The organism is Nocardia vulneris, from assembly GCF_001613425.1.
Taxonomy (GTDB): Bacteria; Actinomycetota; Actinomycetes; order Mycobacteriales; family Mycobacteriaceae; genus Nocardia; species Nocardia vulneris.
Window position 1 is genome coordinate 57672 of sequence record NZ_BDCI01000040.1, and the last position, 54718, is coordinate 112389.

Here is a 54718-nt window from a genome sequence, read left to right on the forward strand (position 1 = left end):
CGCACTGGTGGCGGCGAAGGAGTATGTCGCGAGCACCCGGACCATGGGCAACATGATGGAGAGCTTCTTCATCGCCCTGCTGCAGGAACTCGCCGGCGGCCCGAAGGTCTATCAGGTGCTCAACGGCCCGACCAACGAAGCGTGGCTGGACCCGTGGATCTCGTTGCTGAGCGAGCTGGGCGTGCGGTTCCTGCCCGGGCACGCCCGGGACGGCTTCGAGGTCGCGAGCGGTGAGATCGGCGGCGCGCGGATCCGCAGACCGGACGGCTCGACCACGCTGCACCGAGCCGACTGGTATGTCTGTGCGGTGCCGACGGATCGGGCGCAGCGGCTGTGGTCACCCGAGATGCGCAGTCTCGAACCGAGTTTGGCGCGCATGGACGAACTGACCGTCGACTGGATGACCGGCATGCAGATGTTCGTCAGCGAGAAACTGGAGCTCGGCGCGGGCTACAACATCTATCTCGACGCCCCCTGGCGACTGACCTCGTACACGCAGCGCGCGTTCTGGGATGTCGACTACGCCGCGAAATACGGCGACGGCAGGGTCCTCGACGGTCTCACCATCGATATCGCCGACTGGGATACCCCCGGCATCCTGTACGGCAAAACCGCCAAACACTGCACCCGCGAAGAGATCTACCAGGAGACCTGGGCTCAGCTCACCGGCGCGCTCAACGACGACGGGCGCGTCCAGCTGAAGGACGGCATCGTGCGCGACTGGCAGCTCGATCCCGGTATCAGCTGGCAGGACGGGCAGAACCACAACGACGAGCCATTGCTGGTCAACACCGTCGGCTCCTGGGCCGCCCGGCCCACCGCGCACACCAGGATCCCCAACCTGTTCCTCGCCGCCGACTATGTCCAGACCAACTTCGATCTCGCCACCATGGAGGGCGCCAACGAGGCGGCACGCACCGCGGTGAACGCCTTGCTCGACGCGGCAGGCTCCCCCGCCGCCCGCGCCCAGTTGTTCACCCGCGCCGCGATACCCGCGTTCGAACCGCTGCGCCAGATGGACGCCGCGCGCCTGCGCGCCGGGCAACCGAACCTTTTCGATCTGGGTTGACGAATTGTTGCTCGCCGACTGGCCGACCAGAAGGCCGCCGGTCCCCTAGACTGCTGCGGGAGAGGCGAGTTCACCGACAGCGACTCGTCCCGCCATCACCGCCAGTAGGGGGCATGGGTGACGGGAAGTTCCGGGATAGTTCGGGTCCACATGACGGGATCGGAGTGGTTCACGTCCGCGCCCGGCGGGCTCAATCGGTACTTCACGGAGCTGTTCCACGCCCTCGCGCGGCAACCGGAGCTCGCGGTGTCCGCGGCCGCCTTCGGCACGGCCGCGCCGGCCGCCGTGAACGCCCGATCCTGGGGCGGCACAGGCGGTTCCACGCTGCACCGGACACGCACCGCGCTGCTCGACCGGTCCGGCCTGGACCGCGGCACGGTGCTGGACCGCCACTTCTGTCTGTACGGACCGGTCGCCTTGACTCGACGGGGCCGCGTACCGCTGGTCGTCCACTTCCACGGCCCGTGGGCGGCGGAGAGCCGGATGACCGGACAGCACCCCGCGGCCGTGCGCGCCAAGTATCTGCTCGAACGGCTCCGATACCTCGGCGCGGACCGATTCGTGGTGCTGTCCAACCACTTTCGTGAGGTACTACATACCGACTACCGGGTTTCCCCCGATCGGGTCGCGGTCATCGCGCCCGGTGTCGACCTCGATCGTTTCCAGCCCACCCCGGTCCCCGCCGACACTCCGACGCGCACGGTGCTGTGCGTGCGCAGGCTCGAACGCCGGATGGGCATCGACACGCTGCTGCGCGCGTGGCCCGCCGTCCTCGCCGACCATCCGGACGCCCGGCTCGTGCTCGTCGGCACCGGCACGGCGGAGGACGAACTCCGTTCCGCGGCAGCGACTCTGCGCGATACCGTCCAGTTCGCCGGACACGTCGACGACCAACGGCTGACCGAACTGTACGAACTCGCAACACTGACGGTGGTGCCCACCACCGCCCTCGAGGGTTTCGGGCTGATCGCGCTGGAATCGCTCGCGGCGGGGCGCGCGCCGATCGTGACCGACTGTGGCGGACTGCCGGATTCGGTGCACGGCCTCGATCCGTCCCTGATCGTGCCCGCGGGCGACGCCGAAGCCCTCGCCGCGCGGCTGGTCGGCGCACTACACGGCGACCTGCCCGGCCCGGAGCAATGCCGGGCGCACGCCGAGACGTTCTCCTGGGATGTCACGGCACAGCGGCACCTCGCGCTGTACCGGGAGGTCAGCCGATGACCAAGGCCCTGTTCCTCGCACACACCGCGGCGCCGTCGGGCGCCGAATTGGCCACGCTGCGCCTGTTGTCCGCGCTGCGGGACCTCGGTCGTGCCGATATCGCCATGGTGTATACGGAAGACGGTCCGATGGTCGAGCGCATGCGCGCACGCGGGGTCGAAACCCTGCTGCTGCGTGGTCGTTTCGAGAGCAGGGCGATGACCATCGGCGCGGCGCCGATACGACTCGTCGCCGGTTTCGCGGCGCTGCTGCGACTGGGCTGGACGGTCGGCGGCGCCGCACGGCGGCTCGGTGCCCGAGTGCTCGTCGCGGAGAGCAGCAAGGCCCTCGTGATGGGGATCGTCGCAGCGCGCCGCGCCCGCGTTCCGCTGGTCTGGCAGGTACACGACCGGATCGCCGCCGACTACTTCGGCCGGCTGCCGACGCTGGTGCTGCGCCTGCTGGGCCGCTGGTGCTGCGCCGGTTACCTCGCCAACAGCCGCAGCACGCTCGACACCTTGCCGGTCGGGCGCAAACCCGCGCTCGTCGCCTACCCCGGCGTCGAACCCGCCCTCGGCACAACGCGTTGCGCGCAGCGCCCGCCCGCCGAGACGGTGGTCGCCGTGCTCGGCCGGCTTGCCCCGTGGAAAGGCCAGGACGTGCTGTTGCGGGCCCTGGCGGCGACCAAGACGCGTCCACACCGGGTCTACCTGATCGGCGGCACTTTCTTCGACGAGCAGACCTATCGCACCGAGCTGGAACGGCTCGCCCGAGACCTCGCACTACCGGTCACCTTCACCGGCCACGTCGACGATCCGGGCGAATACCTCTGCGACACAGACATCCTCGTGCATTGTTCGGTCCTGCCGGAGCCGTTCGGTCAGGTGATCGTCGAAGGCATGCAGGCGGGCTGCGCCGTGATCGCCGCCCGGCCGGGCGGTCCCGCGGAAATCATCACGCCGGAGGTCGACGGCCTGCTCGTCGACGGCGGGTCCGCGCACCAGCTCACCGCGGCCCTGGACACCCTCATCGCCGACCCCGCGCTACGTACTCGGCTCGCCGACGCGGGGCGGCTGCGCGCCGCGGACTTCGGCAGCGCCGGCACGGCCCGCGCGGTCGCCGCCTTCCTCGATGACATCGCACAACGCAACGACGCCGCGGGCACCCCCTCTTCCCCGGAGCGAACCCCGTATGGCTGAACACGCCGCGCCGAACGCCCCCGACCGGTCGTCCTCCGGCGGCGGCTCGCATCGTCGTAATCCCCGGCCGCGCCACGGCTTTCTCGCGATCATCCGCGATATCGGTTACGTCAGCTTCGGAAAATACGGGCAGTACGTCGTCACCATCGTCACCGTGCCGCTGATCGCCCGGGTACTCGGCACCCATGGTCTCGGCCTGCTCGCGATCGGCATGTCCGCGTACTTCATCGGCTCGCTGCTGGTCGATCTCGGTATCACCTCGTACCTGGCGGCACGGGTGCACGACGCCAACTCCCCCGGACTCGGCAGCGACCGGTTTCGGCACGTCAACCAGCTTCGCGGCGACTATCTGGCGATCCGGGCGGGCACGCTGGGCGTGCTCGGTGCCGCACTGTTGCTCAGCTATGCCGTCGGTGCGCCGGAACATCTGGAGATGATCCTGCTCGGCTTGTTCGCCGGCGGCTTCTGGTCGGTCTCCGAGGACTGGCTGCTGATCGGTCAGGGCCGCTTCGGCGCCTCGACGGCCTATCAGGCGGTCGGCCGCATCGGCTATCTCGTGCTGCTCGTCGCCGTGCTGCCCCGGATGCCGAGCGCACAGGTCGCGCTGCTGTGCCTGCTCGTGTCGTCGGTGCCGACCGTCGCACTGACCTGGTGGGATTCGCTGCGCACCTTCGGGCGCCCGGCCCGCCCGCGCGGTATCCGAGCCGTGTTACGCACCGGCGCAACGGTTTTCACTTCGCGACTACTGGTCACGTCGTACGGTCAGGGCGCGGCGGCGGTGTATTCCGCGGTGCTCGACGCGGTGTCGCTCGGCCTCTATTCCGCCGGGGACCGACTGGTCCGGGCGATCCAATCCACCTTGGATCCCATCGGTTTCGCGCTGCTCCCGCGCATGGCACGCAAGAGCGCCGACGACAACTTCTGGCGCCACGCCATGCAGGCGCTGCTCGCCTGCGTCTGCACCGCGACCGTGGCCGCCGCCGCGGTGTGGCTGGCCGCACCGATGTTGATCCACCTGGTGTTCGGTCAGGATTTCACGGCCGCCATCGGACTGTTGCGGGTGGAGACCTTCGTGCTCCCGGCCACCGCGATCACCTCGTTCGTCACCACGGCCGTGCTGCCGGTGCGCCAGGACACCACCGGTGTGCTGATCGGAGCGGTGCTCGGCACCGCCGTAGCGGCCACCGCACTCGCCATCGCGTTTCGCACCCACTCGGTGTGGACGCTGGTCTACGGCACCGTCGTCGTCGAATTCACCGTCGCCGCCTGGTATCTGCTGCGCATCCGGACCCTCATCCACCGCGAGCGGGTAACGACCGCCGACGGTCCCGCGATTGTGCTGATGCGGGAGGAGGGCGGGTCATGAGAATTCTCTACCTCGGCGACGACTGGGTCGGCAGCAACGCCCGCTCGCTGGCGGACGGCTTCCGGCAGGCCGGGCACGACGTCGTCGTCCTCGACACCACCCGGGTCACGTTGCCGCGCAGGCTTTCTCCCCCGTGGATCTACGCCAAGCTGCAGCACCGCCGGGCGCCGTGGGATATCGCCGCGCTGCACGACGAGATCGACCGCGCCGCCGCGGCACTACGCCCGGATCTGGTCTTCGTTTTCAAGGGCATCCATCTCGACCAGCGCAGGCTGCTCGACGTTCCCGCGCCCGTGCACGTGCACTACAGCCCGGACGACGTCGCGAACCCGGCGAACATCAGCCCGGAATACCTTGCCCACGAGCATGAATGGGATCACGTGCTCACCACGAAGCGGCACAATGTGGCGGAGCTGCGCACGCGTGGCGCCCGCGGTGTCGTCTTCGTGCGCAGCGCCTACGACCCGGCCTGGCATCACCCGACCGCGCGGCGCGGCACCCGGCAGTTCCTCGTGGGTTTCATCGGGGTGTGCCGGCCCGACCGCCGCGCCGATCTGGTCGCCCTCGCCCGTACGCACGGCGCCCGAATGCTGGTGCGGGGGCCCGGCTGGCGGCGGGTGCCCGAATTGCACACCACCGGCGCGGTGGTCGGCGGCGCCGTGTACGGCCAGCGGTACTCCGAAATCGTCGCGAGCATCACCGCCAATCTGGTTCTGCTGAACTCCGGCAACCGCGATACCCACACCTGCCGCACCTTCGAAGTCCCCGCGGCCGGTGGGCTTTTCGTCGGCGAACGCACCGACGAACACGCGGAGCTGCTGACCGACACCAGCGAATGCTTCCTGTTCTCCGACACCGGCGAACTGCGCGAGATCCTCGACTGGTGCGCGGCCCACCCCGACAAGGCGGCCGCGGTCGCCGCGGCGGGACACCAGCGGATCGTCGACGGTCACCATCGCTACGTCGACCGGGCCAGGGAGATCATCGATGCGATCGCGTGAACCGGCGCCGTCGTGACCGCCACCACCGAGGTGCTGCTGATCGCCCTCGCCCTGCTCACGATCGTGGTCGCGGCCACGGCGATTCCCGGGGTGGCGCGGGTCTTCCTGATCGCGCAGGCGGCATTCTGGTCGTTGTCGTATCTAGGGCGGCCGCTGGTGCTGCTGCGGGTGCAGCCCGAGCCGCACTACGGCGACAACGTGCCTGATCCCCGCCTGGCCGAGTTCGGGTACGACCGCGGCATCGCGCTGGTGCTCGAACACGTCGTGTTCGGCCTCTGGATCTACGCGGGACTCGTTGTCGCCTACGCCCTTTGGGCACGTCGCCAGCCACCGCCGCAACAGCCGGCGCTGACCCGGGACCCCGACTTCGTGCCGACCCTCGCCGCCATGTACGGCGTCGGGCTGTGCGGCCGGGCCGCCTCGGTCGCCACCGGATCCATCGGCGGCGCAGGCGATGTCGACAGCGCCAATCCGATCCTGTCCTTCGTCGCCATCCTCGCCACCATCGCCGCGCTCGGCCTGATCATCTTCATCCGACCGGCGCAACCGAAGACCACCGCGCTGATCATCGGCGGCCTGCTGCTCGGTGAACTCGCCTGGACCGCGGTCGTCGAATCGAAAACGCCGATCATCGGTGCGGCACTGGCGATCGCGATCCGCTTCGCCCTCCTCGGCTGGACCAAGACCAAAGCGTTCTCCGTCGCGGCCATCGGGGTGCTGGGCATCGGCGGGTTCGGCTGGCTGCAGTCGTTGAAACAGACCGAGGTGGCCAAAGCCGAAGCGGCGGTGATCGATTCGGGTTACCCGCCGCTGGTGCAGCCGTTCCTCAGCATCCTGCGCCGGTTCGACCTGCTGGAGGCGGCCACCGACGCCTACTTCCACGGGCCCGGTCTGTGGCTCACCCCCACCGAGGCACTGCGCCACGCCACCACGAGCTTGATCCCGGGTCAGTTGCTCGGCAGCCAGAAGTTCCAGTCCGGCACGGCGTGGGCGCAGGACGTACGCGGCGCTTCGGTCGACATGACCAAGGTGTCGGTATCGCTGGCCGAAGGCAATGTCAACGAGGGCTACGTGCTCGGCGGCTACGCCGGGGTGCTCGTCTGCGCGGTGTTCACCTTCGCGCTGCTGATCGCCTGGGCCAGAGCGTTGCACTCGCGCTTGTTTCCGATCGTGGTCCTCGGGCTGGCCATGACCGGCGCCTCCGCGCTGTTCGAGCGCGGAATCCTCGGCAGCATGGAGAATCTCGGCAAATTTCTCCAGGCGGCCGTGCTCGCGTGGCTCATCTCGCTGCTGGTGCGTGCGTACCGGCGCCGAGCCGCACCGGTTCCGCCGCGCGCGGAACCAGACCTTGTCGGGGCTGTCCCTCTTACCGAGAAAGCGTCCACCCCATGGGATTGATCGACTATTGGCATATCGCGCGCCGCCGCTGGGTCATCATCGTCGCGGCGGTGGTGGTGTGCCTGGCCGCGGCGGCCGGCTACGCGAGCACGCTGCCGACCACCTACCTCGCCGCCAGCAGCATGTACGTGTCGATGGCGACCGGAACCTCGGTCAACGACTCGTACCAGGGTGGCCTGGCCGCCCAGCAGCGCGTCCGCTCATACCTGGACCTGGCCACCAGCGCGACCGTCGCCAAGCGGGTCATCGACGACCTCGGACTACAGCTGTCGGTCGGCGAGGTGCAGAGCAAGATCAAGGCGTTCTCCCCGCCCGCGACCACCAACCTGGTCATCACCGTCGAGTCCGGCACCGCGGAGGGCGCGCGCGATCTGGCCAATTCGGTGGTGGCCCAATTCCGCAGGCTCGTCGACGAATTGGAGACGATCGAGCGGGACGCGGCACCGGCGGCGCGGGTCGCGGTGGTCGACCGTGCCGAACTGCCGACCGCGCCGAGCGGACCGCAGACGAAACGCCTCCTGGTGCTGGGCATGCTCGCCGGGCTCGCGCTCGGCTGTGCGGGCGCCTTCGTCCGGGACCGCACCGATCGCACCCTGCGCACATCCAATGATCTCGAAGCGCTGCTACCCGTGCCGATCCTGGGGATCATCGACGCCGGCCGGCCCGGCGCGCCCGACGAGACCCGGCGACTGCGCACCCGGCTGCTGCGCGAAAACGAGGCCGGGAGCGTGCAGTTCACCAGCCTGTCGTCCCGGTCGGAACCGGAAGTGGCGGCGGCCCTGGCGAAATCGCTGGCCGACACCGGCAGCAGCGTGCTGCTGATCGACGCGGACACCTCCGGCAACGGCAGCTCCGGCACGGTCCCGGCAGCGAAACTCGGCCTGGCCGAGGTGCTGCGCGACGGCACCCCGGTGTCCGACGCAGTCACCGCGCTGCCCGATACCGGCGTCACGGTGCTGCCGCTGGGCGACGCCGACGCGCAGACCCCCGACCTGCTCGCCTCGGAGCGCTTCGTCTCGGTCGTCGCGAAGCTGCGCACCGAATACGACCACCTCATCGTGCAGACCGCACCGGTGACCCAGGCCGCCGACGCCATCGCGCTCGCACCGCTCTGCGGGCGGACCATCGCCGTCGTCCCGCTCGGCAGCACCACCGCGCCGCAATTGCGCGGTGCGCTGGCCACTTTCGGCGACAACAAGCTGACCGGCGCGGTAGCGTACAGCAAGCCGGGCAACCGGCTGCAGCGGCTCGGCGACAGGCTGCGGCTATGAATGGGCGCATGACGGATCCCAGCGTTGGCGAGGCAGGGTCATGAGCAAAGAAGCAGTCGGTCGACGGGGTGTGTTGGCGGCCGCATTCGGGGCGGTCGGCGCGGTGCCGGTATTGGCCGCGTGCAGCAGCACACCCGAGGTGGGTCCGCCCACGATCGAATTCCGTTCGCCGCACGTCACCGACGCACCCGCGGCGCGCAACGTCCGCGACTTCGGCGCCGTCGGTGACGGTCTCGCCGACGATACGGCCGCCATCGCGGCGGCGGCCGCCGTCACGGACAAACCGCTCGTCATGTATCTACCCGCGGGCCACTACCGGGTGACGGCGTGGCCCGAATTGAGTGACTACGCCACGGTTCTCGGTGATGGCGCCGACGTGACGGTGATCAGTTGCGAGACCGACACGACGCTCATCCACCTGCATCAGCGCAACCGGGTGCGGTTCGCCCGGATCGGCTTCTATCTGGCCGGACCCAAGGCGACCGGGATCGTGCTGTCGGAATGCTTTCGGTGCTCGTTCGATTCGGTGGTGATCCGCGGCAATCACCTCAGCGACAACCATCCGCGCTACCTGGCGCAGCGTGGCGTGGTGCTGGAGGGCAATACCGGCGGCACCTCGTTCGTCAACTGCGACATCAACAATTTCGGCTACGGCATCGTCACGTCCTGCATCCAGAACTACGTCACCTCGTCCAAACTCACCAGCAACTTCATCGGCGTGCTCGGCACCGGTAACGATCACAACGCCGGATTGGCGCTCACCAACGTCGAATTCGTGTCCGACGCCGATCCGCGTACCACCGATCGGCACATCCGCGTCGACGGTGCGGCCAACGACTGGTGGCTGACCAATGTCTGGTTCGAGGGCGCCGAGGTCGCGCTGTCCATCGGGCACGCCGACCGGGGCGGGCCCGCCCAGTTCGGCATGATCAACTGCAAGGTGGCGGCGCGCAGCGTCGGGCTCGACCTGATCTATTGCCGCCAGCCGTATCTCGCCAACGTGCAGTTCGACAGGGATCTGGACCGGCCGCCGACCGAGCTACGGATCGATCCCGCAGGCTGCCCCGAGGGCACCGCGGTGAACCTGATCTCCACCGCCGCGGACGATCTCAACCCTGCGGTGTTCCCCGACCGCTGGCATGTGCTGGGGCGCACCAGCATGCACACCCCGGCCTTCACCGGCACGGTCGTGATCAAGGCCGGACGCAGCGACGCCGACGTCTTACAGACGCAGACCGCCGACGGCTCCGTGCGCGCAGCCGTCCTGGGAAGCGGAACTTGGCTCTCCGAGCACAGCGAAGGAGGTCTCGTGCTCAAAGACGCGTCCGGGACATACTGGCGGGTGTCCATCTCCACCGAGGGCGCCCTGAAGACCATGTCCTTGGGTAAACAGCGGCCGCGCGAGTAGCCGCCATGACCCGACCGAAATCGTTGGCGCGCAGCAGACTCGGGCCGGTGCCGTTGCGTGGCAGTACGGTCGTGCTGCGCCCGCCCCGGCTCGCCGACTACCCGTACTGGCGGCACATCCGGCTACGCGACCGGCGGCATATCGAGCCGTTCTGGTACAGCTCGGCGCTGGACTGGGACGCACGGCACTGCGGAACCCATTGGGTACGTGAATGTCTCATGATCCGCGCGGAGGCCAGGGCCGGTCGCCGGCTGGCCACCGTCATCGAGGTCGACGGGCGGTTCGCCGGACAGATCGAGCTCGGCACGATCGACACCGCGACCGGCGCCGCGGAAATGGGCATTTGGGTCGACGCCACGGTGGCCCGGCACGGTATCGGCGGGCTGGCGGCGGCCATGCTGCTGGACCACGGCTTCACGAGGCTCGGGCTGCAGCGGATCACCGCGCCGATCTCACCGGCCAACGTCGCCGCCGCGCATGGCGCGGCCGGGGTCGGTTTCCGCCGGGAAGCGTTGATGGGCAGGTACTTCGACGTGGGCGGGGCGCGCCGGGATCACGAACTCTGGGCGGTCACGGCGGGCGATCGCCCGCCGGACGGGTTCACCGGGCACTGGCTCGCGCGTCACCACACGCCCGGCGCCGCACCGCTGCCCGCACCCGCCGATCCGGTGCCGCCGGGGCTGCCTAAACTCGCCATGGTGATCGCGGGCGCACGCTTCTACGTGGGGCGCGCGGTGCACCTGTTCGATCCGCTCGGCACACCGCCGCCGATCCGGCTCGCCGACCCGGACCATCCGGAGGTCGTCCTCCGGACCCGCAAGCCCACCGACTGGCGGCGCTGGCGGGCCGCGCGGTCGCGCTGCCGGGCCGCGCTGGATCCCGACGCGTCGGCGCCCGAGCCGACCTGGGCCGCACAGCACACCAGGTGGCACTGGGTACGGCAGTACCTGCGTACCCGAGCCGGGCTCCGCTCGGCGGGTGGCCTGGTCCTCGCGATCGAGGTGGACGGCGGGTACGTCGGCGAGGCCCGGCTGTTCGATCGGGACATGTTCGACCGCAACGCCCGCATGTTCGTCTGGGCCGATCCGGCGTACGCCGAGCACGTCCGCGTCGCGGCCACGAGGGGGCTGCTCACGCTCGCCTTCGGACCGCTCGGTCTGTGTCGGGTCGCGACCACCATCGCGCCGGGCGATCAGGTCGCCGCCGAGATCGCCGCCCGGGTCGGCATGGCGCACGAAGGACAGATGCGCGATTCGGTGGACGCCACCGGCCGCCGCGCCGATCACGACCTCTGGGCGATCACCACGCCCAGCCCACCGGAACACAGCTCGGCACCGTCCCTGTCCACCGATCCGTCACCCCGAAGCTCCGGGAAACAGTGAGCGCGACGATCGACCTATAGGCGCTCGATCGAGCCCTTCGGGGCCGGATTGGGCACGCGGACAATCTTTTCACCGATCTCCGCCAACCCCCCAATTAGAAAGCGATCGTTCTCTACCATGACCTCGGTGAAGCCGAGAACGAGTGGAACACGTTGGCTACAAGGCAAAGTCGCGGTGGTGACCGGCGCGAGCTCCGGCATCGGCGCGGCCACCGCCGTGGCGCTCGCGCGCGACGGCGCCGGCCTGGCGTTGGCCGATATCGACGAAACCGGGATGCGAGCGACCGCCGATCGCATCGCCGAACTGGGCGGCGAGGTGAGCACGCATATCGTCGACGTCGGGAACCGGGACGCGATCTACGCCTTCGCCGCAGCGGTCGAACAGCGTTGGGGCCGCGCGGATATCGTGGTCAACAATGCCGGTGTCGCGGTGCTCGGCGACGGTGTCACGGTCAGCGACGAGAGCCTGCGCTGGATCGTGGACATCAATTTCTGGGGCGTCGTGCACGGCACCCGGGCGTTCCACCCGCTGGTCGAACGCTCCGCCGGCGGGACCATCGTGAACGTCTCCAGCGTGTTCGGCCTGCTCGGCATGCCGTGCCAATCCGCATACAGTGCCACCAAATTCGCGGTGCGCGGGTTCACCGAATCGGTGCGGATGGAACTGCGCCTCGCCGGATCGCCGGTGCGGGTGCTGACCGTGCACCCCGGTGGGATCCGCACGAATATCGCGCGCTCCACCAGATTCGACGGTACCGGCATCGCCCGCGCCGAGACCCCCGAGGCCAATGTCGCGACGTTCGACCGGCTCGCGCGGCTCACCCCGGAGCAGGCGGGCGCCGCGATCGTCAAGGGAATCCGAGGCAACAAGGCGAAGATTCGCATCGGCACCGATGCGATCGTCATGGATATCGTCCAGCGTCTGTTCCCCGTGGGCTACCAGCGCATCATGCTGACCGTGATCCGACTCGGCCTGCCCAGAACCAGCCGAAGCCGCTGACAGGCAACAGGACTCCCGTTCGGACACACCGACCGGCCGCTTTGTGGCGTGCGCGGCACTGCCGTCGTTGCCCGGACAAGCCCGGCGGCGCGGACGTACAGTGAGGCGCAGCACCCGTCGCGTACCGGAGGATTCGCACGGGTCAGTGTGCCGAACCGCGGGGAGATCAACATGGCGTCCGATCCCGAGCAGCCGGCGACGCCGCACGCCCGGTTCGCCCGGAGCAACGAACTCCAGGCGCGGCTGCACGAACTCGTCCCGGGTGGTGCGCACACCTACGCCAGGGGCGCGGACCAGTATCCCGAACAGATGGCCCCGGTGCTGGTGCGCGGCAACGGCTGCCGCGTGTGGGACGCCGACGGCAACTGCTATGTCGAATACGGCATGGGATTGCGCTCGGTCACCCTCGGGCACGGATTCGCACCGGTGCTCGACGCCGTGCGCGCCGCGATCGCCGACGGGGTCAGCTTCAGCAGGCCGACCGAGCTGGAACTGCTGGCCGCACAGGACTTCCTCGCTCTCGTGCCGGGCGCCGACATGGTGAAGTTCGCCAAGAACGGCTCCGACGCGACCACCGCCGCGGTGCGGCTCGCCCGCGCCGCCACCGGCCGGACCGCGCTGGCCGTCTGCGATCAACCGTTCTTCTCGGTCGACGACTGGTTCATCGGCACCACCGCGATGAGCAACGGCATCCCCGCCGAGATCGCGGCCGATACCCTGCGTTTCCGCTACAACGATCTCGATTCGCTGGCGGCGGTGCTCGATTCGGGGCGCGTCGCCGCGGTGATCATGGAGGCGGCCACCGCACTGGCCGAGCCCGCGCCGGGCTTCCTGGCAGGCGTGCGCGCCCTCTGCGACCGGCACGGCGCCTTGCTCGTCTTCGACGAGATGATCACCGGGTTCCGCTGGTCGGCCGGTGGCGCGCAAGCGGTCTACGGCGTCCGCCCGGACCTGTCCTGCTGGGGCAAGGCGATGGGCAACGGGTTCCCGCTCTCGGCGCTGGCTGGTAAGCGCGAGTACATGGAACTCGGCGGGCTGCGCACCGACGACGATCGGGTCTTCCTGCTGTCCACCACGCACGGCCCGGAATCGGCGTCGCTCGCCGCCTTTCGTGCGGTGGTGCGGGAGTACCGCGCCGGCGATCCGATCACCCGCATGGAGCGCGCCGGCCGGCGTCTCGCCGACGGGGTCAACCTGATCGCCGCGGATCTCGGCATCGCCGACCACCTTCAGGTACTCGGCCGCCCATCGTGTCTCATCTTCGTCACTCGCGACCCGAGCGGGCGGCCCTCACAGGAGTTCCGCACCTTGTTCCTGCAAGAGCTGCTGCAGCGGGGTGTGCTCGGGCAGTCGTTCGTCACCTCCGCCGCGCATACCGACGGCGATATCGACGAGACCGTCGCGGCCTGCCGCGAAGCCGCGGCGGTGTACCGCAAAGCCATTGAGCAGGGCAGCGTCGACGGCCTGCTCGTCGGCCGTCCGGTCGCGCCGGCCATCCGCCGCCACGCCGCGCCGCGCCGCATTCGACGGGACGACGAATGACGCAGCCGAACAAGGCGATTCGAGCGCCGAAACACCCGCCAGAATGGCATGGCGTGCAACTTTGCAGTCATGGCAGCTCGGCAGTCCGTGCGACCGAGCACGCGACGCACGCCGCGGCGGTGACGCTCAAAGCTCTTGCCGCACCGCAGTTCCCCTGGCCGAACGGATGAGCGGCCCGCGCGTCGCGGTGGTGCACGAACGCTTCACCGAGTTCGGCGGTTCCGAGGCCGTCGTCGGCGAGCTGGCCGAAACCTGGGAGCGCACGGAGGTTTTCGCGCCGATCGTCGATCCGGCGGGCGTGCGGGCACCGCTGACCTCGGTGCACGATACCTGGCTCAGCCGTGCGTATGCCGTCACCGGCCGCCGTTCACACGCTCCGCTGCTGCCCTTCGTACCGCGCGCGCTGCGCCGCCTGCCGCTCGCGCACCGCTTCGATGCCGTCGTCATCAGCCATCACGCGTTCGCCACCCAGGCCGCGTTCGCCGCCGACGTACCGGTCCTCGCCTATGTGCACAGCCCGGCACGCTGGGCGTGGGACAAGGACTTCCGCGCGCGCGAGGCGGGCGGGCCCGCGGGCCGGCTCGCCCTGTCCGCGCTCGGCAGCCTGGCCCGGCACGCCGAATTGCGGGCCGCGCCTCGGCTGTCCCGGATCGTCGCGAATTCCCGCGCCGTCGCCGCGCGGGTGCACGACTGGTGGGGGCTGCCCGCCACGGTCGTCTATCCCCCGGTGCAGATCGACAGCTTCACGCCCGACGCCGCGGTAGCTCGGGAGGACTTCTTCCTGTTCGCGGGCAGACTGGTGCCGTACAAGCGGCCGGATCTGGCCATTCGGGCCGCGCAGCGCGCGGGCCGCAAGCTCGTCGTGCTCGGCGACGGCCGTTTCCGCGCGCAGTTGGAATCCTTGGCCGGGCCGGAGACCACCTTCCTGGGCGCGACCTCACACGAAGTTCTGGTCGACACCTACCGCCGCTGTCGCGCGCTGCTGATGCCGGGCGTCGAGGATTTCGGCATCGTCCCGGTGGAGGCGATGGCCTGCGGCACCCCGGTGCTCGCGGTCGATCGCGGCGGCGCGCTGGACACGGTCCGGCCGGGCATGACCGGCGCGCACGTCGCGCACGGCCCCGACGAGACCGTGATCGACAACCTGGCCGCGGCGATGCGCGACTGTACGCCCACCGCCTACCGGACCGAGGTCATCCGCGCGCATGCGGAAACCTTCTCCCCCACCGCCTTCCGCGCCAATATGGCCGATGCGGTGACAGAACTGCTCGGCTGACTTTCAGGCCAGGCAGGTCGGCGCCGGCGGTTTCGGCGCGTTCCAGTCGTTCACCGTGATCCACTGGAACACCGCGGATCGCCGCTTCATATAACGCAGCAGACCTTCGTTCGTCTCACACAGTTCCTGCAGATTTCCAACCACGTAACTCTCCGTGATCAGGGCCTGGAGTTTTTCGTTGTAGGCCGCTTCGCCCGCGCACATGGCGTTTCGCGTGTCTTTGTCGAATACCGGATTTCCGTAGAGCACACGCCGCGTTTCGGTGTGCACCGGTTTGTCGAAGATCAGCGGGGAAAGCTCCAGCCACTCGCCGATCTCCTGATACCAGCGGTCGTCGTGGTCGGAGCCGTCGCACATGTGCTCGTCGGCTTCGATCGCCACGCCGAAGATCACCGCATCGGCCCGCGCCGCCGGTCCGAGCACCAGCAGCGCGGCACCGAGCGCACAGGTCACCATCGAGGTCGTGCGTGAGAATTTCAAAGACCCGAGCCCTCCAAAATGGTCGTGAACTTTCGACTGCTTCTCGGCTACGCAGTATTACATTCACCAACCGGTCGCTCGGGAAACTCCCGTACACCTCGGTGCGCCGTGTCGAAAAACGGCGCGGTCGTGTTCTAGGTGAGCTGATATGTCGCCAGGACGGCTTTGTGGTCGGTGACCCATTTCTGCGGTGTCGCGAGAAAATTGTCCTGGGTATTCTCCTCCCGCCGGGCATTGCGCACGATCGAGCCGCGCGGTCCCACGATGCCCACGTCGGTGAGCCGCAGCGCGGCGCCCGGCCCGGCGAAGATGTAGTCGATCCGGTCACGTTCGTCGGCCTCGGGCGCCCAGGTGAGCTGCGAGACCGGCGCGTCGGGGTTGCTCGCGGGCCAGGTGAAACCCGGATGCGTCACCGGATCCGGGTAGCGGGAGCGGTACGCGTCGACGAACCCGGCCTGCTGTAGTCGGCGGGTGCTCTCCCACGGCAGCACCACACCGTTGTGGTCGAACAGATTCGCCGCCGCTGGCGTCCAGTCCAGCGCGGACGGTTCGTTGAAATCGCCCCCCATGAGCACCGAACTGCCCGCCGCCGCTTCGGTTTTCGCGTCCTCGAGGAAGGCGCCGATCGCTTCGGGTCGCCCGGAGGCGACGTTCACCCGCTGCACCGCGGCGGGATCGGTCACCGGCCCGCCCGGCAGCTTGTTCCAGCCGAATTCGGAGTACTCCCCCGGCGCGGGCACGCCGGCGCCGTAACCGCGCGGCAGATAGGTGGCGTACCAGCGATATTCGAGGTGCGCGGCGTAGGCGGTGATCCGCTTGCCCCCGACGCTCAACCGAGCCTTGACCATCCAGCCCAGGTCCGCGCTCTCCTCGACCGGGAACGCCGAGAGCACACCGGTATCGCCCGAGGCGACCGCCTCGAATTTCTGGCCCTTCTGCTCCAGCGCCGCCGCGATCGCCTTCGTCGCCTTGTTCGCCTCCGACAGCAGCACCACCGAGGCACGCGTATCGATGATCAGATCGGCCACCAGGGCGATCCCATCGGGGATCTTGCTCGCGCCCATCCAGATATTGATCGCGAGCACCCGGATCTCGTCGGCCGCGGGCGCTGCGGTGGCCAGCGGCATCGCCGCGCCGACGGCCAGCGCACCGCCCGCCGCACCGAACAGTTTCATCGCATCGCGTCGTGTCATCGAACTCGTCATGGTGACCATCACTCCGATCGTGTGCACAGCGGGACAGGGGTGTTCATCTCCTGGCTATCCACCCAATCGGAATATCCCGTGAACTCGGCGAGATCGCCGAGCGAACAGCGACGGCGGCACGCGCGAACGGTGGCCCCGGCCGACCCCGCGTGGCACAGTCAGAACATGAACGCGCGCCGTCGCTTTGCCGTGGTCGTTGCCGGACTCGTGAGCACGGCGCTCGTCGCCGGGTGCGACACGGCGAACGACCAGGGCGGCGGGCCGATCACCTCGACCGTGCCCGGCGTGGTGCCGCTGATCTCGACCGACGACCTCGGCCCGGCCGAGTCCGACGAAGTACACCTGTTCGGTCTCAACGACCTGCACGGCAATCTGCAGCCGCCGGCCGGCTCGACCGGCAAGATCGCCGGGCACGACGCGGGCGGGGCCGCCTATCTGGCCACCCACCTCGCCCGCCTGAAAGCCGCGTATCCCGCCAGCGCGATCGTCGCGGCCGGTGACGACATCGGCGCGAGCCCGCTGATCTCCGGTCTCTTCCACGACGAACCGACCGTCACCTTCATGAACACCATCGGGGTGGCCGCCTCGTCGGTCGGCAATCACGAATTCGACCGCGGCGTCCTCGAATTGGCCCGCATCCAGCAGGGCGGCTGCGCGCCGGACGGCTGCGCACCCGGCGCGCCCTTCACCGGCGCGAAGTTCCCGTACCTGGCCGCGAACGTGACCGACGCCGAGGGCAAGCTGCCGCCCGCGCTGCGGCCGTGGACCATGCTGGAAATCGGCGGGCACAAGATCGGCGTGATCGGCACGGTCACCCCGGACACCACCAATCTGGTGCTGCCCGCGGGGATCCGGGGGTACCGGTTCGACGACGAGGCCGCGACGATCAACCGCTACGTGCCGGAGGTGAAGTCCGCGGGCGCCGAGACGATCGTCGCGTTGATGCACGACGGCGGCAGCCAGCAGCCGCCCAAAGATGTGCCAGTCGACTACAACGGCTGCGCCGATATCAGCCCGAACGTCACGGGCCTGGCCAAGGCGATCGACCCGGCGGTGCAGGCGCTGTTCACCGGCCACAGCCATCAGTCCTACGTGTGCACGATCGAGGGCAAGGTGGTCACCCAGGCCGCGTCCTACGGCAGGCTCATCACCGATCTGACGCTGCGTTTCACCCCGGACGGCGTGCGGGCGTCCGCGGTCAACCGGGTGGTGACCCGCGAGGTGACGCCGGACGGGCCCACCACCGCGCTCGTCGATTTCTATGCCGAACAGGCACGGCCGCGCACCGCCCGGGTGGTCGGCACGGCCACCGCGGTGCTGTCGCACGATCCGGGGGCCTCGGGCACCGCGCCGCTCGGCGACGTGATCGCCGATTCGATGCTCGCGGCCACCGCCGGACCGGCGGGTGCGGTCGCGGCGTTCATGAACCCGGGCGGGGTCCGCGCGGACATCAAGGCGGGCCCGGTCACCTACGGCGATATCTTCACGGTCCAGCCGTTCGGTAACCAGGTCGTCACGCTCACGCTCACCGGTGCGCAGGTGTTGCGGCTGCTCGAACAGCAGTGGACCAACACGAGCAAGCCGGCCGTGCTCTCCCCCGCCGGTATCACCTACGCCTACACCGAATCCGCGTCGAACGGCGCGAAGGTGTCCGCCGAGAGCGTGCGGATCGGCGGACAACCGCTCAATCCCGTTGCGACGTACCGGATCACGACGAACAGCTTCCTCGCCTCGGGTGGCGACGGGTTCGCCGTCTTCACCGAGGGCACCGACAGCGTCCCCGGCCCGACCGACCTGGACGCCTTCGAGGCCTACTTCCGGGACCATCCCACCGTACAGCCGCCGGCCGCCCGGGTGGAGCGGCGTTAGCTCATCGGATGCCAGAAGACTACTGGTCAAATGACCAGTGAAGGTATACCTGGAAATTGTTGTAACACTTACCCTTTGACCTGCACAGACAGGTGACCAGTCCCACAGCCGCAGACCGACCGGAACGCTTGCCGGGGTCGCGCGGAATCCATTACTGTTTCCTATAAGTCAGGACGAAGTGGTTCCTACTTTCGGCCCGACCGCTGTTACCGCGTCAGGGGGCACGTCGCGGCCGGACCAGTATCTCCGCATTCACTGTTGCATGCCGGATTACTTTGTGCGACAACACGGTTCGAGTGAACAGCAGGAGAGGACGATGGCTACCTACATCGTGACGGGCGGTACCGGATTCTTGGGGCGACGGGTCGTCCAGGAGCTGCTGGACCACGATCCCGACGCCGTGGTCCATGTGCTGGTGCGCGAGGGCTCGCTGCAGAAGTTTGCTGACCTGGCCACCGCGTGGCACGGCGGCGAGCGGGTGTTCTCCCTGGTCGGCGACCTCACGGCGGACGGGCTCGGGCTCACCCGGGAGGCACCGGCGGCCGAGCACGTGATCCATCTCGGCGCCGTCTACGACATGACCGCCGACGAGGACACCGCGCACGCCGCCAATGTCGCGGGCACCCGTTCGGTGATCGCCCTGGCCCGCCGGATCGGCGCTGTGCTGCACCATGTTTCGTCGGTCGCGGTGGCCGGCGACCACAAGGGCAAGTTCTTCGAAGAGGACTTCGACCTCGGTCAGCAGCTCACCTCGCCCTACCACCGCACCAAGTTCGCCGCCGAGCAGCTGGTGCGCGAGGCGCAGGGCCTGCGCTGGCGGGTGTACCGGCCCGCGATCGTGGTCGGCGATTCGCGCACCGGCGAGATGGACAAGATCGACGGTCCCTACTACTTCTTCTCCGCCATCGCCAAGCTCGCGGCGCTGCCGTCGGAACTGCCGATGCCGCTGCCCGATCTCGGCGCGACCAACATCGTCCCGGTCGACTACGTCGCCGCCGCCATGGCCACGCTGATCCGCCGGCCCGGACTCGACGGGCGCACCTTCCACCTGGTCAACCCGGAGCCGCAGCCGTTCAGCGCGGTGTACGGCGCGCTCGCCGCGGCGGCGGGCGCGCCCACCGGCATCGGCGTCGTGCCGGGCAGCGCGCTGGCGCTGACCGGGCTGGCGCAGTTGCCGGGCGTCGCCTCGGTGCGCGATTTCCTGTTGGAGCAGTTGGGCATTCCCGCGGCCGTCGCCCCGCACACCTCCTTCGCCGCGGAGTTCATCTCCGATTCCACCCGGGCGCAGTTGCGCGGCTCCGGCCTGAGCGTGCCGCCGTTCGAAAGCTACGCCGAACGGCTCTGGAGCTACTGGCGTGCGCATCTGGACACCCATCGCGACCGCCCCGAGATCACCGACGATCCGCTCAGCGGCCGGATCGTGCTCATCACCGGCGCTTCCTCGGGCATCGGGCTGGCCACCGCGCACGCGGTCGCCCGGCGCGGCGCCACCGTGCTCATGGTGGCCCGCGGCAAGGACGACCTGTCCGACGCCGCCGACTCGGTGCGCGCGGAAGGCGGTGTGGCCTACGACTATCCGTGCGATATCACCGACGCCGACGCGGTCGAGTCCCTGGTGCGCGCCGTGCTCACCGAACACGGCCACATCGACTACCTGGTGAACAACGCGGGCCGGTCGATCCGTCGCTCGGTGCTCAACTCGACCGATCGCATGCACGATTTCGAGCGGACCATGGCGGTGAACTACTTCGGCGCGGTCCGGCTGATCCTGGCCCTGCTGCCGTCGATGCGGGCCCGGCGCTTCGGTCACGTCGTCAACATCTCCTCGATCGCCGTGCAGACCAAGGTGCCCCGGTTCGCGGCCTACGTCGCGAGCAAGTCGGCGCTGGACAACTTCAGCGAGATCGCGGCGGTCGAGAACCGGGACGCGGGCATCACTTTCACCTCGGTGCGGATGCCGCTCGTGCGCACCCCGATGATTGCGCCGACCGATCTCTACCGTTCGCTGCCGGTTCCTGACCCGGACCAGGCCGCCGCCATCGTGGTGCGCGCGCTGGAGGATCGCCCGCACCGCATCGACACCCCGGTCGGCACCTTCGCCCAGGCGGTCGATCTGCTGATGCCGTCGGTGAAGCGCACGATCCTGCACCAGGGCTTCCGCTTGTTCGGGGAATCCCATGCGGCACAGGGCAACAAGGCCGTCGCGCCCGCGCAGGCCGCAGCGGCCGAGCCGTCCGGAGAGCGCGGCCGCAGCCCGCTGACCGTGCTCGCGCCGGTGCTCATGCCGCTGATGGCGCTGCCCGGCCCCGCGGCGCGGGTGGCCCGGGTGGTGCCCGGATTGCAGTGGTAGTCACCGGGATTTGAATTCAGGTCGACGCGCGTGCGCAAATTGCGGGCGACCGGTTCAGACGCGGGCCTGACGGTTCGGCACGATATCGGGATACCGATAGTGTATTCGTGCGATGCAGTGCCGAACCGTGTGCATCTCCGCGTGTAGTTCACGCAGCCGTTGCGTTTGAAAAGTCCGTTCGGCGGTACTGATTGCGCGGGCGAGCCCGCGCGCGTGGGTGGCAAGCAAGTCGAGAAATACCCGGGCTTGTGCGATGTCGGGATCATCGGACATTCGCTGTTCCTATCACGCCCGCTCGCGGCCACACCACTCGAACTCCGCGCGTTCCACGGGATTTCGCCGCACCGTGTCCGAATCGAAAAGGACTACCGGTGTTTCAGAGAAAGGAAAGCGCCCGGCGCGGAAATGCCGGTGCGGTGGGGCCGGATCGGCCCCACCGCGGATTTCCCGGCAGGGAACTCACACCCGGTCCGCCGCGAACCAGGCGGCCGGCCACATGGCCCAGCCGTAGTTGCCGTGCTGCGTCGGGTCGAGACCGCCGCCGCAGACGGGATCGCCACCCGTGCAGTAGTTTCCGGTGCGCCAGGCGTACTGACCCGGCACGTTCCAGCCGATCAGCCGGAGCGGATCACCGAACAGCAGCACCGCGGCCACCCGCGATTCCAGTTCGCCCGGCAGCACCGCCATCCCGCCGAGGACCGTCACCGCGCCGGTACCGAGGACACCGTGCGTGACGACCGCGCCCTGCGAATAGCCGACCAGGATGAACCGCTGGTCCGGGCACGCCGCCGCCTGCCACAGCAGATGACCGGTCATGTCGTGGGTGCCGCGGCTCACCGACGCCGGATCCAGCAGGTCCGCAGGATAATTCACGCGATACGCGGTGGAACTCACCGGTAGCGCCTGCAGCAACGTGCCGTAGAGCGGGTCCCCGACCGCGGCGCCGAGGTAGCCGGGTTCCTGTGTTCCCCGTGCGACTACCACGTCGATCGCGGCGCAGGGCGACGCCCATGCGGGCGATCCCGTCGTCGCTCCGAAACCCGCGGCCAGCAGTAGCACGATGAAAACTCGTACCACCCGCCACTTTTCGAAATGAATTACCTTCCGGTTTGCCATCGTGATCACCCACTCACGCCGTTGTGAGAAGCCGAGTGACACTTGTCAGCGACAAGTGCCACTCGGCTATATCTGCGAAGGTAAGAACGGCTGAGTAGGTCGTCAAGGAAGTCGACCCGAACGATGCGGACTCAACGCCGAATCGTGTCCTGGCTAATCTTTTCTACGGAACGAGAACCGCTGCGCCAGTGAAACGTCCGTGGGCGAGATCGGCCAGGGCCTGATCTGCCCTGCCGAGGGAGTACCCACGGGTGGTCACTTCTATGCGGTGTTCGCCTGCGAGGGCGAGAAATTCACGCGCGTCGGCGCGGGTGTTCGCGGTGACCGAGCGAATTTCCCGCTCCTGGAACAGATGCCGCTGATAATTCAACGCCGGGAGGTCGCTCAGATGAATACCCGCGATCGCCAGAATGCCGCCGCGGTCGAGCGCGGCCAGCGCCGGCGGCACCAGCGTGCCCACCGGCGCGAACAAGATCGCCGAATCGAGTTGCACCGGAGGCGGATCCGCCGCACCCTGCGCCGACGCCGCACCGAGGGCGCGCGCCAGCTCCTGCGCGGCCGGATCCCGGGTCATCACATGCACCTCGGCGCCGCGCGCGAGCGCGACCTGTGCGGCGATGTGCGCGCTGCCGCCGAAACCGTAGATGCCGAGGTGACCACCGGGCGGCAGCTGCGCGCGCTGCAGTGAGCGATAGCCGATGATGCCGGCGCAGAGCAGCGGCGCCGTCTCTTCGTCGGTGTAGTTCTCCGGCAGGCGCAGCGCGTAATCGGCTGGCACAGTGGCATATTCGGCGTATCCGCCGTCGGCGTCCCACCCGGTGTAAAGCGAACGGGGACAAAGGTTCTCGAGTCCGCGCAGGCAGTACTTACAGGCGCCGCAGGTGTGCCGCAACCAGGCGATGCCGACCCGGTCGCCCACGGCGAAACCGTCCGCGGGACGCTCGTCGGCACGCGCGCCGACCGCCGGGCCGACCGCGACCACCTCGCCGACCACCTCGTGCCCGGGCACCACCCCGGCGCGATGCACGGGTAGATCCGCCTCGGCGACATGCAGGTCCGTCCGGCAGACGCCGCAGGCCAGCACCCGCACGAGCAGTTCGTCGGCGGCCGGCTCCGGCACGGGCTCGCGCACGCGCTCCAGCGGCCCCGCATCGATCGGCCCCGGCCGATGGACTCGCCATCCGGTCATCGATCCCGACCGCGCAACCTCGTTCATGCTGAACTCTCCTTGTCCCCGGGACACCTGGCCGAGCCGCACTGGCAATCCGATGCTGCGTGCGACCCTACTCAACCGATTTCCCCCTGTCGCCGCACCGGTTCTGATACATTTGTGTATTGAATACAGTTTTGTATCCAATTGATCGGCTCCGGCCACTACCCGCGGCCGGTCCCACCCGAGGAGGTGCCCATGGCGTCGTCCACCCCATCGGGAAGCGCGGCGAGCCGGGTCACCCGCCGCCGCGCCGAAACCCGCGACCGGCTGCTGACCGCCGCGTACGAGGCCTTCAGCGAGGAGGGCTTCGGCAAGGCCACGGTGGAACGGGTCTGCGAACGCGCCGGGTTCACCCGCGGCGCCTTCTACTCCAATTTCGTCTCGCTCGACGAACTGTTCCTGGCGATGTGGGAACAGCGCTCGGCCGCTATGCTCGCCGACATCAAGCGTGTCCTGGACGACATGCTGATCGGCGGTGACGACGACCTGCACACCGCGATCGAACGGATGGCCCGCGCGGTGCCCATCGACGAGGGCTGGTATCGGATCACCGCGGAGTTCACCGCCCATGCGCTGCGCCATCCCGAACTGCGCCGGGTGATGGCCGCGCGCGAAGAGGCGATCAGCGCCGCGCTGATGCCGGCCGTCGTCGCCGGGCTGGCCCGGATCGGCCGCGCGGTCCCCGATTCCGCGGCGCTCGGTCAGGCCCTCGTCGCGGTGCACGACGGCACCAGCGTGCAGGTCCTGATGGAACCGCGCAGCCGCGCCGTGCGCAAGCGGCGCACCGAACTCATCTACCACGTCGTGCTGGCCTATAGCACCGAAACCGAAGGATGAAGATGACCGACAGGACCACCGAATTCGCACAACAGGCCGACGTCATCGTGGTCGGCGCCGGGCTGGCCGGCCTCGTCGCGACGCACGAGCTGGTCAAGGCGGGCCGCAAGGTGCTCGTGCTCGATCAGGAGAACCGCAACAATCTCGGTGGACAGGCGTTCTGGTCACTCGGCGGGCTGTTCATGGTGGACACCCCCGAGCAGCGCCGGCTCGGGATCAAGGACTCCTACGAACTGGCGCTGCAGGATTGGCTCGGCTCGGCCGGTTTCGACCGCGACGACGAGGACCTCTGGGCGCGACAGTGGGCCCAGGCCTACGTGCGTTTCGCCGCCACCGAGAAACGTGACTACCTCCACGAACTCGGTCTGCGGATCACCCCGGTGATCGGCTGGGCCGAGCGCGGCGGCGGCTTCGCCGACGGGCACGGCAATTCGGTGCCGCGATTCCATCTCACCTGGGGCACCGGGCCGGAGGTGGTGCGGGTGTTCGCCGAACCAGTGCTCGAAGGGGAACGGCGCGGGCTGGTCGGCTTCGGCTTCCGCCACCGGGTCGACGAGCTGATCGTCGAGGACGGCGCGGTCGTCGGCGTCCGCGGCGGCGTGCTGGAGCCGAGCGACCTGGCGCGCGGCCAGGCGTCGTCTCGAAACGTAGTGCGCGAGTTCGAGTTCCGCGCACAGGCGGTGATCGTCAGCTCCGGCGGCATCGGGCACAATCACGAGTTGATCCGGCGCAACTGGCCGGTCGAACGGCTCGGCAAGTGCCCGGAGACCATGATCTCCGGCGTGCCCGCGCACGTGGACGGACGGATGCTCGGCATCACCGAGGCGGCCGGCGGCGCCATTGTCAACCGGGATCGCATGTGGCACTACACCGAAGGCATCGTCAACTGGGATCCGATCTGGCCCGATCACGCCATCCGGATCATCCCCGGCCCGTCCTCGATGTGGTTCGACGCGAACGGAAGGCGTTTGCCCGCACCGTGTTTCCCGGGTTACGACACCAACGCGACCATGAAGGAGATCCTGTCCACCGGCTACGACTACTCCTGGTTCGTGCTGACCCAGTCGATCATCGAGAAGGAGTTCGCGCTGTCGGGTTCCGAGCAGAATCCCGACATCACCGGCAAGGACCTCAAACTCACCCTCAAGAGCCGCATCGCCAAGGGCGCACCGGGCCCGGTCGAGGCGTTCAAGCAGCACGGCGTCGACTTCGTGGTCGCGGACACGCTGCGGGAGCTGGTCGCCGGGATGAACAAGATCACCCGCGGTCCGCAGCTGGATCACGACACGCTGGAGCGGCAGATCGTCGCGCGAGACCGCGACGTCACCAACAAGTACTCCAAGGACAGCCAGCTGATGGCGATCACCAACGCGCGCCAGTACTTCGGGGACAAGGCGGGACGTGTCGCCAAGCCGCATCGGATCCTCGACCCCGCCGCCGGCCCGCTCATCGCGGTGCGGTTGAATATCCTCACGCGAAAGACGCTGGGCGGCTTGCAGACCAACCTCGACTCACAGGTGATCCGGCAGGACGGCAGCGCTTTTCCCGGCCTCTACGCCGCGGGCGAGGTGGCCGGATTCGGCGGCGGCGGGGTGCACGGGTACAACGCGCTGGAAGGTACCTTCCTCGGCGGCTGCATCTTCTCCGGGCGGGCCGCAGGTTTGGCACTGGCCGCGACACTGCGGTGATCGGCGCATAATCGGCAGATCATCCCGCAGGTCACGGTGGTTGTCCGGGCCCGCACGGCACCCGTAGGCTCGGGCAGCCTTCGGCTGCGGTTCCCGGCGCAGGAGCCTCGTCGGCGAAGGACAGTCCGACAGAACGAGGCCAGGGAGATGTGGAGAAAGTGCGATCGGGGCCGGCGGCGGGGGTCGGCGCCCAGTACATCGATCGGCCGGCGAGAGCAACAACGCCTCCCCCGGTTCGAGCCGGACGACGACGAGCGACACCGGCGGCAGTGGCTGGCATCGCTGCACGCCTTCGCCGACGCCTACCGGGCGGCCGAGCTGAACGGCCTACCGGTGCGGCAGGTTTCGCATTCCGGCTGGCGCCCGGGCGCGCGGATCGCACCGGGCACGACCGAGGGCAGGTTGCTCGCCTACCACGACTCGGGCGACGAAGCCGATTTCGTCTTCCGGGAGGGTGAGCTCGCCCTCTTCAGCATCACCACCGCGGGCGGGCACCGCGAGGATTTCACGCTGCGCCCGTTCGCCATCCGCTGGGTGATGCTCGCCGGATTCTGCGGGGCGGTGGCGCCGGGCGTCACCCGGGTCGAGGTCTGTGACGGCGACGGCACCGCGGTCCCGGTGGATCTCGTGGCCCATACCTTCGCCGCCACCACCGATCTCGAGCTGCCGTATCTGCGTACGATGAACCGGCTGCGTGCCGCCGGGGCACGGTCCGACGAGATTCTGGACGTGCTGTTCCGCAGTGATCGGCGCGGTGAGGAGTACGCGGCGACCCGGCACCTGACCATCCGGGTCTACGGCGGCGACGACGCTCCCCTGTACACCGGCCCGGTCTTCACCGACGCCCGATTCCGTCAGTTGCGCAAGAGCATTCGCGACTGAGCACGGTCACGGCTTACAGCCCGCCGGGGTCGCGTTCGCCGACGATCGCGGCGGCGGTGCGGCCGCGAGGCTGGTCGGCGAGACGATCGGCGGCTCGGTGGGCTCGGGCTCGGCCACGGGTCGCGCCTCGGTGTAGAGACGCGCACCGGTCGGTCGCAGCCCCGGTTCCACCGTGATGCCGGTGATCTCGGCCTGGTTGCCGTGGATATCGGTGAGACGCGCGGCGAACGGACCCGTCCCCGCCCGGGAGATGGACCAGTAGTTGTCCATACCTCGGGTCAGGTGCTGCCACGCCCCGCCCGTCGCGGGCCGAATCGCGACCTCGCGCAACGGATTCCCGGTGCCGCCGAACAGGATGGCGAACCAGGCGGCGGTGGCATCGGGCTTCACCTCGTAGGTCAGCTCCGCCACCGGCTCCGGATTGCGCACCACGTGGTACCGAACCTTCGCGACGCCGTCGGACAGGTCGGCGATCTCGGTGAACGCGGCCGTGCTCAAATCCAGTTGTCCCGGAGCACATCCCGGGCAACGGTCGACGATCTGCACCCGCACGCTGCCCCGCGGGCCCTCGACATCGAGGTAGCCCCCGCACGGATCGGCGGTGCCGTACTCCGATGTCGACATACCCACGAAGAAGCCGTCCAGCGGAAGGTCGGGGTACGAGCACGAGACCCCCGGACCGAACGAATAGAACCGCGCCTCGCCCGATACGACGGGCTGCGGCTCCGGTAACGGGCTGGTGGACGGCCAAATACTGTTGGCGGTCAACGGGTTCGACGGTGTCGCCGACTGGGCCATCGCGTTCGGTACGTCGCAGTGCACCGGCTCGGGCCGGGTCACCCACACCGCTACGCCCGCAATGGCCGCCAGGCCGATCGCGGACCACAGCCACCCCGAACGGACGTGTCGCTGGTTGATCGGTATCCGGTGCATCGCTCCCGACTCCGGTTCACCTGCTCATGGACTCTCCATCCTGACGTCCATAGGAAAGCAGCCGAACGGCGCGGGCACGCGGCGAACGAAAAATCTACACAGTGAAAGGAACATGCTTCAGCAAGCGTGAGGCAAATCCCCAGCATCCTCCTGGACACTCCCGCAGCCTGCCGGAAATCATCCGGTGTGCATGCCGCCCCGTAATGCCACGCACCCCAGCGCAATACGGTACGGCGCCGACGCTACGCGAAGCCGTCCATCAGGGACAGCACCCGCAGCATGACCTCGTCGGCACCACCGCCGATGCTCAACAGCCTGCTGTCCCGGAAGGCACGCGAGGTCCAGGTCTCCGTCATGTAGCCCATGCCGCCGTGCACCTGAAGGCACCAGTCCGCGACCTGACGGGACAGTCGCCCCGCCTCCAACTTGGCGATGGTCGCCATTCTGGTGACGTCCTGGCCGTCCCGGTAGGACCGGCCGGTGGTCTCGGTGTAGACGCGCAGCATGTCCGCCCGCGCCGCCAGCTCGGCGTAGGTGTACTGCAGATACTGATTGGCCGTCAGCGGTTGTCCGAAAACCTTGCGCTGCTTGGCGTAGTCACGGGTCAGCTCCAATTGCATGGCGCAGCTGATCGGTGCGCTGTATGCGGCGAACATGCGCTCCATCACGAACTGCGACATCTGCTGCTGGAAGCCGCGGCCGATCTCACCGATGGTGTTGCGCACCGGAACTCGCACATCCTCGAAGGTGAGCAGGCCGGTATCGGAGGCGCGCATGCCCAGCTTGTCCAGCTTGCGATCGACGCGGAAACCCGGTGCGTCGGTGGGGATGATGATCTGACTCATACCGCGATAGCCGCCCTCCGGGGAGGTGCGGACCAGCGTGCACAGCCAGTCCGCCTGAACCGCGTTGGTGATGAACATCTTCGAGCCGTTGATCACCCAGTCGTCGCCGTCGCGGCGCGCGTGGGTTCTGATACCCGCCACGTCGGACCCGGCGTCCGGCTCGGTGACCGCGACGCCGCAGACGGTCTCGCCGCGCATGGCCGGGGCCAGATATTCCTGTTTGAGTTCCTCGCTGCCGTGCGCGTGCAGCGAGGGCGTCGCCATCGCGACGTGCACGCCCAGCGCCATCGGGAACGAGCCGTGTGCGACCCGGCCCAGTTCCTGGCAGAGCACCACGGTGAACAGATGGTCGGCGCCCTGCCCCGCGTAGGCCGGGTCGTACTCGAGACCGAGGATGCCGAGCTTCGCCATATCGGCGAAGATCTCGTGCAGCGGCATCATCTCCGTCTGTTCCCACTCGTCGACGTGCGGATTGATCTTCTGCTCGAGATAGCGCCGGACCATGGCCCGGAACTCCTGATGTTCGTCGCTGTACATGCCCTTATTGTCGCCTTGCCAACGTCGTGTGGGCGGATAATCAGCACACCGGTACCGCCGGGTACGACGTGGGGCAGGTCACGCCGGGCCAGGCTCGGCGATCAACGGATTTCGGCTGGGAGTAAGGTGCCGAACATGTCGCGTACGCGCATTATTCGGATCGCCACCCGATCCAGCCCCATGGCGTTGGCCCAGGCCGAGCACGTCGCCGAGCTGCTCGAGCGGCTCGGCGTGCAGAGCGAGCTGGTCAAGGTCACCACCGCCGGCGACCGTTGGATGGGTGATCTGTCCAAGCTCGGCGGTAAGGGCGCCTTCGTCAAGGAGATCGACCACGCGCTGCTCGTGGACGACGCCGATCTCGCGGTGCACTGCCTCAAGGACATCCCCGGCGATATCCCGGTGCCCGAGGGCCTGGCCTTCGCCGGGTACCTGGCGCGCGACGACGTGCACGACGCCGTGATCACCGGCAACGGCGCGCCGCTCGCCGAGCAGCCCGCGGGGACCGTGGTCGGCACCAGCTCGGTGCGCCGGACCGCACAGCTGCTGCTGCACTACCCGCACCTGACGGTGCAACCGTTGCGCGGCAACGTCAATACCCGGCTGGCGCGTCTCGAAGAGGGACATGTCGACGTGTTGATCGCCGCCGTCTCCGGCCTGCATCGGGTCGGCCAGCAGCACCGGATCACCGAGACGCTCGACCTCGAGACCATGTGCCCGCCCATCGGCGCGGGCATCATCGCGCTCGAATGCCGCAGCGACGACAGCCGGCTCCGCGATCTCGGCGCCCAGCTCGATCACGCCGAGACCCACCGCCAGGCCGACGCCGAACGCGCGATGCTGCACGCCCTGCAGGGCCACTGCAACTCCCCCATCGCCGGCTACGCCACCACTGACCGCACCGGCCGACTGACCTTGCACGGCAAGGTCTTCAGCGCCGACGGCGCGCAGTGGCTCGACTCCAAACACTGGGGCGTCCCCGAAGATCCCCAAGCCCTCGGCTTCTTCGTCGGCGCCGACCTGCTCCGCCAAGGCGCCCGAGCCATCATCGACGCCATCCCGCACTGACCGTCACCCGCGCCGTCCCGGTGCGGGGTACCGGGTGCTCAGCGCCAGCGGGCGTGGCGGGGGAAGAGGGAGCGGCCTGCTTCGTGGGCTACCTCGATGAGGACGCGGGCGAGGCGGGTGGTGTCGAGGGACTTCCGGTCGCCGTCGAGGTGAGCGGAGAGGGAAAGGGCGGCTACCGCGGCGCCGCGGCCGCGGATCGGGACGGCGACACAGGCGATGCCTGCAACCGACTCCTCGTTGTCGACCGCCACACCCTGCCGCTGCCGGATCTTGCCGAGCTCGCGATGCAGATCGGTTCTGTCGCAAATGGTTCGGGCGGTCAGCTGAGGTAGTCGATCGCGGAACGAGGTCTCGACGATGCTCGGTTCCAGCGAGGCCAGCAGTGCCTTGCCGAGCGCGGTGCTGTGCGCGGGCATCCGGCCGCCGAGCCGGGTCGGGACGTTCGCCGCGAACCGGCCGCCCGCCTTGTCCAGGTAGAGCACTTCGCGTCCGTCCAGCACACCGAGATGCCCGACCATGCCCGTGCGTTGACAGAGGTCGTGCAGCAGCGGGCTGACCACGTCCCGAATCTCGTTGTGGTCGGCGGCGAGTCCGCCGAGCTCGAGCGTGCGCAGGCCGAGCCGGTAGCCGCCCGGCGCGTGCGCGAGCCAGCGCAGCCGGATCATCTGGTCGAGGATGCGATGCACGGTGGAGCGCGGCAGACCGGTACGTTCGGACAAGCCGAGCAAAGTCAGCGTCGGCGTTGACCCGTCGAAAGCGTCCAGTATCAGCGTCATTCGCTCGATCATGGACACCGGCGGCCGGGCGGCGGGCGCCGGCCCCGATCCCGTCCACAATGCTCCGGACTCGGGATGGGTCACCGCCTCGACCGTCATAGCTCACCTCCACCACGTGCTCGCCTAGAGCTTAGAAGTACATCTATTAGGCATGTGCGTTTCCGGCACACCACTTTGTGTCGCCCATCACAGTGCCTCGAGCGGGCCGTTCGGTGGAATCCCGGAAACTACGGAGACGGCTACGGATCTTTCGCCCGTGCCCATACGCCCACCCAGCCAACGGCTTTCGGCACGGCGTTCGCGGCGAACGAAACCCCATGGCGCCGACGTGGCCGAATGGCTATCGTCGCAGTAGTTCGTTATTACGGAATTACGGATTTACGGAGGCGAGATGATGCGACGCAGACTTGCGGCCGTGCTGGCCGCGGTCTTGCCGCTGGTCGCGGGCTGTTCGAGTACCGCGACGAAAGAAGCGGACGTGTCCACGGTCGAGGGGTGGTTGGCGCGGATCGAGCAGGATCCGGACAACATCGCGTTCGCCATCGACGACGGGCTGGGACGTACCGCCGAACGGCGGGCCGATGCGCAGCAGCCGCTCGCGTCGGCGGCGAAGGTGGTACCGCTCGCGGCCTATGCGCGGGCGGTCGCGGCGGGCACCGTCGATCGGCACGAGCAGATCCCGGTCGCCGAATGGGAGCGGTGGTATCTGCCGAAAGCGGACGGCGGCGCGCATGAACAGGCGCGCAAACGACTGCCCGGCGACACGGTCACCCTCGATCAGCTGGTGAGCGCGATGATTCAGGAGAGCGACAATGCCGCGCCCGACTATCTGCGGGACCGTCTCGGCGACAACGCGCTGATCGAGGCCGCCGCGGCCGGGGGTTGGCACGACTACATGCTGTTCTCGCCACTGGGCAGCATGCTTCGGCTGGCCGAACCGGACATCGCCGACGAATGGGCCGCGGCTCGACGCTATGCGGCCGATCCGGCGTATCGCGCCGCGATACTGTCGAAATCACCGCCGTCCTACAGCGATCAAGTGGCGTGGGCAGAAACCACCTGGACCGGATCGGCACGCCAGCTCACCTCGCTGTATCGCTCGTTCGCCACCGGAAGTTTCGGGCCCGGCGCCGATATCGCCCGCGCACACCTGGAATGGCAGCCCCCACCGGCCGGGTTCGTCGGGCTCGGCTTCAAGGGCGGTGCGCTCGCGGGCATCCTGACCGAGGCGATGTCGCTGCGCCGCGCGGACGGTACGGTCGCGACCGCGGTGCTGCTCAACCGCCGCATGCCCGAGTCCACGTGGTCGGCCGCGCTGAAGAGCTTCCGTCATCAGGAACTGCTGTTCCGCGCCATGACCGAGCCGGAGATGCTGCACCGGTTACCGTGATCGGCATGACGGATGTCGAGGGCAAGCTCGCCGAACTGGAGGCGCGGATCGAAGCGCTGGAAGGGCGTCGCGACGACGACCCGGCGCGCGGTTTCATCGACTACCGCGGCGCGGTCGATTTCGACGGCGAGATCGACTGGACCATCCGCTACAGCGCGGCCGCGGTGCTCCGGCTGCCCGCCGCAGCGCGCGTGGAAGTGCTTGCCGCGCTAGGACACCCGGTGCGCCACGCGCTGATCCAGGAACTGCTCGAAAGTCCGCGCACCGGCGCCGAGCTGGCCGAGGCCCTGGGCCTCACCTCCACCGGCCAGCTGTACCACCACATGCGCGCGTTGTCGTCGGCGAAGATCATCGAACAAAGCCGTCGCGGCACCTATCGCATCCCCGCCTCGAAGGTGGTCCCGGTCCTGGTCCTGATGACCGCCGCCGCCGACATCGCCGAGGTGTTGCACTAAAGTCCGGCCGGCGCCACCGCTGAACCGCGGCGGCGCCGACCGAGACTCCGAGACCGAGCCTAGGCGCGGTCGCTGTGCTGATCGACCAAGGCGTACAGCCACTCTCGTGTATAGCGCTCAGCGAGCAGCGGCAGGAAATTGTCGATCGTGGCGTGGTCGGCGACGTGCTCGTAGGCGGAATGCAGGAATTGTTCGATGGCGTCATCGGCGACGACGCCGTCGAATTCGTCCTCCAAGCGGACGGCGGCGGCGCGCAGGGCGACGGCCTGGTCGAGGGCGAGATCGTTGGCATGAACCGAGGTGACCGGACTGTTCACGGCGGACTCCTGTGTGGTGGTGCGGCATTCGGCGCGTTGAGCGCGTGCGCTGGTATCGGCACGCCTCATTACTTCGGGTACCCAGCGGGCCGCGGCGGACACCCGTCGCCGGTTGTTGTCTGCGACGCACGCCCGTGCCACGCTGATGCCATGGATCTCGACGCCATAGAAGCCGTCCGGCAGCTCAAGTATCGGTATTTCCGGACCCTCGATCTCAAACAGTGGGACGAGTTCGCCGACACCCTCACCGTCGATGTGGCCGGGCGCTACGGCACGCACGCGCTCGGTGAACCGCTCGTCTTGGACGGCCGCGCCGCGGTCACGGAGTTCATGCGCGAAAACCTCGGTCCCACCGTCGTCACGGTCCATATCGCGAATCACCCGGAGATCACCGTCGACGGCGAAACCGCCGTCGGCTCCTGGGCTTTCGAGGACACCGTGCTGGAGACCAAATACGGTCTGCAGATTCGCGGCGCGGGCTACTACACCGATACCTACCGGCGCGACGACGACGGTAAGTGGCGGATCGCCTCGACCGGCTATCAGCGCATCTACGAATCCATGCAGTCGCTCGTCGACACCCCGAGTTTCCAGCTCCTGACGAATATGTGGGCGGCACCGGCTCCGCAATAGCACCGGAAGGAGGCAGGCGTGCCGGCAGCGCGGCTGATCGGCCGGGACCATCACGCGGCACTGCTGCGCGAGGAGCTACGGCGCACCACCGCCAGTCATGGCGGACTGGTGCTGGTGACCGGCGAGGCGGGCATCGGCAAGACAGCGTTGCTCAGCGAGGTCGTCGGCGATTCGGACGCGCGCGACGCGCTCGTGCTGACCGCGACGGCCTGGAGCGGCGACGGCACCCCCGGCTTCTGGCCGTGGGTGCAGGTGCTGCGCGGTCTGCGCCGCGCCGCGACACCTGAGCAGTGGGCCGCGGTGGACGCCGCCGCCGGTAATGCGTTGTCCTTCTTGATCGGTGACGCGGAACTGCCGAAAGCGCCGCAGGGCGCACTGTTCCGGATCGCCGACGCGGTGACCGAGGCCCTCGTCACCGCTTGTGCGCTGCGCCCGGTGATCGTGGTGATCGACGACCTGCATCGAGCGGACCCCGAATCGCTGTCGGTGCTGGCGTTCGTCGCACGGCACTCGTGGTTCGAGCGACTCACCGTCGTCGCGGCGGCACGAGACAACGACATCGACGTGGCGGGCCATCCGCTGCGAGAAGTGTTCGGCGAGTTGACGACTGCCGCGCGGCTCATCGAGCTGACCGGACTACCGGTCGAGCACGTCGCCGAGTTCGTGCACGAGACGACGGGCACGCGCGCGCCGGACGAGATCGCCCGGACAGTGCACACGCTTTCGGGCGGCAATCCGTTCCTGGTCGAGCAGGCTGCCCGCCTGTGGCAGGCGGGCAGCGCGCTGGACACGCTCACCCCCGGCGTCCGCGAAACGCTCGACGCGCGACTGACCCCGCTGCCCGCCGCCGCACTGGACGTCCTGACCACCGCCGCGCTCGTCGGCCGGGAGTTCGCCGCGCAGGTGGTGGCCGCCGGTTCGGGTCGCGATCTCGGCGAGGTGCTCGACCTCGCCGCGCTCGCGGTGCGCGCCCGATTGCTGACGACGCCGGGCCCGGACCGTTACGCGTTCGTGCACGACCTGGTGCGGGAGAATCTGATCGCCCGGATCGGCGACATCGAGGCCAAAAAACGGCATGCGGCCGTGCTCGGCGCGCTCGAACGGTTGCCCAGGGAGGTGTCCGGTGCGACCCCGAGCGATCTGGCCCATCACGCCTATCTGGCGGCCGACGCGATCGATGCGGAGCGCACACTGCGGTATCTGCTGGACGCCGCCGCGGACGCCTGCGGCCGGCTCGCGGCAGGCGAGGTCGCCGTCCACTATCGGCGCGCCCTCGCGCTGCTCCCCGCGGACCGGGCCGAGCTGCGCGGCACGGTCGGGTTGGGGCTGGCCGCGGCACAGCGCGGGTCCGGCGAACTCGCCGCGGCGCGGCGCACCTACGAGGCCCTGCTGACCACGGCCAGAACCCGCGCGGCCGCCGAGCTGTTCGCCGAGGCCGCCCTGGGGCTGCACGAACTCGGGATGCCGGATCCGGAGCATCAGGCCGAGCGCGAAATCGCGCTGATGGACCAGGCGTATCGCATGCTGCTCGCCGAACGACCGCCCACCGACCCGCTGGCGGTGCGGGTGCGCGCCGCGGCGACCCGGGTGCGGGTGCACACGGGACGGGCCCGGCACGGCGCGGCCGAGCACGTCAGCGCCGAAACCGTCCGAGCGGCACGCGAATCCGGTGACGACACCGCGCTGGCTTCGGCCCTGCTCGCACGGCACGACGCGATCTGGCGGCCCGGCACCGCGGCGGAGCGGTTGTCGCTCGCCGGGGAACTCGCCGCCATCGGCCGCCGCGAACACGGCGACGAGCTCGAATTGCAGGGCGCGCTATTGCGTTTCACCGCGTTGCTCGAACTCGGCGATCCCGCGGCGCATATCGAACTGGCCGCCTTCGGGGCGCACGCGGACCGGGCGCGGTTGCTCCGGTTCCGTTTCGTCGCACTGTCGCGCACCGGCGCGCTCGCCACCCTGACCGGGCGATTCACGGACGCGCGCAACGCCATCGACGAGGCGTACACGCTCGGCGAGCGACTCGGCGAGGTCGATCTGACCCCGCTCTGGCTCGAACAACGCTGGGCGCTGGCGTTGCTCGCGGGCGATCTGGCGCAGGCCGAGGCGTTCGTCGACCGGTATCGCGATACCGCCGTCGCGTATACCGCCGTCCCCGCACTGATCACCGCCGCGCGCCGTCGCGACCTCGACCGGGTGCGCGGCCTGGTCGGCGATATCCAGGCGATGTACGAGTTGCACCCGCGGCACTTCCATCCGTCCATCCTGGTCGCCCAGGCGTACGCCGCCCTGGTGCTGGACGATTCCGAACTGCGGGAGACGGTGCGCGCCAGGCTGCTTCCGCTGGCCGCCTGGTGGGCGGTAGTCGCGGGCGGCGGCGCGGTCTACGGCCCGTACGCCTACTGGCTGGGCCGACTCGCCGCGGCCTCGGGTGACCACCCGGCCGCCGTCGAATACCTCACCGCGGCAGCGGATTCGGCGCACCGGCTGCGGGCGCGGCCGTGGGTCGACGCGGCACGACAGCAGCTACACCTGCTCTCGCACCGCGCCCAACCCGCTCCGCGCGCGCCGATCAAGCCCGCGGACAACGAGTTCCGGCCCGACGGCGATGTCTGGACGCTGCGCTTCGCCGAGCGGACCGTGCACCTGCCCGACGCCAAGGGGCTGCGCGATCTGCACGTGCTGCTCGCCCATCGGGACAGCGACATCCCCAGCCTCGAACTGTTCGGCACCACCGATCCCAGCGCGGTGGTGCAGGCCGCCAAGTCCTTCGGCGCCGACCCCGTGCTCGACGACCAGGCGAAGGCCGCCTACCACCGGCGGCTGACCACCCTCGATGCCGAGATCGACCGCGCGGTCGATCTCAGTCGCGACGACCGCGCCGCCGAACTGGACCGGGAGCGCGCGGCGCTGCTGGACGAATTGCGCCGCACCGCGGGCCTGGCCGGACGCACCCGCCACCTCGGTGACGACGCCGAGCGGGCGCGCAAAACCGTGTCCGCCCGGGTGCGCGACACCCTGCGCCGGATCGACCGGATCCATCCGGAACTGGCCGAGCACCTGCGCGCAACCGTCTCGCTCGGACTCGTCTGCCGGTACCAACCGCAGCGTGACATCAGCTGGCGGCTGTGAATTCACCACGTCACGATTCGAGCCGCCGCGCCGCGATCTAGCGTCGCGAGATCGGATCTCGCGCCTTCCGGGTGACAGACCACGCACGGAAGGAACAGACGATGCACCAGATCACCGCGAACCTGTGGGAGACCGAGACCTTGAGCCCCTTCCCCGGGTTGAACACGCACGCCTACCTCTGGACCACCCCCGACGGGAACGTGCTGTTCTACAACACCACGCGCACCGAGGAATTCGACAAGATCGCCGAACTCGGCGGCGTCGCCCAGCACTACCTGAGCCACCGCGACGAGATCGCCTCATCGCTCGCGCTCGTCCGCGAACGCTTCGGCGCGCAGTTGCACATCCACCGCGCGGACGCGGGCGAGGTCACCGCCACCACCGTCGACGACCCGTTCGACACCCGGCACACCGCGATCGCCGGACTCGAGGTGATCCCGACGCCCGGTCACACCGCGGGCAGCGCCTGCTATCTCGCGACGATCGACGGCAAACGCCATCTCTTCACCGGTGACACCCTGATCCTCGGCGAGAACGGCACCTGGTGGGCCGGCTACATCGAGGGCCACAGCGACCGCGACACCCTGCTCACCACCCTCGACCTGCTCGCCACCCTCACCCCGGACGTCGTCGTGTCCAGCGCGTTCATGAGCGACAAGGGCGTCATCGAACTCGACCGCCCCTGGGCAGAGTGCGTCGCGGAAGCCAAGAAAGCCCTGCTCGCCGGCGCCGAGGCGTAACGGCTGGGGCGATGCCGTTCAGGCTGCGACGTCGAACAGCGTCAGCTCTCGGGCGGCGGCGGCACGCTGTTCGGCGCGCTCCCTGACGGCACAGGTTGGGCCGATACCCTGCGCTACCGAGTCGGCGGAGACGAGCCATCCGTGGCAGCGGCGGCAATGCGTGACGAGTCGGACCGTGGGCCGGTCCTCGGTGTCGGCCATATCGAACCCCTCCGGCCGTCGAGCGTTGGTGACTTGTCCAGCGTGACACGGGGGTCCGACAGATTTCGGTGCCTTGCGGTGGTCCGCGAATGCCGCAGCCTGGTTTGTCACGGCCTCAGGGGCAATGGCGCGAGGGGGTGCCAGGTGACCGGCACGTCGCGCATGAGCAAGGCACCGTCGAGGTGTGCGCTGCCGGGCGGGAAGACTTTTGCGTCGTCGAAGAACGTGGAGTGCACCGCGGCGACCTCGACCGGCTCGACCTGCCATGCGTCCGTGCGCAATTCGAGCCCGGCCAGCTCGGCTCCGCCGCGGGTCGCGGAGTACCCGGCCGAGCCGCGGCGGAAGAACTCCGAGGCCTGTGCCAGATCGGCGAACAGCTCACTGCCCGGCCACCGGGTCGTCCGCCGGACGTCCACCTGAACCTTCGTGGCCGAATCCCGGCTCGCGAAGGCCACCTGTACATCGTCGGCGGTCTCGCGCACCCGGAATCGCGCGTGCTCGTGCTCGCCCGGGAAGAGCCGACCGCCGACCAGCACATTGAGCGCCGATCCGGTGTCGCGGCGCGGAATGTAGACCCCGGTCCCGCTTCCACCCGGACCGTCCCATTCGACCGCGACCCGATGCGCCGCGTTCTCGCTGCGCACCCCGACCCAGCGCGGCAGACCACTGGGCCGCAGCTGCCCGAGCCGGATCAAACAGATCCCGGCGACCGCCCACTCCCCGACCAGCTGCGGGCGCAACGGCGCAGGCAGCACCTTCGCCACCACATCCGGCTCGACCCGGTAGTTCACCAGCAACCGCCGCTCGATAACCCCGGCCAGCTCCGGAAACCCACCGCGCCCCGTCGGCAGAACAGCATCTTTCGTCCACACCACACCAGCGTCCCAACACCCACTCAACGAGTCAAGACTCTTCTAGTAAATGCTCGAACAATTGCTATTCATGCAGGTGATAAGCGGGTCATGCCGCCAGCCTGAACAGTTGGGCGATCCTACTGTTCGGGGCCGAGGTACTTGGCTACCAGTTTGGTGTGGTAGATCGGGAGTTCGGTGGGGGCGGCGAGGTGTGCGGCGGCTTCGGTGATGGTGTACCACTCGTCGGCGCCCGCGTAGCGGGTCTGCGCGGTGGCCTGGCCGGAATCGGTGACGGTGGAGCGGATCTCGACCTCGCCGGTGATGACGCCTACCTCGTCGGTCATGATGCCGCCGGGGGCCGCGGTCAAGGTGGTGGTCATTTCGTTGCTCATGAAGCACATCCGTTCAGGAGTTGTTGCAGAGCGTTCTTTTCCGCCTGTTGTGCGGAAAGCTGCCAGGCCGACTTCGAGGCGATCCATATCTTCGCATAGGTGCACCGATAACCCGTGGTGGGCGGTAACCACTGGGATGGATCCTGATCGCCTTTGGATCTGTTCGACGATGCCGATACCGCAATGAGCTGCGGGTGATTCAGGTCATTGGCGAAATCTTGGCGCCGCTGCGTGGTCCATCCGGAAGCACCCGAGCGCCATGCTTCGGCCAGCGGCACCACGTGGTCGATATCCACCGCGCCGGGATCGGTCACGGTCACACCGTCGTAGGGCGAATGCCAGGAGCCGGCGGTCGGATAGCAGTCCGCGCCGACCTTCACGCCGGTGCCGTCGCGCATCAAAACCGTTTCCCTGCTTGTACATTGGCCGGACACGGTGATCCAGTGCGGAAACTTCTCCCGCGAGTATCCGGTCATCGCCCCCTCGGGCGCGACGGCGATCCCGTCGAGCATCGACTGCGCCGTGGCCTTGCTCGGGATATTCGGTGGCGTCGCCGACGCGACACCTGCGGCCAACGCTGTCGCGGTAATTCCCACGGCGACAAGGGAAATGCCGACCAGGTACCGGTTGAATCGTTTCTCGGTTCGCATGTGCCAACGATCACCGGGAATTACTTGTCGCGACTGGCGACAGGCCGCGCCGTGCGGCGAATTCACCGATCTTTCACACAGGTTTCCGCGGAACGCCGATTCGGCGAACGGCCGAATTACCCAACAGGACAACATGAGACAGAACGACCGAATACCCGAAAAAGGATTCCGCCGACCGTTCGGACGTACCGGCATACCCGCGATCGGTCCAGTTTCGGGATGCTGGCGCTGGACGGGGGTCGGCGCAACGGCGCAGGCTACGAGTATGTCCTCGCTTGCGCCCGAAGAGTTCTCGCCCGAAGTCACCTACCTGAACACCGCCTCGTACGGGTTGCCGTCGGAGCGCGCGCTGGCCGCGGTACGGGACGCGAGTGCGCGATGGGCGACCGGCCGGGGCGGGCCGATGACACAGGACCACCTGGTGCCCGAACTGCGGGCCGCCTACGCCCGGCTGCTGGCCGGCGCGACCGCGGATGATATCGCGCTCGGCAGTGGCGCAGGACCGTTGATCGGCCCGGTCGCGGTCGCGTTGCCGTCCGGGGCCGAGGTTCTCGTCGCCGAAGGCGAATTCTCCTCTGTCACCATGCCTTTCCTGCATCGCGGCGATCTGACGGTGCGCGTGGTCCCGCTGGAGCGCCTGGCCGAGGAGGTCCGCCCGGAGACCGCACTGGTCGCGGTGAGCGTGGTGCAGTCCGCGGACGGGCGCACCACGGACCTGTCCGCGCTGCGCGCGGCGACCAACGCCTACGGCGCCCGGCTGCTGGTGGACGCCACGCAGGCGGCGAGCTGGCTACCGCTGTCCTTCGCCGACGCCGACTACTGGGTGTGCGCGACGTTCAAATGGCTGATCGGGTCGCGGTCGGTGGCCTTCTTCGCGGCCGGGCCGGAAGCGACCGAGTCGGTGCGTCCGGTGGGGCCGAGCTGGTACGCCGCCGAGGATCGGTGGGCAGAGCTGTACCACCCCGTCGCGTTGCCGAAGACCACCCGCCGCTTCGACTCGACCCCGGACCTGCTCGGCATCATCGCGGCGACCGCGGGCATCGCGCTCATCGAGGAACTGACCGTCGAGCGGATCGGCGCGCACGACCTCGCGCTCGCGGACCGCTTCCGCGCCGGGCTCACCGAACTGGGCCTCGACTACGTCGCCAAGCAGTCCCCGATCGTCACGGTGCCCGGTGCGGGCGAGGTGCAGGCTCGGCTGGAAGCCGCCGACGTCATCACCTCGGCGCGCAACGGCGGCCTGCGCTTCTCGTTCCATCTGTACAACAGCGTCGCCGATGTGGATCGTGCGCTGGAAGTGCTTGCCATGAAATAGGTTTCATCACTCGGCGGCACGGCAGCGCTGGCCGGCCCTGCCGATGCCCTCGATCTCGACCTCCACCAGGTCACCGGCACGCAGGTACGGGTAGCGGCCGGACAACGCCACCCCGGCCGGTGTGCCGGTATTGATGATGTCGCCCGGTTCCAGCACCGCGTACTGCGACAGGTGCCAGACCAGATACCCGACATCGAAGATCAGGTCCGCGGTGGTGGAGTCCTGCCGCGCCGCGCCGTTGACGAAGGAGCGCAGACGCAGGTTCGCGGGATCGAGCCGGTCGCGCGGGACGAGGGCGGGCCCGAGCGGGTTGAAGGTCTCGCAGCACTTGCCTTTCGACCACTGGCCGCCCGATTCCTCCAGTTGGAACGCGCGTTCGGAGACGTCGTTGGACACCGTGTAGCCCGCGACGTAGTCCAGCGCCTCCTCGATCGAGTCGAGATAGCGGGCGCGTTTTCCGAGCACCACCGCGAGTTCCACTTCCCAGTCGGTCTTTTCGGAGCCCTTCGGGATCAGCACGTCGTCGTACGGTCCGATCACCGTGTTCGGTGTCTTGAAGAACACCACCGGCGTCCGCGGCGGCGCCGCACCGGATTCCGCGGCATGGGCGGCGTAGTTCATGCCGATGCACCACACCGCCTGCGGCCGCGCGATCGGCGGGCCGATGCGCTGACCGTCGATCTCGACGCGAGGCAGTTCACCGGCCGCGAGCGCCGCGGCGGTGGCGGCGATGCCGCCTGCGGCCAGGAATTCGCCGTCGATGTCCCGGGTGAGCGAGGTCAGGTCGTAAGCCTGCGCGCCGTCGATCACCACCGGTCGCTCCGCACCGCGTTCGCCGATGCGCTGCAACTTCATTCGGTACCTCCTTCGCTCATCCAGGTCGGGGCCAACGGCAGTTGGTAAGTGCGCCAGGCTACTTCGGTCAGAATCTGCACCCGATCGGCCTGGTCGAGCGCGGCCAAGGTCGCCAAGGTGGTCTGCCAGACGGTCCGATACGACGCGGCGGTCAGCGTGAACGGCCAGTCCCCGCCCACCATCAACCGCCCCGGCCCGAAGACCTCGAGGGCGTGATCGACATAGGGTTGCCAACGCGCGGCGCTGATTTCGCTGCCGGACACCGTCGCCAGGCCGGAGATCTTGGCGATCACGTTCGGCGCGGCCGCCGCGTCGGCGAGCAGGTCGGCCCACGGCTGCCGCGCGCCCGTGGCGATCGGCGGCTTACCGAGATGGTCGAGCACGATCGTCAGCTCCGGATGCTCGCGCGCGATCACCGGGACCTGGGCCAGCAGATCCGGCCGCTCGGCGACCGCGTCGAAGACCGAGCCCGCCTCGGCCAGCAACGTCAGGCTGTCCGAAACTTCGGGCCGCAGCAGCCATTCCGGATCCGGATCGCGGTGGATCATATGCCGGACGCCGACGAACTCCGGATGCGCACGCAGCCGGGGCAGTTCGGCGGCCACCACCTCGGGCTCATGCAGCGGCAGCCAGCCGACCACGACGGCCGGGTACGGTGTCGCGGCGGCGGCCGCCAGCAGCGCGCGGTTCTCGGCCGGCGAATCCGAAGCCTGCACCAGCACCAGCGCACCGATCCCGTGCTCGGCGAACTCCGGCTGTACCTCCGGTAGGGCGTAGTTGCGGTACAAAACATCGGATGTTTCTGTCAGCCAGTCGTACTCGACGTCGAATTCTCCCCCGTCTACCTGCCAAACATGCATATGGGCGTCTACAGTCATCGGAGGCATACGTTCACATCCTCGAGGTCGAAGGAAACAGGGTGTCGGTCACCGACGATGCGATAGCGAAGATCAAGGCGATGATCATCTCGGGCGATCTCGAGCCCGGCTCCCGGCTGCCGCGCGAAGCCGACCTCGCCGCCGAGCTCGGGGTCTCGCGCAACTCGCTGCGCGAAGCCGTCCGCGCGCTCTCCCTGGTGCGCATCCTGGACGTGCGCCAGGGCGACGGCACGTATGTGTCCAGCCTGGAACCCAAGTCGCTGCTGGACGCGATGAGCTTCCTGCTCGAATTCCACCAGGACGACTCGGTGCTCGACATTCTCGGCGTGCGGCGCATTCTCGAGCCCGCCGCGACCGCCCTTGCGGCACAGTCGATGTCGGAGGACCAGATCGAGCACCTGCGCACCCTGGTGGTGCCCGAGCACTCCTCGGTCACGGATCTGGTCGCGCTCGATCTCGAGTTCCACGCCGCGATCGCGGCCGCCTCCGGTAACAAGGTGCTGGCTTCGCTGCTGGAATCGCTGTCCATGCCGACCATGCGGGCCCGGATCTGGCGCGGCATCACCGAGGAGGGCGCGTTCGAGCGCACCGTCGCCGAGCACCGCGGTATCTGCGACGCGATCGCGGCCCACGACCCCGAACTCGCGCACGCGCGCGCCCTCGCCCACGTGGCGGGCGTGATGGAGTGGTTGCGCCGCGCCGCGCCCTGACGCGATCCCGCGCACCCGCGGTGCGTGCCAGGGCGGGTGTGCGCGAGCAGCGGGCACGCGCCGGATCATCTGCGCCCCGCCAACTCACCCCAGAGGGCTTCGGGGACAGGGTGGTTCAGCATCATGACGGTGTCGGCGACCTGGTCCGGGGTGCTCGCGCCGATCACCGTGCGGGTCACCGCCGGGTGCCTGCGCGGGAACTGCAGTGCCGCCGCGCGCAGCGGCACTTCGTATTCCGCGCACAGCCGCGCCATCGCGCGTGCCCTGCCGATGATCTCACCGTCCGCCGGGCGATAGTCGAAGGTGGCCCGACGTTCCGGATCGGCCAGAATGCCGCTGTTGAGCACGCCGCCGACCAGCACTCGGATGCCGCGCCGGCCACATTCCGGCAGCAGTTCGGCTTCGGCGCCACGATCGAGCAGGGTGTAGCGACCGGCGATCAGCACGTGGTCGATCGGAGCCGCGCGGACGAAACGCAGCGCGAGATCGACGAAGTTGACGCCGATCCCGATACCGGAGACCAGGCCTTCGTCCCGCATCCGGGCCAATTCGGGTACCGCCGCCGAAATCGCCTCCGGCTGATGATCTTCCGGATCGTGGAGGAGTAACAAATCGACCCGGTCCAGGCCCAGCCGGGTCAGCGAGTCCTCCAGGGACCTGCGCATCCCCGAGGCCGAATAGTCCCGCCGCCGCGAGCGTTTCGGGGTGCCGTAGAAGCCCTCCGTGCCGTCGGCGGCGTGCGGATCGTCGTAGAGCAGACGACCGGCCTTGGTGGACACGGCGAATTCCGCGCGCGGCCGGGTGCGCAGGAATTCGCCGAGGCGTTCTTCGCCGCTGCCTGCGCCGTAATGCGGTGCGGTGTCGAAGGATCGGATGCCCGCGTCCCACGCCGCGGACAGTGCGGAATGCGCGTCCGCGGGGTCGACCGCCCGGTACAGCCCGGCGTATCCCGCACCGCCGAGCACGATGTCCGCGAGATCAGCCATGATCACTCCTGTCGCCGGCCGCTGGCGACCCGGGTGATCACGAGGGCGACGAGGATCAGCGCGCCGTTGATGAACTTCAGCGAATCGGCACTGACCCCGCCGTAGGACAACAGCTTCTGGATCAACGTCAGGATCAGCACGCCGAAGAACGCGCCGAGTACCGAGCCGCGGCCGCCGTTCAGTGCGACACCGCCGATGACGCAGGCCGCGAACACCTGGAAGATCATGCCGTCGCCCTGGCTGACCTGCACGCTGGCGAACTGCCCCGAATAGATCAGCCCGCCGATGGCGGCGAGCCCGCCCGCCACCACCAGCACCGCGATGACGACGTGATCGGTGCGGATACCCGCGGCCCGCGCGGCGGCCTCATTGCCGCCCACCGCGTACAGCGCGCGCCCGGCCGTCGTATAGGTGAGCACGAGATACCCGGCCAGGAACAAGAGCAGGCACAGCGCCACATCGACCGGGACGCCGAATACCCGCGTGTTCCCGAGCCATTCGACCGACGGCGGAATCTTGGTGAGGGTGAAGCCTTCGGTCAGGAAGGTGAGCAGACCGCGCAGCGCGATGAGCATCGCCAAGGTCACGATGAACCCGTTCAACCCGAACCGGACGATCAGCACCCCGTTCACCGCGCCCACCGCCAGTCCGACGAGCAGGGCCAGCGGAATGGTCATCCACGGCGAAGTCCAGGTGAAGGCGCCGACTTTCGCGGTACCCATGGTGGCCCAGATGGCAACGCCGGGCGCCAGTCCGAACGTCGACTCCAGCGACAGGTCCATCCGGCCGACCACCAGCACCAGCACCTCGGCCAGCACCAGCAGCGCGATACCGCTCATCGTGGTGAGCACATTGGTGAGATTGGCCGGTGAGACGAAGCTGGCGTTGATGAAGTAGCCGACCACCAGCACGAGCAGGATGGGCGGCACGAGCAGGAAATCGCGCAGCGCGCCCCAGCGCACGGTGACCGGCGCACCCCGGCGCGCGGTGGCCGTGCGGGTCGCCGGGTCCTGGCCGGTCGTGGTCGGGGTCATCACAGTCCTTCCATGGCGGCGACGAGTTCCTTGTCGCCCCAGCCTTTCTCGAATTCCCGCACGATCCGGCCCTGCACCATCACCAGGACCCGATCGCAGTCGCGCAGATCGTCCAGCTCGTCCGAGACCACCAGCACCGCGGTACCCCGGTCGGCGGCGGCCCGCACCACGGCGCGCAGGGTCTGCTTCGATCGGACATCGACGCCCGCGGTCGGCGTGATCAGCACCAGCACCGCGGGGTCGGTGGCCAGCGCGCGGGCGAAGACCACCTTCTGCTGATTGCCGCCGGACAACTCCGCGACGCTCTGGTCCGGCCCGGACGTCTTGATCCCGAGTGCGTCGATCGCTGTGTCCGCCACCGCGTTCCGGGTCCGGCGCGACAGCAGCCCGAGGCGGCCCACGCGGCGCGGCACCGTGAGGGTGGCATTGTCCGCGACGCTCATTTCCGGGATCAGCCCTTCCTCGTGCCGATCCCGCGGCACGAAGCCGATACCGGCGTCCAGGGCCGCCCGTACCCCACCGCGGCGCGGCATCCGCCCGGACACCAGCACGGAACCCGCTGCGGCCTTGCGCAATCCGACGATCGTCTCCGCGACCTCGATCCGCCCGCTGCTACCGCCGCCCGCCAAGCCGACGATCTCGCGCGCGGACACCTGCAACGTCACCTCGGTGAACTCCCCTGCACCGCTGAGTCCCTCGACCCGGAGCGTGGGTGTGGCGGCCGTATCGGGGATGCTGCGCGGGGCGGCGGTCTGCAATTCCACCGAATCACCGGTCATCGCCGCGATCAGGTCCTGCTTGCCCAGTTCGGCGGCGGGCGCGGTCAGTACGTGTTCGGCGTCCCGGAAAACCGTGATGTCCTGGCAGATTTCGTAGGTCTCGTCGAGGTGGTGGGAGATGAACAGGAACGTGACGCCCTGGGCCTGCAGATCTCGGATCCGGTGGAACAGCCGCTTGATCGCCGGTCCGTCCAGCTGCGCGGTCGGTTCGTCCAGGATGATGAAACGCGCGCCGTACGACAGCGAGCGGGCGATCTCGACCAGTTGGCGGTGCTCGACGGAGAGGTCACGGGCGACGGTGTCCACGTCGACGGGCACCGACCAGGTGTCGAGCAACTCCCGGGCGCGGCCACGAAGCTTGCGCCAGTTGATGATCCGTCGGTCCAGACCCTGCCGGTTGATGAACAGGTTCTCCGCCACCGACAGGTCGGGGATGATCGTCGACTTCTGGTACACGCACGCCACCCGGGCGCGCCACGCGTCCCGGTCGGCGGGCGCGGGCGCCGGGCGACCGTTGAACCGCACCTCCCCCTCATCAGGAGTTGCGAGCCCGGTCAGGATCGACACCAGCGTCGACTTCCCCGCGCCGTTGCGGCCGACCAGCGCGTGCGTGCGCCCCGTCGCCACTCGCAAGCCGACCCGGTTCAGCGCGATCACGTTGCGGCCGAAGCGTTTAGAGACCTCGATCGCCTCCGCGATCGGTTCGCCGCTCATCCGCCGTGTCCCCACAGTCCCGGCGCGGTGGGCGGCACTGTGTCGAGTTCGCCCACCTTGCCCCCGGCGCGAGTGACGACCGGCGCGGGCAACTGGTCCTCCAGCGTGCCGCCGACGCCGGTGTCGATGATGGTCGAGCCGTGATCGGTCGGCCCCGGCGTGAACTTTCGGCCGTCGACCGCGGCCTTCGCGTAGAACGCGGCGTACTGCGCGTAGAGATCGGCGGGCTGGGAGATGGTCGCGTCGATCTCGCCCGCCGTGATGGCGTCCAGCTCGGCCTTGATCCCGTCGTTCGAGACGATCGTGATATGCCCTGGCGCACCAGCTTTCACCAGTTTCCCGCTGCGCCGCAGCAGCGCCAGCGTCGGCTGCAGGAAGACGCCGCCCGCCTGCATGTAGATACCGTTGATATCGGGATCGGTCAGCAGTTTGTCCTGCAGACCCGACACCGCGCGATCGCCCTTCCAGTCGGTCGGGATCTCGATCACCTTGATCCCGGGATAGCGCGTTTTCATGCAGTCGGCGAACGCTTCCGAGCGATCGCGCCCGTTGATCGAACTCAGGTCGCCTTGGAATTCGACGACTTTGCCGGTGCCCTTCAGGGTTTCACCCAGATAGATGCACGATTTGGTGCCGTAGGCCCGATTGTCGGCCCGCACCACCATGTACACGCCGCCGCTGTCGGGCCGGGTATCAACGCTCACTACCGGCACGTTCTTCGCGGCGGCCGCTGCCAGAGCCGGTTTCACCGCGGCGGTGTCCTGCGGCGCCATGATGAGCGCCGCGACGTTCTTCGACAGCAGCGTGTCGACGTTGGATTTGAGCCGGTTGGCGTCGTTGTCGGACGAGGTGTTCTCCAGTTTCACCCCGGCCGACGCCGCCTTCGGGCCGAGGTAGCCCGCGTAGGCGCTCCAGAAGTCGGAATCCGACCGGGGCTGGTCCGCGCCGACCAGCACGCCGGTGTCCGCGCCGCCGCCCACGGTGACGGCCGGGCCGGTCTCGGTGCCGACCGATTCCCGCGAGCACGCGGCACCCGCAGCGAGGATCAAGGTAGCGCCCAGCGCGACGCCCACGAGGCTGGCGGTTTTCATGAATTCTCCTGATGATGTGCGGACGGCGTTGCGCGCCAGGCGGCTCCCGCCGGGTATTCGTAATCGCGCAGCGACGCGGGCAGCATCTCGGCGCTGAAGCCTGGTTCACGCGGTGCGAGGTAGTGCCCGCCCACCACGCGCACCGGAAATCGGAAGTGCTCGTGCAGGTGGTCGACGAATTCGATCGCGCGACCCTCGACGCTCCCGGAGACCGCGACGTAATCGATCATCGCCAGGTGTTGCACCAGCTCGCACAGCCCGACGCCGCCCGCATGCGGCACGACCGGGATCCCGAACTTGGCCGCCAGCAACAGAATTGCCAGATTCTCGTTCACACCGGCGACCCTGGCCGCGTCGATCTGCACGATGTCGACCGCGCCGGCCTGGAGCAGTTGCTTGAACAGGATGCGGTTCTGGCCGTGCTCGCCGGTCGAGATCCGCACCGGCGCGACGCGACGGCGGATCTCGGCGTGGCCCAGGATGTCGTCCGGGCTCGTCGGCTCCTCGACCCAGGCCGGGTCGGCGGGCGCGAGACGGGAGATCCACTCCACCGCGGCGTCGACGTCCCAGCGCTGGTTCGCGTCCACCGCCAGACCGATATCCGGCCCGATCGCCGCCCTGGCGATCTGCAACCGGTGCACGTCCTCGTCCACGTCGCGGCCGACCTTGATCTTGATGGTGCGGAAACCGTCGACCACCGCCTGGCGGGCGAGCCGGGCCAGCTTCTCGTCCGAGTAGCCGAGCCACCCCGGCGAGGTGGTGTACGCCGGATATCCGGTCGCGAGCAGCCGGTCCATCCGCTGCTGCCGGCCCGGTTCCGCGCGCCGAAGCAGTGCCAGCGCTTCCTCCGGGGTGAGCGCATCGGTGAGATACCGGAAGTCGAGCAGGTCGACGATCTGCTCCGGCGACATCTCGGCGACCAACTGCCACACCGGTTTTCCGGCCAGCTTCGCCACGAGATCCCATGCGGCGTTGACCACCGCGCCGACCGCCATGTGCATCACGCCCTTTTCCGGGCCGAGCCAACGCAGTTGGGAATCCGCGGTGAGTGCGCGGGCGAATCCTCCGAGGTCCCCGGCGATCTCGGCGACCGAGCGGCCGACCACCAGCGCGGTCAGCGATTCGATCGCGACCCGCTGGACGTCGTTGCCGCGGCCGATGGTGAACGCGAAACCGTGCCCCTGCGGTCCGGCCGGGTCGTCGGTGCGCAACACCACGTAAGCCGCGGAATAGTCGGGGTCCGGGTTCATCGCGTCCGAGCCGTCCAGCTCGCGCGACGTCGGGAACCGGACGTCGAAGGTGTCCAGCGCCGTGAGGTGCGCCATGGGATGATCCTCGTTCCAGAAAGTGATCTGGGTCACGACTATACATCGGATGTCTGTCGATGCAAGGGGGTTCGAGAATTCGTCAATCCTGGTTTATCCGTGGCAATCTGGCGCGTTTCCGCGCGATCGGTGTTATGTTCGCCTGGGGTAAACATCGGACCTGTTCGAGGCGTGCCATCGCCTCGGAAACGAGGCGAGAGCGAGGGGTCGGTATGTCGTCGCACGACGAATTCGACGGACTGGTGGCCGTGGTCACCGGCGGTGCGTCCGGAATCGGAAAGGCCATCGCCGACACGCTCGCGGCGGCGGGCGCGCGAGTCGCGGTACTCGATCGGGCCCCCGGTGCCGCTGCGCCGTCCGGAGGTATCAGCCTGTACTGCGATGTGGTCGACGACGCTTCGGTGCGCGACGCTGTCGCACAGGTGCACGAAACGTTCGGCCGCCTCGACATCGTCGTCAACAACGCCGGCATCGGCGCGCAGGGCACAGTCGAGGACAACAGCGACGACGAATGGCGAAACCTGTTCGAGGTCAACGTTTTCGGTGCGGTGCGCGTCTCCCGCGCGGCGCTCCCCCATCTGCGCCGATCGCCCGCGGCCGCGATCGTGAACACCTGCTCGATCGCCGCGACCACCGGACTGCCCAACCGGGCCGCCTATGGCGCGAGCAAGGGCGCGATCCTCTCCCTCACCCGCGCCATGGCCGCCGACCACGTCGGCGAGGGCATCCGGGTCAACTGCGTCAACCCCGGCACCGTCGACACGCCGTGGGTACAGCGACTTCTCGCGGCCAGTGCGGATCCCGCGGCCGAGCTGACCGCGCTGCGCGCCCGTCAACCGCACGGACGACTGGTCACGGCCGAGGAGGTAGCCGCCGCCGTCGCCTTCCTGGCCGGGCCCGGGGCCACCTCCATCACCGGGACCATGCTCGAGGTCGACGCCGGCATGCATTCGCTGCGGCTACGCGCCGCCGCCCAGGCCGCCACGCGATGACCACGCGCAGGCTGCCGCGGCCCCGAGAACTCGCGCCGTTGATCAAATTCGAGCGTCCGTTCGGCGGCCGTGCGCGCAAACTCGCACGCGCCCAGACGATCTGGGATCTGCGCGAATTGGCTCGCAAGCGCACCCCGAAGGTCGCCTTCGACTACACCGACGGCGCTGCCGATGCCGAGATCAGCCTCGACCGGGCCCGAGAAGCGTTCGCGGACCTCGAGTTCCGGCCCACCATTCTGCGCAACGTCAGCTCCGCCGATACCTCGGTGCAGGTGCTCGGACGCACCGCCGCGCTGCCGTTCGGTATCGCGCCCACCGGATTCACCCGGATGATGCACACGGCGGGCGAGGCGGCCGGAGCACGGGCCGCCGAGCGGGCGGGAATTCCGTTCACGTTGTCCACCATGGGCACCACGGCCATCGAGGACGTCGCGGCCCTCACCGGTCCCGACGCGCGCAATTGGTTCCAGCTCTACATGTGGACCGATCGGGACCGTTCCATCGCACTGGTCGAACGCGCCGCACAGGCCGGTTTCGACACCCTCGTCGTCACCGTCGACGTGCCGGTGGCGGGCGCCAGACTGCGGGATGTGCGCAACGGCATGACGGTGCCGCCCTCGATCACCCTGTCCGGTGCGCTCGACGCACTGCGCCGCCCATGGTGGTGGTGGGATTTCCTCACCACCGAACCGTTGTCCTTCGCCTCCCTGGACCGCTGGTCGGGCACCGTCGCCGAATTGCTCGACTCGATGTTCGATCCCACCGTCACCTTCGACGACCTCGCCTGGCTCCGCCAGCAGTGGCCCGGACGGCTACTGGTCAAGGGCGTGCAGACCGTCGACGACGCGAAACGGCTCGCCGGCCTCGGCGCCGACGGTGTCGTGCTGTCCAATCACGGTGGCCGGCAACTCGATCGCGCGCCGGTGCCGCTGCATCTGCTGCCCGCGGTGGTCCGCGAGGTGGGCGACGACATGGAGATCCACCTTGACACCGGCATCATGCACGGCGCCGATATCGTCGCGGCCCTCGCCCTCGGCGCCCGCTTCACCCTGATCGGCCGCGCCTACCTCTACGGACTCATGGCCGGCGGCGAACCCGGCGTGGACCGCGCCATCGACATCCTGCGCACCCAGGTGCTGCGGACACTGAAGCTGCTGGGCGTGACCAGCATCGAGGAACTCGAGCCGGCGCACGTCCGGCTGCTCGAACGCTACCGCTCCCGCGAATGACGGTGGGCCGGCGCGGTGATCAGCGGCAGGTCCAGTGCGGTCATGATGCCCGCGGGCGCCCGCACGACCGCCGGGATCGCGTTGACGATGCGCATCGCGGTGGCCACCAGGGTGGCGTAATTGTGGTCGCCGTTGCGACTCGAGGTGACCAGGTCCAGGGCGTAACTCGGCTCGCCCGTCAGCTCGACCCGATACGAGCCCTCCCGGTGCGCGGGCTGCGGCCAGTCCGGGCAGAGGTCGGGGTGCAGCCGGGTGATGTGTTCGAGCACCGTGACCGGGGTGTCGCCGACCATCCCGCGCACCTCGAAACGCAATGCGGCAGCTGAACCTTCGGGGATGTGTCCGGTGACGATATCGAAGGCATGCGGCGCAGGCACACGCTCGTAGGTCTCGGTGACGGCGTCGAGTTCGACGCCGATGCCCGCGGCCAGCTGGCGGACCACACCACCCCAGGCGAGCGACAAGACACCGGGCTGCAACAACATCGGGATATCGTCGAGCGGTTTGCCGAAACCCATGATGTCGAACATGACTTCACGGTTGTCGTAGCTGGCGTAGTCGACGATCTCGATACAGCGCAGCTCATCGATGCGCAGGCAGGTGCCCGCCAAGGCCAGCGGCACCAGGTCGTTGGCGAAACCGGGATCGATGCCGTTCACCCAGAGAGTCGAATTACCGTGTGCCGCAGCCTCTTGCACCGGCTTCAACAGTTCGTCGGGGACTACACCGTACGGGTACTGGAAGAACACCGGCGCGCACGCGACGACATTGACACCTGCGCGGAGAATCCGCTGCAGGTCCTGCACGGCCTCGAACAGGCGGTTGTCGGTCATCGAGCAGTAGACGACACAGTCCGGCCGGGTGGCGAGCAACGCGTCCGCGTCGGTCGTCGCCTGCACCCCCACCGAATGTTGCAGCCCGGCCAGCGTTCCCGCGTCCACGCCCGCCTTCGATTCGCCGGACACCCAGACGCCGGTCAATTCGACGTCGGGATTGGCGATCACACCGGCCAGCGCGTGCCGGCCGACATTGCCTGTCCCCCACTGCACTACGCGATAAGTCATGTCACAGATCCGGAATCGGGAGATGGAGGTTCGGGATGATCAAGCCACCGTCGGGTTCGATGACCTTACCGGTGAGATATTGGCCCGCAGGGGACACCAGATACAGGGCGGCCGCGGCGATGTCCTCGGGATCACCGATTCGTTGCAGCGGCGTCTTGGTCTCTAGCTCGGTGCGCATCGCCTCGTTGCCCGCGACGATCTCCAACGCGGAGGTCAGAATCGAGCCGGGTGCGATGGCATTCACGCGGATGCGCGGGTTCAGGTCCAGCGCAGCAAGTTTCGTGTAATGCGCCAGCGCCGCCTTGGCGGTGCCGTAGGCGGCGAACGCGCGACCGGGCAGCCTGCCCATGGTCGAGGTGATGTTGAGAATCGAACCGCCGCCCGCGGTCTCCAGCATGCGCGGGACCGCGGCGCACACCAGTGCGTGCGCGTTGGTGACGTTGAAGTTGAACGCGTCGACCAGGGCCTGCGGCGTCGTATCGAGCAGGGTGCACGGCATCGCGCCGCCCACGTTGTTCACCACGATATCCAGCCTGCCGAAACGTTCCACCGCGGTCGCGGCCAACGCCGCAGTGGTGTCGAGATCGCTCAGGTCGGCCGGGACGACATGCGCCTGCCGTCCCGTCGCGGCCACCCGCCCGGCCGCCTCGTCCAACTGGCTCTTCGTGCGGGCCGCGATCACCACGTCCGCACCCGCCTCGGCGAAGGCCAGCGCGATCGCCGCCCCCAGGCCGCGACCGGCGCCGGTCACAATGGCGACCTGCCCGTCTATCCGGAACCGATCCAGGATCATTCGCGCTCCCTCCGATGCGGGGTCATACCCGCCGGAATCCGCAGGTGTCGAATATTCGACGCTCGTTGATCTAATATTCGACACATCGTAGGTTGCCCACCCGAGCAGAAACAAGAGGTTCCGTCATGCCGGAACGGTCCGCGTCGCCGCCGACCCGCCGGGTCGTCGACATCGTCTCGCTGCTCACCACGGCGAACGAACCGATCGGTGTCGCGGGCATCGCCGAACGCCTCGGCATCGCCCGAGCCACCGCGACCGCGATACTCACCGAACTCGCCGCGGCAGGCTGGGTACGCCGAGACCCGCAGCGCGGCTATACCATCGGCCCCGAGCTGGCCGGATTATCCAGTGCCGCACTACCACCCGGCGTCGGCGAGGTACTCGCCGCGCTCGCCGCCCGCACCGGATTCGGCGCCACCTTCAGCCGGATCGAACCCGATCGGCTCACCGTCCTCGACATCCGGCACGGGCACACCCGCGTCGTCCCCGGAATCCCGGTCGGACACCGGATTCCACTGCAATTCCCGGCCGGCGCCAGCGTCATGCCGTGGCGTCCGGCCGCCGAACAGAACACCTGGATCCGCACCGCCACCGGCGCCGACCGGCGCACCGCCGGCGCACTACTCACCCTCGTCCGCGCCCGCGGCGTCGCCGTCTTCCGTCCCCGCGCCGACGACGCGGGCTTGGTCGACCTCCTCGCCGACCTGCTCGGCGCCGTCGGAACCGAACTCCTGCAACCACATCTGCGCACCCGCGCCCTACGCCAACTGGCCGAACTCACCGCCCGCCCCTTCACCCGACCCGAACTAGACTCCCCCGACCCCCTCCCCCTCAGCTACCTCGCCGCCCCCGTCTTCGACCCCGCCGGCACCGCCACCCACGAAGTCCAACTAGGCCCCCTCCAACCCTCGACCACCAAACCCGAACGCGACGAATACATCTCAGCCGTAACCGAAGCCGCCCGCCACCTCACCACCACCCTCGCCGGCCCCTGACCCCACCAGCACACCCTTCCCACAACCTTCCTGGTGCTGCGCTTGCGTTCGGCCAGTGCACAGTTTCGTCGCCGCCAAGGACCACACAGACGCAGACGGCCGCAAGGCCGCAAGGCCGCAAGGCCGCGGGGTCGTACAGCAACTGCGTGACCGAGTCACGTCGAAGGCCAACGCCACATGAGCGGATAGGGCGCGCGCGAAACCCGATCGGCTACCCCACCGCCGAATACCTCACAGACTTTCCGTCCTGCTCACAGGGGATACAGCCGCTGTGAACCGTATGAACT

At 68.7% G+C, this 54718-nt stretch carries 50 protein-coding genes (1 of these 50 running past the window's edge); 28 read left to right on the plus strand and 22 right to left on the minus strand.

Translation table 11 applies throughout. The features are described from left to right. The 12 genes from NVU01S_RS34465 to NVU01S_RS34520 all read left to right on the plus strand — a co-directional run. On the plus strand, positions 1 to 1069 hold the 3' portion of the coding sequence (locus NVU01S_RS34465; RefSeq protein WP_244467353.1) for a hydroxysqualene dehydroxylase. It extends 737 nt beyond the left edge of the window; only the last 1069 of its 1806 coding nucleotides appear in the window; its start codon lies beyond the left edge, outside the window; the stop codon is at positions 1067 to 1069. 150 nt (positions 1070 to 1219) lie between these two features. Then, on the plus strand, positions 1220 to 2290 hold the full coding sequence (locus NVU01S_RS34470; protein WP_043674781.1) for a glycosyltransferase family 4 protein: 1071 nt from the start codon (positions 1220 to 1222) through the stop codon (positions 2288 to 2290). Then, complete coding sequence (locus tag NVU01S_RS34475) at positions 2287 to 3468, plus strand: glycosyltransferase family 4 protein (RefSeq protein ID WP_043674783.1); 1182 nt, start codon at positions 2287 to 2289, stop codon at positions 3466 to 3468. The genes NVU01S_RS34470 and NVU01S_RS34475 overlap by 4 nt, the downstream gene beginning before the upstream one ends. Then, positions 3461 to 4834: a lipopolysaccharide biosynthesis protein gene (locus NVU01S_RS34480; RefSeq protein WP_043674786.1), complete on the plus strand. Its 1374-nt coding sequence runs from the start codon at positions 3461 to 3463 to the stop codon at positions 4832 to 4834. Before NVU01S_RS34475 ends, NVU01S_RS34480 begins: the two co-directional genes overlap by 8 nt. Next, on the plus strand, positions 4831 to 5835 hold the full coding sequence (locus NVU01S_RS34485) for a CgeB family protein (protein ID WP_043674789.1): 1005 nt from the start codon (positions 4831 to 4833) through the stop codon (positions 5833 to 5835). The genes NVU01S_RS34480 and NVU01S_RS34485 overlap by 4 nt, the downstream gene beginning before the upstream one ends. Before the next feature lie 12 nt (positions 5836 to 5847). After that, on the plus strand, positions 5848 to 7233 hold the full coding sequence (locus tag NVU01S_RS34490; RefSeq protein ID WP_043674791.1) for a hypothetical protein: 1386 nt from the start codon (positions 5848 to 5850) through the stop codon (positions 7231 to 7233). Beyond that, a complete protein-coding gene (locus tag NVU01S_RS34495) occupies positions 7224 to 8504 on the plus strand; it encodes a protein tyrosine kinase (protein WP_043674795.1) in 1281 nt (426 codons plus the stop codon). The genes NVU01S_RS34490 and NVU01S_RS34495 overlap by 10 nt, the downstream gene beginning before the upstream one ends. A gap of 40 nt (positions 8505 to 8544) precedes the next feature. After that, positions 8545 to 9912: a right-handed parallel beta-helix repeat-containing protein gene (locus NVU01S_RS34500; protein ID WP_043674798.1), complete on the plus strand. Its 1368-nt coding sequence runs from the start codon at positions 8545 to 8547 to the stop codon at positions 9910 to 9912. Positions 9913 to 9917: 5 nt separating this feature from the next. Beyond that, complete coding sequence (locus tag NVU01S_RS34505; protein ID WP_082032168.1) at positions 9918 to 11294, plus strand: GNAT family N-acetyltransferase; 1377 nt, start codon at positions 9918 to 9920, stop codon at positions 11292 to 11294. A gap of 48 nt (positions 11295 to 11342) precedes the next feature. Continuing rightward, positions 11343 to 12293, plus strand: a complete 951-nt coding sequence (locus tag NVU01S_RS34510; protein WP_244467354.1) for an SDR family NAD(P)-dependent oxidoreductase — start codon at positions 11343 to 11345, stop codon at positions 12291 to 12293. Between the two features lie 171 nt (positions 12294 to 12464). Beyond that, positions 12465 to 13835 carry a glutamate-1-semialdehyde 2,1-aminomutase gene (locus NVU01S_RS34515; RefSeq protein WP_043674903.1) on the plus strand — a complete coding sequence of 457 codons (1371 nt, stop codon included), beginning with the start codon at positions 12465 to 12467 and terminating at the stop codon, positions 13833 to 13835. Between the two features lie 166 nt (positions 13836 to 14001). Beyond that, positions 14002 to 15111: a glycosyltransferase gene (locus NVU01S_RS34520; protein WP_043674803.1), complete on the plus strand. Its 1110-nt coding sequence runs from the start codon at positions 14002 to 14004 to the stop codon at positions 15109 to 15111. A 3-nt stretch (positions 15112 to 15114) separates the two neighbouring features. Here the strand turns inward: NVU01S_RS34520 and NVU01S_RS34525 are convergent, their stop codons facing one another. Then, positions 15115 to 15591: a hypothetical protein gene (locus NVU01S_RS34525; protein ID WP_043674806.1), complete on the minus strand. Its 477-nt coding sequence runs from the start codon at positions 15589 to 15591 to the stop codon at positions 15115 to 15117. A 134-nt stretch (positions 15592 to 15725) separates the two neighbouring features. After that, a complete protein-coding gene (locus tag NVU01S_RS34530; RefSeq protein WP_244467355.1) occupies positions 15726 to 16784 on the minus strand; it encodes an endonuclease/exonuclease/phosphatase family protein in 1059 nt (352 codons plus the stop codon). 177 nt (positions 16785 to 16961) lie between these two features. Between NVU01S_RS34530 and NVU01S_RS34535 the strand changes: the two genes are divergently transcribed. After that, entirely contained in the window at positions 16962 to 18665 is a 1704-nt protein-coding gene (locus NVU01S_RS34535; protein WP_052280876.1) for a bifunctional metallophosphatase/5'-nucleotidase, read from the plus strand. 316 nt (positions 18666 to 18981) lie between these two features. Continuing rightward, the gene (locus tag NVU01S_RS34540; protein WP_043674808.1) at positions 18982 to 21015 is read left to right on the plus strand and encodes an SDR family oxidoreductase; all 2034 of its coding nucleotides are present in this window, start codon (positions 18982 to 18984) and stop codon (positions 21013 to 21015) included. A 54-nt stretch (positions 21016 to 21069) separates the two neighbouring features. Here the strand turns inward: NVU01S_RS34540 and NVU01S_RS43725 are convergent, their stop codons facing one another. The 3 genes from NVU01S_RS43725 to NVU01S_RS34550 form a co-directional block, all read right to left on the minus strand. Beyond that, positions 21070 to 21288, minus strand: a complete 219-nt coding sequence (locus NVU01S_RS43725; RefSeq protein ID WP_042261100.1) for a hypothetical protein — start codon at positions 21286 to 21288, stop codon at positions 21070 to 21072. Positions 21289 to 21474: 186 nt separating this feature from the next. Then, a complete protein-coding gene (locus NVU01S_RS34545; protein ID WP_052280877.1) occupies positions 21475 to 22131 on the minus strand; it encodes a cutinase family protein in 657 nt (218 codons plus the stop codon). A 163-nt stretch (positions 22132 to 22294) separates the two neighbouring features. Continuing rightward, positions 22295 to 23320: a zinc-binding alcohol dehydrogenase family protein gene (locus NVU01S_RS34550; protein ID WP_043674913.1), complete on the minus strand. Its 1026-nt coding sequence runs from the start codon at positions 23318 to 23320 to the stop codon at positions 22295 to 22297. 219 nt (positions 23321 to 23539) lie between these two features. On the opposite strand from NVU01S_RS34550, the gene NVU01S_RS34555 reads away from it, so the two are divergent. The 3 genes from NVU01S_RS34555 to NVU01S_RS34565 all read left to right on the plus strand — a co-directional run bounded on the left by NVU01S_RS34555 (position 23540) and on the right by NVU01S_RS34565 (position 26751). Further along, positions 23540 to 24181 carry a TetR/AcrR family transcriptional regulator gene (locus tag NVU01S_RS34555; protein WP_043674916.1) on the plus strand — a complete coding sequence of 214 codons (642 nt, stop codon included), beginning with the start codon at positions 23540 to 23542 and terminating at the stop codon, positions 24179 to 24181. Continuing rightward, the gene (locus tag NVU01S_RS34560; protein ID WP_043674814.1) at positions 24178 to 25869 is read left to right on the plus strand and encodes an FAD-binding dehydrogenase; all 1692 of its coding nucleotides are present in this window, start codon (positions 24178 to 24180) and stop codon (positions 25867 to 25869) included. The genes NVU01S_RS34555 and NVU01S_RS34560 overlap by 4 nt, the downstream gene beginning before the upstream one ends. A 147-nt stretch (positions 25870 to 26016) precedes the next feature. Further along, positions 26017 to 26751: a hypothetical protein gene (locus NVU01S_RS34565; RefSeq protein ID WP_052280867.1), complete on the plus strand. Its 735-nt coding sequence runs from the start codon at positions 26017 to 26019 to the stop codon at positions 26749 to 26751. Positions 26752 to 26757: 6 nt separating this feature from the next. Here the strand turns inward: NVU01S_RS34565 and NVU01S_RS34570 are convergent, their stop codons facing one another. Further along, positions 26758 to 27684: an expansin EXLX1 family cellulose-binding protein gene (locus tag NVU01S_RS34570; protein WP_052280868.1), complete on the minus strand. Its 927-nt coding sequence runs from the start codon at positions 27682 to 27684 to the stop codon at positions 26758 to 26760. Positions 27685 to 27926: 242 nt separating this feature from the next. Further along, on the minus strand, positions 27927 to 29066 hold the full coding sequence (locus NVU01S_RS34575; RefSeq protein ID WP_043674817.1) for an acyl-CoA dehydrogenase family protein: 1140 nt from the start codon (positions 29064 to 29066) through the stop codon (positions 27927 to 27929). Between the two features lie 135 nt (positions 29067 to 29201). Here NVU01S_RS34575 and hemC point away from each other — a divergent pair, with 135 nt between their 5' ends. Continuing rightward, a complete protein-coding gene (gene hemC, locus NVU01S_RS34580) occupies positions 29202 to 30131 on the plus strand; it encodes a hydroxymethylbilane synthase (RefSeq protein WP_043674821.1) in 930 nt (309 codons plus the stop codon). 38 nt (positions 30132 to 30169) lie between these two features. Here hemC and NVU01S_RS34585 read toward each other — a convergent pair whose 3' ends face one another. Next, entirely contained in the window at positions 30170 to 31006 is an 837-nt protein-coding gene (locus NVU01S_RS34585; RefSeq protein WP_042261091.1) for an IclR family transcriptional regulator, read from the minus strand. A gap of 292 nt (positions 31007 to 31298) precedes the next feature. Between NVU01S_RS34585 and NVU01S_RS34590 the strand changes: the two genes are divergently transcribed. Both NVU01S_RS34590 and NVU01S_RS34595 read left to right on the plus strand, forming a co-directional pair. Then, on the plus strand, positions 31299 to 32297 hold the full coding sequence (locus tag NVU01S_RS34590; protein WP_175068934.1) for a serine hydrolase: 999 nt from the start codon (positions 31299 to 31301) through the stop codon (positions 32295 to 32297). A 5-nt stretch (positions 32298 to 32302) separates the two neighbouring features. After that, complete coding sequence (locus tag NVU01S_RS34595; RefSeq protein WP_043674927.1) at positions 32303 to 32752, plus strand: ArsR/SmtB family transcription factor; 450 nt, start codon at positions 32303 to 32305, stop codon at positions 32750 to 32752. Between the two features lie 59 nt (positions 32753 to 32811). Here NVU01S_RS34595 and NVU01S_RS34600 read toward each other — a convergent pair whose 3' ends face one another. Then, positions 32812 to 33069 carry a three-helix bundle dimerization domain-containing protein gene (locus NVU01S_RS34600; protein ID WP_156161708.1) on the minus strand — a complete coding sequence of 86 codons (258 nt, stop codon included), beginning with the start codon at positions 33067 to 33069 and terminating at the stop codon, positions 32812 to 32814. Between the two features lie 150 nt (positions 33070 to 33219). Between NVU01S_RS34600 and NVU01S_RS34605 the strand changes: the two genes are divergently transcribed. The 3 genes from NVU01S_RS34605 to NVU01S_RS34615 all read left to right on the plus strand — a co-directional run bounded on the left by NVU01S_RS34605 (position 33220) and on the right by NVU01S_RS34615 (position 37574). Beyond that, positions 33220 to 33702, plus strand: a complete 483-nt coding sequence (locus NVU01S_RS34605; RefSeq protein ID WP_043674824.1) for a nuclear transport factor 2 family protein — start codon at positions 33220 to 33222, stop codon at positions 33700 to 33702. A gap of 18 nt (positions 33703 to 33720) precedes the next feature. Continuing rightward, a complete protein-coding gene (locus tag NVU01S_RS34610; protein ID WP_043674827.1) occupies positions 33721 to 36834 on the plus strand; it encodes an ATP-binding protein in 3114 nt (1037 codons plus the stop codon). Between the two features lie 101 nt (positions 36835 to 36935). Continuing rightward, a complete protein-coding gene (locus NVU01S_RS34615; protein WP_043674932.1) occupies positions 36936 to 37574 on the plus strand; it encodes an MBL fold metallo-hydrolase in 639 nt (212 codons plus the stop codon). A gap of 18 nt (positions 37575 to 37592) precedes the next feature. Here the strand turns inward: NVU01S_RS34615 and NVU01S_RS34620 are convergent, their stop codons facing one another. The 4 genes from NVU01S_RS34620 to NVU01S_RS34635 all read right to left on the minus strand — a co-directional run bounded on the left by NVU01S_RS34620 (position 37593) and on the right by NVU01S_RS34635 (position 39737). Continuing rightward, positions 37593 to 37775 (minus strand): DUF6011 domain-containing protein, encoded by a 183-nt coding sequence (locus NVU01S_RS34620; RefSeq protein ID WP_043674830.1) that lies wholly within the window; start codon positions 37773 to 37775, stop codon positions 37593 to 37595. A gap of 107 nt (positions 37776 to 37882) precedes the next feature. Next, the gene (locus tag NVU01S_RS34625; protein WP_244467356.1) at positions 37883 to 38647 is read right to left on the minus strand and encodes a DUF2071 domain-containing protein; all 765 of its coding nucleotides are present in this window, start codon (positions 38645 to 38647) and stop codon (positions 37883 to 37885) included. 119 nt (positions 38648 to 38766) lie between these two features. Then, entirely contained in the window at positions 38767 to 39021 is a 255-nt protein-coding gene (locus NVU01S_RS34630) for a hypothetical protein (RefSeq protein WP_043674833.1), read from the minus strand. Further along, positions 39018 to 39737 (minus strand): HNH endonuclease family protein, encoded by a 720-nt coding sequence (locus tag NVU01S_RS34635; protein WP_244896323.1) that lies wholly within the window; start codon positions 39735 to 39737, stop codon positions 39018 to 39020. Before NVU01S_RS34635 ends, NVU01S_RS34630 begins: the two co-directional genes overlap by 4 nt. A gap of 199 nt (positions 39738 to 39936) precedes the next feature. Here NVU01S_RS34635 and NVU01S_RS34640 point away from each other — a divergent pair, with 199 nt between their 5' ends. Then, the gene (locus tag NVU01S_RS34640) at positions 39937 to 40986 is read left to right on the plus strand and encodes an aminotransferase class V-fold PLP-dependent enzyme (protein WP_043674838.1); all 1050 of its coding nucleotides are present in this window, start codon (positions 39937 to 39939) and stop codon (positions 40984 to 40986) included. Positions 40987 to 40992: 6 nt separating this feature from the next. Here the strand turns inward: NVU01S_RS34640 and NVU01S_RS34645 are convergent, their stop codons facing one another. Together NVU01S_RS34645 and NVU01S_RS34650 are read right to left on the minus strand one after the other, a co-directional pair. Beyond that, positions 40993 to 41841, minus strand: coding sequence for a fumarylacetoacetate hydrolase family protein (locus NVU01S_RS34645; protein WP_043674841.1), 849 nt, complete (start codon positions 41839 to 41841; stop codon positions 40993 to 40995). Beyond that, a complete protein-coding gene (locus NVU01S_RS34650; RefSeq protein ID WP_244467357.1) occupies positions 41838 to 42719 on the minus strand; it encodes an amidohydrolase family protein in 882 nt (293 codons plus the stop codon). Before NVU01S_RS34650 ends, NVU01S_RS34645 begins: the two co-directional genes overlap by 4 nt. A 41-nt stretch (positions 42720 to 42760) precedes the next feature. Between NVU01S_RS34650 and NVU01S_RS34655 the strand changes: the two genes are divergently transcribed. Next, entirely contained in the window at positions 42761 to 43429 is a 669-nt protein-coding gene (locus tag NVU01S_RS34655; RefSeq protein ID WP_042261071.1) for a FadR/GntR family transcriptional regulator, read from the plus strand. Between the two features lie 65 nt (positions 43430 to 43494). On the opposite strand, the gene NVU01S_RS34660 is transcribed toward NVU01S_RS34655, so the two are convergent. From NVU01S_RS34660 to NVU01S_RS34680, 5 genes are read right to left on the minus strand one after another with little or no spacing between them, the layout of a single operon-like run. Continuing rightward, positions 43495 to 44415, minus strand: coding sequence for an aldo/keto reductase (locus NVU01S_RS34660; protein ID WP_043674843.1), 921 nt, complete (start codon positions 44413 to 44415; stop codon positions 43495 to 43497). Between the two features lie 2 nt (positions 44416 to 44417). Next, a complete protein-coding gene (locus NVU01S_RS34665) occupies positions 44418 to 45449 on the minus strand; it encodes an ABC transporter permease (protein WP_043674845.1) in 1032 nt (343 codons plus the stop codon). Beyond that, positions 45449 to 46942 (minus strand): sugar ABC transporter ATP-binding protein, encoded by a 1494-nt coding sequence (locus tag NVU01S_RS34670; protein ID WP_043674848.1) that lies wholly within the window; start codon positions 46940 to 46942, stop codon positions 45449 to 45451. Before NVU01S_RS34670 ends, NVU01S_RS34665 begins: the two co-directional genes overlap by 1 nt. Beyond that, positions 46939 to 48033, minus strand: a complete 1095-nt coding sequence (locus tag NVU01S_RS34675; protein WP_043674851.1) for a sugar ABC transporter substrate-binding protein — start codon at positions 48031 to 48033, stop codon at positions 46939 to 46941. The genes NVU01S_RS34670 and NVU01S_RS34675 overlap by 4 nt, the downstream gene beginning before the upstream one ends. Continuing rightward, on the minus strand, positions 48030 to 49358 hold the full coding sequence (locus tag NVU01S_RS34680; protein WP_043674939.1) for an enolase C-terminal domain-like protein: 1329 nt from the start codon (positions 49356 to 49358) through the stop codon (positions 48030 to 48032). Before NVU01S_RS34680 ends, NVU01S_RS34675 begins: the two co-directional genes overlap by 4 nt. A gap of 212 nt (positions 49359 to 49570) precedes the next feature. On the opposite strand from NVU01S_RS34680, the gene NVU01S_RS34685 reads away from it, so the two are divergent. Together NVU01S_RS34685 and NVU01S_RS34690 are read left to right on the plus strand one after the other, a co-directional pair. After that, complete coding sequence (locus tag NVU01S_RS34685; RefSeq protein WP_043674854.1) at positions 49571 to 50350, plus strand: SDR family NAD(P)-dependent oxidoreductase; 780 nt, start codon at positions 49571 to 49573, stop codon at positions 50348 to 50350. Continuing rightward, positions 50347 to 51579 carry an alpha-hydroxy acid oxidase gene (locus NVU01S_RS34690; RefSeq protein WP_043674857.1) on the plus strand — a complete coding sequence of 411 codons (1233 nt, stop codon included), beginning with the start codon at positions 50347 to 50349 and terminating at the stop codon, positions 51577 to 51579. Before NVU01S_RS34685 ends, NVU01S_RS34690 begins: the two co-directional genes overlap by 4 nt. Here NVU01S_RS34690 and NVU01S_RS34695 read toward each other — a convergent pair. Both NVU01S_RS34695 and NVU01S_RS34700 read right to left on the minus strand, forming a co-directional pair. Further along, on the minus strand, positions 51561 to 52643 hold the full coding sequence (locus NVU01S_RS34695) for an NAD(P)H-dependent amine dehydrogenase family protein (protein WP_043674860.1): 1083 nt from the start codon (positions 52641 to 52643) through the stop codon (positions 51561 to 51563). The two genes, NVU01S_RS34690 and NVU01S_RS34695, sit on opposite strands and share 19 nt — an antisense overlap. A gap of 1 nt (position 52644) precedes the next feature. Continuing rightward, positions 52645 to 53436, minus strand: a complete 792-nt coding sequence (locus NVU01S_RS34700; RefSeq protein WP_043674863.1) for an SDR family oxidoreductase — start codon at positions 53434 to 53436, stop codon at positions 52645 to 52647. Between the two features lie 125 nt (positions 53437 to 53561). Here NVU01S_RS34700 and NVU01S_RS34705 point away from each other — a divergent pair, with 125 nt between their 5' ends. Continuing rightward, positions 53562 to 54431, plus strand: coding sequence for a helix-turn-helix domain-containing protein (locus NVU01S_RS34705; RefSeq protein WP_043674866.1), 870 nt, complete (start codon positions 53562 to 53564; stop codon positions 54429 to 54431). The last annotated feature ends 287 nt before the right edge of the window (positions 54432 to 54718 follow it).

What these genes read in the sequence shown, in the direction of transcription:
- NVU01S_RS34630 (WP_043674833.1), bottom strand. Translation starts at nt 39,021, where the DNA reads ATGAGCAACGAAATGACCACCACCTTGACCGCGGCCCCCGGCGGCATC.
- NVU01S_RS34550 (WP_043674913.1), bottom strand. Translation starts at nt 23,320, where the DNA reads ATGACCGGATGGCGAGTCCATCGGCCGGGGCCGATCGATGCGGGGCCG.
- NVU01S_RS34640 (WP_043674838.1), top strand. Translation starts at nt 39,937, where the DNA reads ATGTCCTCGCTTGCGCCCGAAGAGTTCTCGCCCGAAGTCACCTACCTG.
- NVU01S_RS43725 (WP_042261100.1), bottom strand. Translation starts at nt 21,288, where the DNA reads ATGTCCGATGATCCCGACATCGCACAAGCCCGGGTATTTCTCGACTTG.
- NVU01S_RS34530 (WP_244467355.1), bottom strand. Translation starts at nt 16,784, where the DNA reads ATGACACGACGCGATGCGATGAAACTGTTCGGTGCGGCGGGCGGTGCG.
- NVU01S_RS34495 (WP_043674795.1), top strand. Translation starts at nt 7,224, where the DNA reads ATGGGATTGATCGACTATTGGCATATCGCGCGCCGCCGCTGGGTCATC.
- NVU01S_RS34570 (WP_052280868.1), bottom strand. Translation starts at nt 27,684, where the DNA reads ATGCACCGGATACCGATCAACCAGCGACACGTCCGTTCGGGGTGGCTG.
- NVU01S_RS34475 (WP_043674783.1), top strand. Translation starts at nt 2,287, where the DNA reads ATGACCAAGGCCCTGTTCCTCGCACACACCGCGGCGCCGTCGGGCGCC.
- NVU01S_RS34575 (WP_043674817.1), bottom strand. Translation starts at nt 29,066, where the DNA reads ATGTACAGCGACGAACATCAGGAGTTCCGGGCCATGGTCCGGCGCTAT.
- NVU01S_RS34560 (WP_043674814.1), top strand. Translation starts at nt 24,178, where the DNA reads ATGAAGATGACCGACAGGACCACCGAATTCGCACAACAGGCCGACGTC.
- NVU01S_RS34675 (WP_043674851.1), bottom strand. Translation starts at nt 48,033, where the DNA reads ATGAAAACCGCCAGCCTCGTGGGCGTCGCGCTGGGCGCTACCTTGATC.
- NVU01S_RS34565 (WP_052280867.1), top strand. Translation starts at nt 26,017, where the DNA reads ATGTGGAGAAAGTGCGATCGGGGCCGGCGGCGGGGGTCGGCGCCCAGT.
- NVU01S_RS34695 (WP_043674860.1), bottom strand. Translation starts at nt 52,643, where the DNA reads ATGACTTATCGCGTAGTGCAGTGGGGGACAGGCAATGTCGGCCGGCAC.
- NVU01S_RS34690 (WP_043674857.1), top strand. Translation starts at nt 50,347, where the DNA reads ATGACCACGCGCAGGCTGCCGCGGCCCCGAGAACTCGCGCCGTTGATC.
- NVU01S_RS34470 (WP_043674781.1), top strand. Translation starts at nt 1,220, where the DNA reads ATGACGGGATCGGAGTGGTTCACGTCCGCGCCCGGCGGGCTCAATCGG.
- NVU01S_RS34615 (WP_043674932.1), top strand. Translation starts at nt 36,936, where the DNA reads ATGCACCAGATCACCGCGAACCTGTGGGAGACCGAGACCTTGAGCCCC.
- NVU01S_RS34540 (WP_043674808.1), top strand. Translation starts at nt 18,982, where the DNA reads ATGGCTACCTACATCGTGACGGGCGGTACCGGATTCTTGGGGCGACGG.
- NVU01S_RS34670 (WP_043674848.1), bottom strand. Translation starts at nt 46,942, where the DNA reads ATGAGCGGCGAACCGATCGCGGAGGCGATCGAGGTCTCTAAACGCTTC.
- NVU01S_RS34665 (WP_043674845.1), bottom strand. Translation starts at nt 45,449, where the DNA reads ATGACCCCGACCACGACCGGCCAGGACCCGGCGACCCGCACGGCCACC.
- NVU01S_RS34660 (WP_043674843.1), bottom strand. Translation starts at nt 44,415, where the DNA reads ATGGCTGATCTCGCGGACATCGTGCTCGGCGGTGCGGGATACGCCGGG.
- NVU01S_RS34700 (WP_043674863.1), bottom strand. Translation starts at nt 53,436, where the DNA reads ATGATCCTGGATCGGTTCCGGATAGACGGGCAGGTCGCCATTGTGACC.
- NVU01S_RS34620 (WP_043674830.1), bottom strand. Translation starts at nt 37,775, where the DNA reads ATGGCCGACACCGAGGACCGGCCCACGGTCCGACTCGTCACGCATTGC.
- NVU01S_RS34585 (WP_042261091.1), bottom strand. Translation starts at nt 31,006, where the DNA reads ATGACGGTCGAGGCGGTGACCCATCCCGAGTCCGGAGCATTGTGGACG.
- NVU01S_RS34515 (WP_043674903.1), top strand. Translation starts at nt 12,465, where the DNA reads ATGGCGTCCGATCCCGAGCAGCCGGCGACGCCGCACGCCCGGTTCGCC.
- NVU01S_RS34545 (WP_052280877.1), bottom strand. Translation starts at nt 22,131, where the DNA reads ATGGCAAACCGGAAGGTAATTCATTTCGAAAAGTGGCGGGTGGTACGA.
- NVU01S_RS34535 (WP_052280876.1), top strand. Translation starts at nt 16,962, where the DNA reads ATGAACGCGCGCCGTCGCTTTGCCGTGGTCGTTGCCGGACTCGTGAGC.
- NVU01S_RS34595 (WP_043674927.1), top strand. Translation starts at nt 32,303, where the DNA reads ATGACGGATGTCGAGGGCAAGCTCGCCGAACTGGAGGCGCGGATCGAA.
- hemC (WP_043674821.1), top strand. Translation starts at nt 29,202, where the DNA reads ATGTCGCGTACGCGCATTATTCGGATCGCCACCCGATCCAGCCCCATG.
- NVU01S_RS34685 (WP_043674854.1), top strand. Translation starts at nt 49,571, where the DNA reads ATGTCGTCGCACGACGAATTCGACGGACTGGTGGCCGTGGTCACCGGC.
- NVU01S_RS34480 (WP_043674786.1), top strand. Translation starts at nt 3,461, where the DNA reads ATGGCTGAACACGCCGCGCCGAACGCCCCCGACCGGTCGTCCTCCGGC.
- NVU01S_RS34590 (WP_175068934.1), top strand. Translation starts at nt 31,299, where the DNA reads ATGATGCGACGCAGACTTGCGGCCGTGCTGGCCGCGGTCTTGCCGCTG.
- NVU01S_RS34680 (WP_043674939.1), bottom strand. Translation starts at nt 49,358, where the DNA reads ATGGCGCACCTCACGGCGCTGGACACCTTCGACGTCCGGTTCCCGACG.
- NVU01S_RS34485 (WP_043674789.1), top strand. Translation starts at nt 4,831, where the DNA reads ATGAGAATTCTCTACCTCGGCGACGACTGGGTCGGCAGCAACGCCCGC.
- NVU01S_RS34555 (WP_043674916.1), top strand. Translation starts at nt 23,540, where the DNA reads ATGGCGTCGTCCACCCCATCGGGAAGCGCGGCGAGCCGGGTCACCCGC.
- NVU01S_RS34645 (WP_043674841.1), bottom strand. Translation starts at nt 41,841, where the DNA reads ATGAAGTTGCAGCGCATCGGCGAACGCGGTGCGGAGCGACCGGTGGTG.
- NVU01S_RS34650 (WP_244467357.1), bottom strand. Translation starts at nt 42,719, where the DNA reads ATGACTGTAGACGCCCATATGCATGTTTGGCAGGTAGACGGGGGAGAA.
- NVU01S_RS34500 (WP_043674798.1), top strand. Translation starts at nt 8,545, where the DNA reads ATGAGCAAAGAAGCAGTCGGTCGACGGGGTGTGTTGGCGGCCGCATTC.
- NVU01S_RS34505 (WP_082032168.1), top strand. Translation starts at nt 9,918, where the DNA reads ATGACCCGACCGAAATCGTTGGCGCGCAGCAGACTCGGGCCGGTGCCG.
- NVU01S_RS34605 (WP_043674824.1), top strand. Translation starts at nt 33,220, where the DNA reads ATGGATCTCGACGCCATAGAAGCCGTCCGGCAGCTCAAGTATCGGTAT.
- NVU01S_RS34705 (WP_043674866.1), top strand. Translation starts at nt 53,562, where the DNA reads ATGCCGGAACGGTCCGCGTCGCCGCCGACCCGCCGGGTCGTCGACATC.
- NVU01S_RS34520 (WP_043674803.1), top strand. Translation starts at nt 14,002, where the DNA reads ATGAGCGGCCCGCGCGTCGCGGTGGTGCACGAACGCTTCACCGAGTTC.